This is a genomic window from Oceanimonas sp. CAM02, assembly GCF_032842915.1.
GTDB lineage: Bacteria > Pseudomonadota > Gammaproteobacteria > Enterobacterales > Aeromonadaceae > Oceanimonas > Oceanimonas smirnovii.
Genome location: NZ_JAWJBK010000035.1, coordinates 1 through 55,037, shown reverse-complemented (window position 1 = coordinate 55,037; position 55,037 = coordinate 1). Strand labels below are relative to the sequence as shown.

Here is a 55,037-nt window from a genome sequence, read left to right as displayed (position 1 = left end):
CTGGCCTTTGTCATGCTGATCCGCGGCTTTGCCGACGCCATCATGATGCGGGCCCAGCTGGCACTGTCTACCAATGGTGCCGACGGTTATCTGCCCCCCGAGCACTACGATCAGATCTTCACCGCTCACGGTGTCATCATGATCATCTTCATGGCCATGCCCTTCATGATTGGCCTGATGAACATAGTGCTGCCGCTGCAGATCGGTGCCCGCGATGTGGCCTTCCCCTTTCTGAACAACCTCAGCTTCTGGCTGGCGGTGTCCGGCGCCGTGCTGGTGAACATCTCCCTCGGTCTGGGCGAATTCGCCAAAACCGGCTGGGTGGCCTATCCGCCGCTGTCGGAGCTGGATTTCAGTCCGGGGGTGGGGGTGGATTACTACATCTGGGCGCTGCAGATTTCCGGTATCGGTACCCTGCTGACCGGGGTGAACTTCCTGGTGACGGTGTTTAAAATGCGCACCCCGGGCATGAAGCTGATGCAGATGCCGATCTTCACCTGGACCTGCACCTGGGCCAATATTCTGATCGTGGCGTCCTTCCCCATCCTGACCGCGGTACTGGGCATGCTGACCCTGGATCGCTACCTGGACTTCCACTTTTTCACCAACGCCGCCGGCGGCAACGCCATGATGTACATCAACCTGTTCTGGGCCTGGGGTCATCCCGAGGTGTACATTCTGGTGCTGCCGGCCTTTGGCATTTTCTCTGAGGTGATCTCCACCTTTACCGGCAAGCGGCTGTTTGGCTACAACTCCATGGTGTATGCCAGCGGCGCCATCTCGGTGCTGGGCTTTATCGTGTGGCTGCACCACTTCTTCACCATGGGCTCCAGCGCCAACGTCAACGCCTTCTTCGGCGTGATGACCATGATCATCGCCGTGCCCACCGGGGTGAAGCTGTTCAACTGGCTGTTCACCATGTATCGCGGCCGCCTGCGCATGACGGTGCCGGTGCTGTGGACCTTAGGGTTTATGACCACCTTCACCATTGGTGGCATGACCGGCGTACTGCTGGCGGTGCCCGGTGCCGACTTTGTGCTGCACAACAGCCTGTTCCTGATCGCCCATTTCCACAACACCATCATAGGTGGTGCCGTGTTCGGTTATCTGGCCGGCTTTGCCTTCTGGTTCCCGAAAGCCATGGGTTTCCACCTCGACGAAAAGCTGGGCAAAGTGTCCTTCTGGTGCTGGCAAATCGGCTTCTACGTGGCCTTTATGCCGCTCTATGTGCTGGGCTTTTTGGGCATGACCCGTCGTCTCAACAGCACCGACAACCCGGCCTGGAACTTCTGGCTCTATCTGGCCGCCGTGGGCGCCGTGTTCATTTTGGTGGGCATCGCCGTGCAGTTCTACCAGCTGTACAAAGCCTTCCGTGACCGTGAAGCGAACAAGGACCTGACCGGTGATCCCTGGAACGGCCACACTCTGGAGTGGTCCACCAGCTCACCGCCCCAGTTCTATAACTTCGCCAAACTGCCCCACGTCAGTGACATCGACGCCTTTACCGACATGAAGGAAAAGGGCAGCGCCTACAAGGTGCAGGGCAACTATCAGCCGATCCACATGCCGAAGAACACCGCCTGTGGCGTGCTGATCGCCGCCGCCGCCACCGCCGCCGGTTTTGGTGCCATCTGGCATATCTGGTGGATGGTGATTGCCGGTCTGGTGGCCAGCTTTGTTGTCTTCCTGTGCCGGGCCTATGACACCGACACCGACTATTACGTGCAGCCCGACGAAGTCGAGCGCATTGAGCAGGCACACCTGCGTAACGTGATGAAGGAGGCCTGATGGAAGCCGTATCCGTTGATCTCAAACAGGTGCATGAGCACCACGAAGAAGAGCACCACGACACCGGGGGCAATACCCTGTTCGGTTTCTGGCTCTATCTGATGACCGACTGCCTGCTGTTCGCCTCGGTGTTCGCCACCTATGCGGTGCTCTATATGAACACCGCCGGCGGTCCGGGTGGCCGTGAGCTGTTCGATCTCAAGTTCGTGGCGGTGGAAACCGCCGTACTGCTGGTTTCCAGCATTACCTACGGCTTTGCCATGCTCGCCGGCCACAACCACAAGCGGGGCCTGACCCTGCTGTGGCTGCTGGTGACCTTTGCGTTGGGTGCCACCTTTATCGGTATGGAGCTCTATGAGTTCCATCACCTGATTGAGTCTGGCAATGGTCCGCAACGCAGCGCCTTTCTCACCTCCTTTTTCACTCTGGTGGGCATGCACGGTCTGCATGTGACCGCCGGCCTGGTGTGGATGCTGGTGCTGATGGTGGAGCTGATGACGCGGGGCACAGGCCCCCGTACCCTGACCCGTCTGGGCTGCCTGAGCATGTTCTGGCACTTCCTCGACGTGGTGTGGATCTGTGTGTTTACCGTGGTGTATCTGATGGGGGCAATGGCATGAGTAACCATGACGCCGTGGATCACGGCAGCGTGAAATCCTATCTCACCGGTTTTGTGCTGTCGGTGATCCTGACCGCCATTCCGTTCTGGGCGGTGATGACCGAGCAGCTGAGCCCGGGGGCCACTCTGGGCACGGTGGTGCTGTTGGCCATTGTGCAGATAGTAGTGCACCTCAAGTGCTTTCTGCACCTGAGCTTCAAGCCCGGCAGCCGGGAAAACACAGTGGCATTCCTGTTCTCCGCCCTCATTATCGTGATGGTGGTGGGCCTGTCGGTATGGATCATCATCAGCTCCAACGAAATGATGATGTATTAAGACGGTGTTCCGGCCCGGGCAACCGGGCCGGATACAGGCATAAACACGCGAACAAGGGGTTCATCCCAAGGGGCATTTTATGATTCGGCCTTATCTCAAGGTCACCAAGCCGGGCATCATTATGGGCAACCTGATCTCGGTGGCCGGCGGCTTCTTTATGGCCGCCCGCGGCGATATCGACTGGTCGCTGATGTGGGCTACCGTTATCGGGCTGTCGCTGGTGGTGGCCTCCGGCTGTGCCGTGAACAACTGTATCGACCGGGATATCGACGCCCGCATGCGCCGCACTTGCAACCGGGTGACCGTGACCGGCGAGCTGCCGGTGCGCACGGCGCTGGTTTACGGGCTGGTGCTGGGGGTGCTCGGCTTTGGCCTGCTGGCGCACTATACCAATGCCGTGGCAACCGGCTTTGCCGCCTTTGGCTATGGGGTGTACGTGGGCTTTTACAGCCTGTGGCTGAAGCGTGCCTCGGTTTACGGCACCCTGGTGGGCAGCCTGTCCGGCGCGGTACCGCCGGTGGTGGGCTACTGCGCCGTTACCGGCCAGTTTGATGCCGGTGCCGCCATTTTGCTGCTGATGTTCAGCTTGTGGCAGATGCCCCATTCCTACGCCATTGCCATTTTCCGCTATGAGGATTATGCGGCGGCCAATATTCCGGTGCTGCCGGTGGCGAAGGGAATGGCCAGGGCCAAACGGCAGATAGTGCTTTATATTGCGCTGTTCTGTGTGGTGACCGCCCTGCTGCCGCTCAGCGGTTATACCGGCCTCACCTTTATGACGGTGGCCTGTGCCACCAGTCTGTGGTGGCTGGTGATGGCCTTTAACGGTTATCGCCGGGGGGCCGAGGAGCTGGGCTGGGCCCGCCGTGTGTTTGTGCTGTCCATCATTACCATCACCGCCATCAGCGTGACCATGGCGCTCGACTTTCGGGTTGCGCCCGACGCCTGGCTGGCGATGAATTTTTAAGCTTTTACCGGTTCTCTCCCATTTGGCCGGAGTAAGCAGCGTTACTCCGGTCCTTCTTTTGTTCTTGTCTCTCTTTCTGCTCAAGACATCTGGCTGCTGATACACTCTGGCAATGGTATTGTGTTGCACAGGTGAATTTGAATGCTGAGACCCCGCACCACACCGTCCCGTCTGTTGCATCAGCATCAGCCGCTGTCCGGTGACGATATTGGTGTTCTGTGCTGGAACGCCCAGAAACTGACCCAGGATGCCCGTTTTCATCAAAGCATTACCGATCTGACGTTACTTTACCCGACCAGCTTACTATTGCTGCAAGAGGCTCGACTGGCACCCTTGGGAGGAAGCTGGCTGGAAAGCTGGTCCTGGGCTGCCGCTCCCAATATGCAGACCCGCAAGCAGATGTTTGGTGTGCTTACCGCCGGACGCTGTGCCTTTGAGGATATACAGCCTTTGCTGACTCAAAGCCGGGAGCTGCGCTTTGCCACTCACAAAAGTTTGATCCTCACCCGTCATCCACTGCCTGAGGATAAAACCCTGCTGGTGGTCAACATGCATGCGATTAACTTTGTTCATGCGGGGCTGTTTCTTAAAGAAATGGAGCAGGTGCGTATTGAGCTGCTGCACCATACCGGACCACTGATTGTAGCCGGCGACTTTAATGCATGGAGTCGGCAGCGGCGCTTGTATTTGCGCCGTTTTTGCCGGGCGACGGGGTTACGTCAGGCAGTAATGGACAATGCCCATTATGTTAAGACGTATCTGCACCAACCGCTGGATTTTATCTTTTATCGGGATCTTAAACTGCGATCGGCGACAGCTATCGATATGCCAACCGTATCGGATCATAATCCTATTTATGCGCGATTTTTGCTTTGATGCCGCAATTTGACGACAAAATACATGATTTTGATGAAGAGTTGCCAGTAAATTGTTAGTTAAAAAAGTAACTTTTTTGCATTGAATAATTCTGTGTCAGAACCTGTCTCAGAATAATCCACTTTTTTTGTCTGGCAGGTCAGGTTGTTTCTGCGGAATACAGTAACACTCATAAAAGTACTGTTTTTCTGTGTGACTAATGTCGCAAAAAAGCATTGATTTACATTTTGTATACAATTTTATTGTATTTTGTATCCATTTTAGGCGGGTGTAGTATTTATTTTGTTCCCGGGCAGGAAGCAGATTGCTTTTGTTACAGGAATAAATTTCGCAGTGGTCACCCAAGCGTGAGCCCGCATATAAAAGTAAATAAAAAGGAATATAAAATGCAAAAAGCCAAATGGGTTATTTCCGCAGCAGCACTGGTACTCGCCGCTTCCGCTAACGCCGGTTTCGGTGGTAACTACTCTTACAACAACAGCTACAGCAACGACTACGCCGACGTACAGGTGAGCAAAACCGTTTCTGAAGACGGCACCGTGTCTTTCACCAAGACGGTAACCAAAGCCAACGGTGAAACTTACACCTATTCCGTTGACAAGCAAGTGACTGAAGATGGCGTGACCATCAACAAGAACGTGAACGGCAACGAGTACTCCTACAAGAAGAACTTCTACCGTTAATAAAGACCGCCACTGAGACGGTCCCGGGGGTGCTGTGTTCAGCACCCTTTTTTATTGGTTTTTTCGGTAATAAGTATGAAACGCGCAATCTTGTCTTTGCTGCTGCTGGCCCCGTCAGCCCTGGCAGTTACCTGGAGCACGGATGATCAGCAACAGGTACTGGAACTGCATGGCAAAATAGAGCAGAACCTGGGTGTCCTGGGTTATCAGAGTGGCTATAAAGCCGAATCTCTTGGCGGCGATACCATGGCTTCTCTGGGGCTTTCCGGTGCCGGCCGGCTGAATGCTGATGTTATTTTAATTGGTGAAATGAGCTGGGATCTGTTTAATAACTCCCGCTATGGCGATCAGATTTATGCCGATGAAGCCTGGCTGGGTGTGCGCATCAAGGATAATTTTGAGCTGACCGCCGGCCGCAGTGACAGCACCTTTAATCAGCTGCGGGACAAAACGGACGTATTTAATCTGTTTGGCGGCAATGCTTATGTCTACCTGGTGGATAGCACCCTGGATGATCATATCAAGCTGACCTGGGCCAGCAATGGCTGGGATGTACGCGCCGGTTATGCGTTTAACGATGCCAACAAGCAAAGTGATCATGATGGTACCAGGGCTCAGTATGGTGGCTCTGTAGGGTACCAGGCTCAAAATGGTCTGGGGGCTGTGGTGGCCTATGAAAACAAGCGGGAAGCTGATCCTAACAGTGATGTCAGCAATATGGCGGTGGGCCTGAGCTATAGCACACCCGGTGGCTTTTATGCCGCCGTAACCCGGGGGCGCACCGACTTTCAACGTAACTGGCAGGTTTTTTCTCTTAAAGAGAACCGTGTTTACAGCATGCGCCGGGTAGATTACTGGGAATCAGTTGTTTCCTATTCCCGTGAAAAAATGGCGTTTGGTGTGGGTTACAGCCGGCAGAGCATGCGTGAAAATGCGCACCTGCACTGGGTGGATGAATATATTTTCGCAGCCGAATATTACCTGATGCCCAAAGCCAAGATTTATGCAGAGTTTATGCTGAACAAGATGGACGATCAGGACAACCTCTACGGCGTGGGTCTGCAGTATTACTTCTGATCCAGAGCGCAAGTCGGCCAAACGGCCAACTTCACGACACGCTTCAAGTACTTCCATGTAATGCTCGGCAAATGCATCTGACCGCCATGGATGGCGGGAATGACGAAAATGCAGGAGCAATTTTCGGCCATGGCATTTGATCGGTCGTGAAGCTGCTCCCTTTGCCCTCCTTTCGAATATTGGGAGAGCGAATTAACCCAGAATAATATGGGGCAGATAGCGGGACAGATCCTGAGTAATGGGACTGGTGTCTTCGCGCATGGCAATGCCGGCGGGGGCATCGTCTACCAGCCAGCTGCCTACCAGAGCATGGCGGCCACCAAACACCGGCAGCGGATGCCAGGCCTGATAAATAAAGCCTTCCTCGCCGTAGGGGCCGTCCACTTCAGCCACCACCTCACCGTGGCGCACTATGCGTATATTGGCGCCTTCCCGGGAAAACAGCGGCTTTTGCACATATTCATTCAGCTGAAAACGAGCAGGATCGTCGCCGAAATAGGCGGGAAGAAGGTTGGGATGGCCGGGAAACTGCTGCCACAGCAGCGGCAGTAACGCCTTGTTGGACAGCACTGATTTCCACATGGGCTCCAGCCAGTTGACCCGGCTGGAGGCAAGGTGCTCGGCGTATTCTTCCTCAAACATAAATTCCCAGGGGTAGAGCTTGAACAGCCAGTCTATGGTGTTGTCATGGCTGTCGGTGAGCCAGCCACCTTCCCCCAGGCCTATGTCTTCCACAAACACAAAGGCGGTGTTCAGGCGGGCTTCCTTTGCGCAGTCTTCCAGATACTGCACCGTGCCTCTGTCTTCTTCGGTGTCTTTGCAGCAGGCAAAATGCAGGGTCTGGCCGGCGTAATCCGGTGCTAGGGCGCGAAAACGGTTCACCAGCCGCTCCTGCAACAGATTGAACTGATCCGCGTCCCGCCGCAGCCGGCCGGCATCCACATTGTCTTCCAGCCAGAGCCACTGCCAGAAGGCGGTTTCAAACAAACTGGTTGGGGTGTCGGCGTTGTTTTCATAGAGCTTGGCCGGACCCCGGCCGTTATAGGCCAGATCCAGCCGGGAATAGAGGCTGGGATCCCGCCTGTGCCAGGAGTCGGCCACTTCCTGCCAGCGCGCTTCAGGAATGCCACAACGGCGCAGCAGCTGTTCGTCCCGCACTACTCTGTCTACCACTTGCAGGCACATTTGATGCAGTTCGGCAGTGGGGTCTTCTATGTCCTGCTCTATTTGCTTCAGAGTGAACTGGTAATAGGCGGTTTCATCCCAGTAGGGTTCGCCATACATGGTATGAAAGCCAAAACCCAGCTGCTCAGCCAGCGAGCGCCAGTGCGGGCGCTCGCTGTGTGCCACTCTCAGCATCAGCCGCCCCAGCCCCGGGAGCGGCTGCTTGCGCGTTTGCTGCTGCTCCAGCTGCTTTTGGCCTGAGCCGACGAGCCAAAGCCTCCCCGGGAAATGGTGCGGGTGACCTTGGGTTTGGGCTTGAGCGCTTCCCGGCTTACCGGCATGCGCTTGCCGTAACTGGCCTTGCCCAGCCGGTAACCACCGGCTGTGGTCCAGTGCCCATAGTAGGGCGAATAGGGGTTGCGTGAAGTATATACAGGGTGATGAATATAGCGGTTCTGGTCCAGCAGGCGGCCAAACATAAAGCCGGCCATGGCGGGCATAAACCAGTTGTTGCCCTGATATTGATAGGGCACACAGTTGCCGCCGCCAAAGTCGGCTTCACAGTCGTGCTCGCGGTTATATTTGGGTGCGGTATCGGCCGACTCTGCCAGCGCCTGCTGATAGGCGGCCCGGCATTGCTCGGCCTGCTCCGGATTGGCATTGCTGCAGTCTTCCGGCGACTGATATACCTGCACTTCCGGATCTTGCTGGCCGCAGGCGGTAAGCATGACTGAGCCGGCAATGGCAGCACTCACGGGTTTGCCAATGCGCTGCGTCATGCTGGTCAAGAGCTGGCGTCGGGAGCGTTTCATATTGCCTCCTCAGTAGGTGATGCAGGCAGCGTTGAGCAGGCCCACCGCCACCGACAGACCGCCCACTACGGCACCGGCCGAGACCTGGCCGTCATTAATGCGTTCGGCCACCTTGGGCAGAAACATCAGCCGCACTATCACAAAGGCCAGCAACTGGGCCACCAGCGCCACCACACCCCAGACGGCAAAGTCGAGCAGTGATACCGAGTTGGCAGCGGCACTGCCTACTGCCAGCGAGAAGCCCACAAAGGCACCCACCAGCGCAATGGCGGCAGCCAGGTTGTGATCTTCCTTGATTAACCGCCATTCGTCATAGGGGGTTACCAGCACATACAGCCACTTGAACAGCAGCAGCATGATAATGGACATGGCGAAATAGAGCACAAAGGGGCCAAGACCTGAAAGAGAAGTTAACAGAGCGTCCATGAATATCCTTTTATTCCGTTTTGAAAATCACGATTCGTTTTTATCGGCATACTGTTGGATTCAGCTTACAAAGCGCAAATCCGTCGGCCCCAGGTCGATGCCGGTAGCCAGCACCAGGCTGTGCTCAGCCTGGCTGCCGGTGATTTTTTCTTCGCCGGCCACCATCAGCATTTCGGCGTCATCGTTGTCTAGCGCGCGCTCATAGAGCATCACAAACTGATCAGTTTCGCTGCGGCTGCCATTCTGCAGCCAGGTGGTTTCGGTCATGGCCACCGGTTTGGTGTTGTCCCAGGCCCTGGTGAAGGTCTGGCCGTCCAGATCCCATTCGGGCTTGACCAGCTCAGTTTCCAGCAGGGTATTCCAGGCCTTGCTGCCGTCTACCGGTGTGGTGCGATAAAAATACCAGAGCTTGACCTCGGTCACGCAGTCGTCTGTGGTGCCGCCGCTCAGCAGCACCTGTACAAAGCCGTCGTCGTCGGTGTAAAAGCGCAGCAGCTGGTGGCTTTCATCCAGTATCACCCGGCCGACTGCCTGAATAATCTGAGTGCTGGCGGCCCCTTCAAAGGTGACCTGACTTTCAAGCAGCGACAGCCGCAGGGCGTCCAGCTCAATGCCGCCGCCCAGGCGCAGCCCCAGCACCTCCGGGGCCGGCTCTGTCTGGGGAGCCGCCGGCTGTATTTTCTTTTTCAGCCAGTCAAACATATTACTTGCCTAAAATGCGGGACAGCTCGTCTTCGGCTCCCGCCGACTGGCTGCCGGTAATGCCGGCGCTTTTCAGCTTTTGCTCCAGGGCATCGCCGCTTTCGGTGGCGGCGCGCTCGGCGGCCACATCCAGCTCGGCCTGACGCTGGGTCTGCTTCTGCTTGATGCGATCCAGCGACTCCACCGCGGTCTTCATGCGGGAGTTGGCACCGGTATGGCGGGAAGAGACCGCTGCCTGGGCTTTTTGCACACTGTCGGTGGCCTTGACCACATCCAGTTGCTGCTCCAGCTGGCGCAGGCGGTTTTTAGCGGCACTGATGTTGTCTTTCAGTGTGCTTTCAGAGGCGGTGAACTGATCCAGATAGGACTTTTCTGCATCCTGCTCGTTTTTCAGCTCGCTCACCCGCTGAGCGCATTCCAGTGCCAGCTCGCGGTTTTCCTTGGCCATGGCGGCCCGGGCATGGTTTTCATAGTCGGCGATGCTGGCGCTGATGGCGTCTACCTTCTGCTGGGCCAGCTTGCGTTTGGCCATAATGCCGGTGAGAGATTCGTCGGAGCGGCGCAGCTCCTGTCTGGCCTCGCGAATTTCCTGCTCCAGAATGCGCAGGGCCTGGCTGTCGGCCACGGCTTCGGCGGCCTCGTTGGCACCGCCCTTGATGGCGGTGACCAGTTTTTTCCATACGCTCATGAGGTTACTCCTTGCAGATGGTCCTGATAGAGCTCGAGAAAGGCTTCGGTATTGCGGAACAGGGTTTCCACTTCTATTTGCACACTTTCTTCTTTTGATCCGGAAGACAGGGCACCAAAGGCAATGTAATAGTCGTCACCGTTAATGTGGCTGATACCCACTGTGGTCAGCGGAAACAGCTGATGGGTACGAAGAATGGTGTCGTTCAGAGCTGCCGCATCGGTGACCACGCTGGCAGGAAACAGCAGGGTTTCGGCAATAATCTGCTCGCCGGAGACCGCCAGAAAAGCGTCCAGCCCTTCTTCATTGGTGATCAGCAAAGAATCATTTTCCAGTGAGCACTGCCAGCCGTGGCGCTTGGCCAGCAGGTCGTGCAGTTGTTGTGGGGTCCAGGACATGAGTCACTCCGTGTTGTTTGGGCCATAACCCAGACAAGATAGAACAAAGATGGTTCCAAAAACCAGCTTTGGCGGAGAGAAAGCAGATAAAAAAGAGAGCCATAAGGCTCTCGTTCAAGTGATGTCAGGAGGCACTCTCTGTAGATGCCACCTTGCTGCGCGGTGCCTGAGTCACAATGCCCTGCTCATAGGCCATGGCATGAGCCATGCGCGGGCCGGTCCAGAGCACTGGCAGCAGCAGCAGTGACACAGGGGCTGCGGTGATCACGATAAAGGACTGCAGCGCATTGATGCCGCCTTCGCCCATACGCAGCAATACCGCCGCCACCAGACCCATGGTGAGGGCCCAGAAAATACGCTGGCGGGTGCGCGGAGTGTGGTCGCCGCTGATGGCCATGGCAATGGAATAAGCCATGGAATCACCGGTAGTGGCCACAAAAATCACCGTCAGCACCAGAAAAGCAGGCACCATCAGCTCGGCCAGAGGCAGCTGCTGGGTCACTGCCAGCAGCGCCGCGGGCAGACCGCTTTCCTGCAGCGGGCCGGACACCACACCGGCGGCGGCCTGCTCGTAGAAAATGCCGGCACCGCCAATGCTGGAGAACCAGAAGTTGGTGACCAGCGGGGCCATCACCGCCACTGCCATCACCAGCTCGCGCAGGGAGCGGCCCCGGGAAATGCGGGCAATAAACAGCGCCATCATGGGGCCGTAACCAATAAACCAGCCCCAGAAAAACAGGGTCCACCAGCCCAGCCAGCTGTCATCCTGCCGGTTCAGCGCCATGGGCATAAAGTCCTGCAGATAGATACCCATGCCGTTAAGAAAGGCATCAATAATGAAGTTGCCCGGCCCTGCCAGCAGAATAATGGCCAGCAGGATCACCGCCAGTACCACGTTGGCGCTGGACAGCCACTGAATACCCTTTTCAATGCCGGTAGAGGCAGACAGAGTGTAAATGGCCACCAGACCGCCAAGAATCGCCAGCTGCAGACCATAGTTGTTCTCCCAGCCCAGCAGCGCCTCAAAGCTGAAGCCCAGCTGAGTAGCCAGAAAGCCAATGGGGCCTATGGTACCGGCGGCCACCGCAATAATGGACACCACATCGGCCATGGTGCCCAGCCAGTGGGTTTCCACCTTGTCACCCAGCAGCGGATAGAGCAGGGTGCGCGGGCGCATGGCCAGGCCTTTATGATAATGGGCATATACCACTACGATGGCAGAGAGAGTGCCCAGTGCAGCCCATGCCAGAAAGCCCCAGTGCATAAAGCTTTGGGCCAGAGCGGCAGACACCTGGGACACACCCGATTCAGACTCCGCAAACAGCGGCGGTGTGGTCACATAGTGATACATGGGCTCGGCGGCAGACCAGAACACGCCGCCACCGGCCAGCAGGGTGCACATGATCACCGCCAGCCAGCGAAAGGTGGAGCTGTCGGGGGCGACGTTGCCGCCCAGACGAATATCACCGTAGCGGGTCAGGCCAAGCACCAGGGCAATCACCAGGTTGGCCAGCATCCATACCTGCCACAGAGGGCCGAATACATCAATGGTCCAGGCAAAGCCCTGGTTGATCCATTGGGTCATCTGTTGCAGGTCAAAAAAGGCGAGAACTACGAAGAGGAGCAGGAAGCCGCCACTGAGGCCGGCCACCAGCCTTTGTTCATTAAGGCTGAGGTTGGAAACTTTCATCAATTCACTTTGTTCAATGCATGAACGCGCCAATTGTACAGAAAAGGCGCTAATAAGTGAAATTTAATTAGAATGCAAAGTAACCATCTGGCATGGCTTAGTACGGCAAGATCCCTTAAAAAGCCGAGGAAAATGCCGGTAACGCCTGAGTATAAGGTGTATTTTACTTTCTGACTGAAGAGTTAGATCAGGTTCTTTTCCATGGAAATATGCACGATACCCGCATCAAGAAATTCGTCTCCGTAAGGGGTAAATCCCAGCTTTTGGTAAAAGCCGGTGGCATACTTCTGTGCCCCCAGATAAACCCGTTTCAGGCCTTGCCGGCCGGCTTCATCCACCAGCGCCTGCACCACTCTGGCCCCCAGCCCCAGACCACGAAATTCCTTGCGCACGGCAATGCGGCCTATATGGCCGTCCTTCAGCATGCGGCCGGTGCCGGCCCATTGACCGTCTATGCTCAGCAGCACATGAATGGCAGCATCATCCAGACCATCATATTCCAGCCCGGGATCAATGCGCTGCTCTTCGATAAAAACCGTATTGCGCACGGCACGAATGGCCGGCTGATGTTCGTTATCAAAGGATACAAGCTGAATATGCATGGCAGTCTCCACAGGTTATAAAAAACGGGTTTGGTAGCAAGATACCGGTTCAGACTCAGAATGACGATGTTTTAAACGCAGTTTCAGCAGTCAGATGCCGGCCACCTCGGTGGCGGTCAGTGTGCGCCATTGACCTGCCGGCACATTCAGCCGAATGTTGCCAATCTGCTCCCGGTGCAGACCGGTTACCCGGTTGCCTACCGCGGCAAACATGCGCTTTACCTGATGAAAGCGCCCTTCGGTAATGGTCAACAGCGCCTCGCGCGGGCCGCTGGCCTCTACCCTGGCGGACTGAGTGGGCCTGGTTTCGCCCTGTAACAGCAGCCCTTGGGCAAAGCGCTCGGCCACTCCGCCATCCAGCGGATCTCTCAAGCTGACTCGATACACCTTGGCACAGTGTTGCTCGGGCCGCGTAATATTGAACGACCAGCGGCCGTCATCGGTGAGCAGCACCAGGCCGGTGGTGTCGGCGTCGAGGCGGCCGACAATATGCAGCTCGTCGGGCTTGTCTATGTTGAGCCCGCGGAACAGCGATGGATAAACGCCGTCCACATTGGAGCACAGGGTGCCGGCGGGCTTGTGCATCATAAAGTAACGAAACGGACGGGGCACCAGCCGCTGGCCGGCCAGGGTCACCAGATTGTTTTCGTGCACCTGAGTGGCCTCATGAGTGACCGCCTCACCGTTAACCTGCGCCTCGCCAGCGGCAATGGCCCGCCTGGCCTCAGTTCGGCTCAGATCCGTGCTTTTGCAGATGAATTTATCGAGGCGCATGAAAACCCGTTACTTTTTCTTCTGCAGCGCCGCTGCCAGGGCCGCGCCCATGGCACCCTGCGGGGCTGCCTGCTCCCGGTGGGCCGGACGTTGCTGGCGCTGGCTCTTGTTATTGTTAGTGCGGCTGCGCTCATTGCGGCGCGGTGCGCTCTTGCCTTCGGCATGGTCGGCGGCGCTTTGCTCCAGGCGCATGGTCAGGGCGATGCGGTTGCGCTGCAGATCTACCTCCAGCACCTTCACCCGGACGATATCGCCGGCCTTCACCACTTCACGCGGATCCTGCACAAAGCGGTCGGTGAGCGCTGATATATGTACCAGCCCGTCCTGATGCACGCCTATGTCCACAAAGGCACCGAAGTTGGTGACATTGGTCACTACCCCTTCCAGCACCATGTCGGGGATCAGATCCGCAGGTTTTTCTACGCCGTCCATAAAGCGGGCGGTCTTGAACTCGGGGCGCGGATCCCGGCCCGGCTTGTCCAGCTCCCTGAGAATATCCTGCACGGTCGGCAGGCCGAAGTGCTCGTCGGTGTAGTCTTTCGGGTCCAGGGTCTTGAGCAGGCCGGCATTGCCCAGCACGGCGTTGACCGGCTGCTTGAGTTGCTCCAGCATGCGGGTCACCACCGGGTAGGCTTCCGGGTGCACCGCCGAGGCATCCAGCGGGTTCTTGCCGCCCTGAATGCGCAAAAAGCCGGCGCACTGTTCAAAGGCCTTGGGGCCGAGGCGGGGCACCTTGAGCAGTTGTTTGCGATCCGCAAACACGCCCTGCTCGTTGCGCCAGGCCACTATGTTCTGGGCCAGAGTGGGTGTCAGGCCCGAGACCCGGGCCAGCAGCGGGGCCGAGGCCATGTTCACGTCCACGCCCACGGCGTTCACGCAGTCTTCCACCACCGCATCCAGGTTGCGGGCCAGCTGGGTCTGGGACACATCGTGCTGATACTGGCCCACGCCAATGCTTTTGGGATCGATTTTTACCAGCTCCGCCAATGGGTCCTGCAGCCGGCGGGCAATGGACACGGCCCCTCGCAACGATACGTCGAGATCGGGAAACTCGCTGGCGGCCAGCTCCGAGGCGGAATACACAGAGGCACCGGCCTCGCTCACCACCACCTTTTGCAGCTTGAGTTCGGGGCTTTGCTTTATCAGCTGCTCCACCAGCCGCTCGGTTTCCCGCGAGGCGGTGCCGTTGCCGATGCTCACCAGACTGACGCTGTGCTTGCGGCACAGCTCCCCAAGAATGCGCAGGCTCTGCTCCACCTTATTGTGAGGCTGAAACGGATACACGGTGGCGTGTTCCAGCAGCTTGCCGGTATTATCCACCACCACCACCTTGATCCCGGTGCGAATGCCCGGATCCAGCCCCATGGTCACACGGGCACCGGCGGGAGCGGCCATCAGCAGATCCTTGAGGTTAAGGGCGAACACGCGAATGGCTTCTTGCTCGGCCCGCTCCCGGGCCTGGCCCAGCAGCTCGGTTTCCATCTGCAACGACAGCTTCACCCGCCAGGTCCAGCTGAACACGCCGGCCAGCCATTTATCGGCAGGGCGGCCCTTGTCCTGCCAGCCGGCATGGCGGGCAATAATGGTCTCGCAGGGGTGACGCTCTGCGTCGCTGTCGACCACCAGACCCAGCGACAGCACGCCCTCATTGCGGCCCCGCAGCATGGCCAGCACCCGGTGTGACGGCGCCTTGCCGATGGGCTCATTATGCTCGAAGTAGTCCTTGAACTTGGCACCGGTTTGCTCCTGGCCTTCCACCACTCTGGCCTGCAGCTGGCCGTGCTGTTGCAGGTAGCTGCGCACCGCTTCCAGCAGATCCGCCTGCTCGGCCAGACGCTCCATTAAAATATATTTGGCACCGTCCAGTGCCGCCTTGGCATCGGCCACGCCGGCCTCGGCATTGATGAACTGCTCTGCAAGCCGCTGTGGATCCTGACTGGGGTCGGTAAACAGAGTATCGGCCAGGGGTGCCAGGCCGGCTTCAATGGCAATCTGGCCCTTGGTGCGACGCTTGGGTTTGTAAGGCAGGTAAAGGTCTTCCAGTCGGGTTTTGGTGTCGGCGGCCAGCAGCTCGGCTTTCAGTTCCGGGCTCAGTTTGCCCTGTTCGTCCACCGATTTGAGGATCACCGCCCGTCTGTCTTCCAGCTCGCGCAGATAGCCGAGGCGGCTGTCGAGGGTGCGCAGCTGAGTGTCGTCCAGGCCGCCGGTGGCTTCCTTGCGGTAGCGGGCAATAAAGGGCACTGTGGCCCCTTCGTCCAGCAGCCTGACGGCGGCATCCACCTGAGACTGAGGCACGGCCAGTTCATTGGCCAGAATGTGGTTTATGGTGTTCATCAGCTTGTGCTCCGGCAGCGGGGGCTTGCCCGGCTTGCAGTCAATTGAAAAAGCAGGGCGAGCATTATGAAACAGAACCGCCGGCTAAACAAAACATGGCCGGCGCTGACAGCCGGCCACAAAAAAGGGGCCCGCAGGCCCCGGATTCATCATTAACACTTATTGCAGGGCGCTGACTCTGTCCTGCAGCTCGGGATCCGTCTGCAGGCGGGCGGCAATGGCATTGTAGGTGGGTGCGTCAAGATCGTGCTTTTCCACTGCCTTCATCATTTCTTCCTGAGCCTGCATCTGCAGCTCCTGTGCTTTTTGCTGATCCTGCTCCTGATTCAGTTTTTGCGAAAATTCATCGCGAATTTGAGCCACTTCTTCATTGGCTTTCACAAACTTTTTCAGCTCGCCATCAGTCACGGGTGCTGCAGCCTGGCCTTGTTCAAACTGCTGGGCCGGTGCACTGGTTTGCGGTGCCGGTGCCTGCTGAGCCATGGCGGCGGTGGCGGTCATGCCGAAGGTGGCAAAGGCAATGGCGGTGGTCAGGGTTTTGAGCTTGGTCATAAAAGCACTCCTCTGGTTGAAAGTGCTCTCACTGATACAGAAAACGTGCCAGATTTTATTTTTATTTATAAGTTTATGATTTTAATAGTTTATTTAATTTATTTTGCGTTTTGGTGATCTGTGCGGCTGGGTTTTGGATGCGTATTTATGTATACATATTACACATGAGCAAAAATAACCCGTTTACAAATAACACAGCTTTTCGCTGGCGCATCAGCGGCCTGCAACGCACCCTGCTGCTGTTTGTGGTGCTGCCTCTGGTGCTGCTCACGGCCTTTGGCATTCGTCTGGGGCTGGAGCAGGCTAATCAATATCAGGAGCAGCGCCTTAAAAACGATCTTGAGCTGCTGGGCCGGGCCATCAGCATTCCCATTGGCGATGCGGTCAACAGAGGCGATATGGAGGCGGTGGCGGTAGCGCTGCGCTCGGTGTTTGTGCTGGGCGAGGTGTATGGTGCCTCGGTATTTGATGTGGATGGCAACCGCATTGCCGCCGCCGGCTTTGCCGTAAAAGATCTGACCGCCACCACCATTCCGGCGCGCATTCGCTTTACCGGCGAAAGTCAGGAGGCCTTCAGCCGGGTGGATGGCCGGCGCTTGTTTTCCCATTTTCTGCCTGTGTTTGATACCGGCGGTCAGATACGGGGGCTGATCCAGATCTCCCGCCGGGCCAGCGACTTCGACCGGGCCCTGCAGCAGTTTACGGTCATTGCCTGGGTGGGCTGGGGCCTATTCAGCCTGGTGATCCTGGCTAGTGTGCTGCTGGGGCACTACGGTGGCGTGGGGCGTTATGTGGATAATTTGCTGGCGCATATGAAGAGAGTGAAGGATGGCGAGCTGTCTCACCGGGCAGCGCTGAATGGCCCGCAGGAGGTAGCCAGCCTGGCGCTGGGGCTGAACCGCATGCTGGACAGCATAGAAGCTGCGCACCGCAGTCTGGATGCGCACCGTGAAGCGGAAACCCGGCTGCTGGCCCAGCTGAAAGATAATGAAAAAATGGCCGCCATCGGCAGCATGGCCCGGGGCATAGCCCATGAGCTGGGCGCGCCTCTGAGTGTGATTGACGGCCGCGCCCGGCGGCTGGAGCGTTCCGGCAGTCTTAATGCACAGCAACAGCATAATCTGAACGGCATTCGTGCCCAGGTGCAGCGCCTTACCCGCACAGTGCGCCAGTTGCTGGATTATTGCCGGCCTGCTGCCACTCAGACCCGGCTGCTGCATGCCGGACAAGTGATTGCCGATGCCTCGGCCGCCATGGCCCCCGAGCTGGAAGCCGGTGGCTGCCGGTTAAGCCGGCAGGTGCCCTCGGGGTTGCCGCCTTTTGCGGCCGATGCAGGCCGGCTGGAGCTGGCGCTGCTGAATTTGCTGCGCAATGCCCTGCAGGCGGGAGCCAGTCATATTGAGATTGCGGCCGCCGCGAGTGAAGACCTGCTGACCATCTGCGTACGTGACAACGGCCCCGGCCTGCCCAAAGGGCATGATGCCACTACCCTGACAGAGCCGTTTTTCACCACTAAATCGCCCGGTGAAGGCACCGGTCTGGGCCTGGCCATAGTGCAGGCGGTGGCAGACGAGCAGGGCGGCACTTTCACCCTGGCCAACCATGGGCAGGGTGGTTGCGAGGCCTGTCTGGTATTGCCCCTGAATCATGCACTCAAGGAGGTGCCGGCATGAGCAAAACCGATCATATTCTGCTGGTGGAAGACGATGCCGCCCTGCGGGAGCTGCTGGAAGAAGAGCTGGAGGCTGAAGGCTACCGGGTTACCGCCTGCGGCGATGCGGAGCAGGGCCTGCACTGGCTGCAGACGCAGCCGCCGGATCTGCTGATAAGCGACTTGCGCCTGCCGGGCAAGGACGGACTCAGCCTATTGCCGGCCCTCAAGGCGCAGGACATGCCGCCGGCAGTGCTGATTATTACCGCCTTTGGCTCTGTGCAGCAGGCGGTTAAAGCCCTGCAGGCCGGTGCCGATGACTTTTTAACCAAGCCGCTGGAGATGGATCATTTTCTGCTTACCGTGAGCCGGCTGTTGGAAAACCGCCGGTTACGCCGCGAAGTGCAGCAATATCGCAATATGCTGGCCATTGAGCAGTTTCACGGCATTATCGGGCAAAGCCCGGCCATGCAGCAGCTGTTTCATCAGATTCGGCAGGTGGCTACTGCCGATGCCCCCGTGCTGGTGCAGGGAGAGAGCGGCACCGGCAAGGAGCTGGTGGCCCGGGCGCTGCATGATCAAAGCCAGCGCAGTGCCGGGCCCTATATGGTGGTGAACTGCGGCGGCATTCCCGGTGAGCTGATGGAAAGCGAGTTTTTCGGTCATGCCGCCGGTGCCTTTACCGGTGCCAAAAGCCGGCGGGCCGGGCTGTTTCAGCAGGCCAATGGCGGCACCCTGCTGCTGGATGAAATGGGAGAAATGCCTCTGCCGTTGCAGGCCAAGCTGCTGCGGGTGTTGCAGGACGGCAAGGTCAGGCCGGTGGGCAGTGACCATGAAATTCAGCTGGATGTGCGCATTATCGCCGCCACCAACCGCAAGTTAACCGAGGCGGTGGCCGATGGCAGCTTTCGGGAAGACCTGTTTTACCGGCTGGAAACCTTTGCCCTGCAGATACCGCCGTTGCGGGAGCGGGGGGACGACATACAGCGGCTGGCGGCGTTTTTTCTGACCCGGTTCAACGCCCGGCAGCAGCGCCATATCAAGGGCTTCAGCGATGAGGCCAGTGCGCTGCTGCAGCATTATGCCTTTCCGGGCAATGTGCGTGAGTTGCAAAACGCCGTGGAGCGGGCCGCCACCTTTTGTGATGGTGCCCTGATAGACGTGGAGCATCTGCCCCAGCGCATTCGCGAGCAGGGCGACGCCGGGCCAGAACCTGTCGCCGGCGAGGGGCGAGCGTCAGATCATGCTGAAGCGCTGCCCAGTCTGGAAACGGTGCAGCGCCGGCATATTCACCGGGTGCTGGCCGCCACCGAGGGCAACAAGCGGCGGGCGGCAGAGATTCTGGGCATTACCCGCCGCACTCTTTACCGCTGGCTGGAATAAAGAGCTTATTCCTGCTCAAAGGGCTGGTACTGAATTTTATTGATGTACCATTCCTTTGTGCCCGACGGCGTTTTTACCAGCACTTCGTCGTCTGTCTGTTTGCCGATAAGCGCCCGGGCCATGGGTGAGTCTATGGTGATGTGGTTGTTTTTGGTGTCGATTTCGTCGGGGCCGACAATGCGGTAGCGCACGACCTCGCCGTCTTCGTTTTCCAGCTCTACCCAGGCACCAAAAAACACCTTGCCGTTCTGACGCGGGTCGTGATCGATGATCTTCACCGCTTCCAGCCGCTTCATCAGATAGCGCACCCGGCGGTCAATTTCCCGTAGTCTTTTCTTGCCGTAGATATACTCTGCATTCTCGCTTCGGTCGCCGAGGGCTGCTGCTTCCGACACCGACTGAGTCACCGCAGGGCGCTCCACCTTCCACAGATATTTAAGCTCTTCATCCAGCTTGTGCCAGCCGGCACGGGTGATCAGATTGGTTTTCATTGAACGGACTCAACGGCTTAACAATGGCAGTTATTGTGCGTCAGCGACCTCAGCGCCGTCTACTCCCAGGCCGGAAAGGGGTCGGGCAGCCGTTGCCAGCCCGCAGCGCCCGCGCGAATTTCGTCGTCGGTGAGCAGGCAGGCGTCCAGTTGCTGGCAAATTGCGTGTTGGTTCAGCCCCTGACCAATAAACACCAGCTCTTGCCGGCGATCGCCATAGGGCTCGGCCCAGCTAGCCAGTATATGCTCCCGGCTTTCTTCATCCTCGGGCCATTCTTCTTTGGGCACGGCCTGCCAGAACAGGCCGGCACCACCGTGATAGGCAATGCCACCGGCCTGGTTCCACTGGCCGGCCAAATCGGGGCGGCTGGCCAGCCAGAAAAAGCCCTTGGAGCGCAGCAGCCGGCCCTGCTCCTGAGGCTGGTGCAAAAACGCAAAAAAGCGCTGAGGATGAAAGGGGCGGCGGGCCCGATAAACAAAGCTGCCGATATGGTATTCCTCGGTTTCCGGCTGGTGCTCGCCGCGCAGTTCTTGCAGCCAGCCCGGCGCGCTGGCGGCCCGCTCAAAGTTAAAGCGCCCTGTGTTCAGCACTTTGTGCAGCGGTACCCGGCCCTGACTGACGGGCAGTATCTCGGCTGTCGGGTTTAGCCGGGCAAGAATGGCGGTAAGTTCTGCCAGCTGCGCGTCGCTCACCAGATCGGTTTTGCTGATCAGTAACAGATCGCAGAATTCCACCTGTTCAATCAGCAGATCGGTCACGCTGCGCTCGTCTTCCTCACCCAGGCTTTCGCCTCGTTCGGCCAGGGCGTCGGCGGCCTGAAAATCCGCCAGAAAGTTCACCGCATCCACCACTGTGACCAGAGTATCGAGCCGGGCAATGTGATTCAGGCATTGGCCGTTTTCGCTCTCAAAGGTAAAGGTTTCGGCTACCGGCATGGGCTCCGAGATGCCGGTAGACTCGATCACCAGACAATCAAAGCGGCCTTCAGTGGCCAGCCGGCTGACTTCCTGCAGCAGATCTTCCCGCAGGGTACAGCAGATGCAGCCATTGCTCATTTCCACCAACCGGTCTTCGCCTCTGTGCAGGCCGACCTGCTGCTGTACCGTGGCCGCATCGATATTCACCTCGCTCATATCGTTAACGATCACTGCCACCCGCAGGCCCTGCCGGTTATTGAGAATATGGTTCAGCACTGTGGTTTTGCCGGCACCGAGAAAGCCGGACAACACAGTAACGGGAAGGGGAGAATGGCAGTGCATGGTAGTGGCTCCGTATGCTGGCCGTGGATTTAAAGACATTTGTTGTTATAACATAACATATCTTTATTTCTTCGTGTATCAGCAAGGAACCTTGAACATGAATATGACCGAATTGTCGCCGGTGTCAGCTGCCGGCACCGAAGCCGGCGTGCTTGCTCGCATCTATCAGCCGGACTGCAATCTGGCGGTGTGGCAGCGGCCGCTGCCTTCGAACATAACGGATTATGTCGCCCGGCTGCATCAGGCGAGCAGCCGGGTCAGCGTGCGGCAGCTGTTACCCCCGCAGCAAGTGGCAACCGCGCTGGCGGAACAGCTGCCGGATCTGCCGGGCCGGGCGGCGCTGGCAAAGGATGTGCAGCAGCTGGCGGAGATGTTTGTCTGTTTATTTGAGCTGAAACGGGTAGGCGTGCGGCTGGCCAGCCTGCAAACCGCCATGTGTCCGCGCTTTCATACCGACCGCTTGCCCTGCCGGCTGGTGAGCACTTATTCCGGCCCGGGCACTCACTGGCTGAATACACCGCAGCGGAACCAGCTGCTGGAACAGGGCGGAGCGGAGCCGGCGCAGTGGCAGCAACTGGCGGCGGGCGAGGTGGCGCTGATGAAAGGGGAAGGCTGGCAGGGCCAGGAAGGCTGTGGTCTTTGGCATCGATCACCGCCGGTGCCCACCGGTTATCGCCGGTTGTTTCTGTCGATGGATTTTGGGGGTTAGCAAGCTGTCCGGCCTTTACATGGGTAAACCGGCTTTTACAATAATGCGCTTTGTGTCAAAAACGGAGACAAAGCCTATGCAGTTTTCTCATTGTGAACGGCCGGGCGGCATCAGCCTGGCGGCGCGGCCCCTGTTGTGTGTGGCCACCGGTGAATACAGCGAGAAGGGGTGGTTTACATAATGCCTGCCCAACATCAGCGCCGGCGGGTGGCCGCCGATACTTATCCCCTGCTCAAACACCTCAAACACACCTTTGTCCGTGAGGCCGGCTACCTCAGCCGTGGTCACTGGACCCTGAATCACCTGCTGGATTACACCCAGCTGCGTGATGAGTTTTCCGATTATCCCTGGTTATTTCCCGAATGGCTGGACCGGCTGTCTTTACAGCTGATGGACTGGCACCACCCCGAGCACAGGCCACTGTTTGAGCGTTTTCGCCATAGCGCCCTGCACGAGCATAAAGATGTGTATGCGCCCCGGCCCCTGTTCTGGGGCGAGAGCCGGCCGCAAGAACAAGGTGCCGATGCGGCACCGCGTATTCACGACTTCGGCATGGATTATCGCTGTAATGTGGCCCTGCTGGACCATGAGTGTGAACAGCCGCGCATGGTGGGCAACTGGGTGCTGAGCTTTGCCGTCGACATTCCCGCAGAGCGGCCGGCACCGGCACTGGAAATGACCCTGAACAGCCTGTATCTGCTGCCGGAATGGCAGGGCTATGGTGTGGGCTCGGCAGTTAACCGCGTGGTCAGTGAGCTGATCTGCAAAGTGCTGTCGCCGCCGCTGGCAGAAGCCATGCCAGAGGCACTGCCGGCGGCGCCGGCCATGCAGTTTGATGCCGGTTACACCAGCCGCAACGGCCAGCGCATGGGCCGGCAAATTGCCCGCCGGCTGGCACCGCTGGCCCGCCGGCATGGCCTGCTTTATTACGACAGCAGCCGGTTTGCCAGTCAGGGCACCGCCCGCGAGGGTATTACCGCCTAGCTGAAGTTAATGTGCTGAAAATGCGGATTGGGCCTGGTGGCGCTCATGCTGGCCAGGCCCGACAGCGGCAGCAGGCACACCTGCGTGCCTGTGTTCAGCTTCAGGCATTCCTCTTTGTGTTCATTGCGGCTGGTGTCCAGTGCTATGCCGGTAATTTGTTCGCCTGTGGTCAGTGTCAGCCTGATTTCATAACGATACATACAGGCAATCTCCAGATAATCATGTTGATCGCAGTTCATCATGGCAGCGCTTTCCTGTGGTAGTGAGCAAGAGTCCGGTCCCATTCGAAGCATTTTCCTCTTGTGCTAATTTTGTACAAGGGTTAGAACTGTGGAAGACGGCCGGAGCCGTTCCGGCTGCTCTGTTCGAATAGAGGATGTTCGTATGGTGACAAGGAATAAAAAGGCGGTCGCACTGGCAGTGTTTGCGGCCCTGGGTTATGGCGCTGCCTTTGCTGCCAGCGCTGAGACCATTAAAATTGCCATTGCCGGCCCCATTACCGGTCCGGTGGCCCAGTATGGTGATATGCAGTTTACCGGCGGCCGCATGGCGGTGGAGCTTATCAACAAATCGGGCAAGCTGGGCGAGCACACCCTGGAAGCGGTGGAGTTCGACGACGCCTGTGATCCCAAGCAGGCGGTGGCGGTAGCCAACCGCATTGTCAATGACGGCATTCAGTTTGTGGCCGGTCACCTGTGCTCCGACAGCACCCTGCCGGCGTCGGATGTGTATGACGACGAAGGCATTCTGATGATTACCCCAGCGGCCACCAGCCCCACCATTACCGAGCGTGATCTTGAGTTTGTGATGCGCACCATAGGCCTCGACAGTGATCAGGGCCCCACAGCCGCACGCCATATCGTGGATAAGGTAAAACCCGAGCGCATCGCCATTATTCACGACAAGAAACAATACGGTGAAGGCCTGGCCTCCAGCGTGCGCGATGCTCTGAAGGAAGCCAACGCCAATGTGGTGGCCTATGAGGGCATTACTTCCGGCGATAAAGACTTCTCGGCGCTGATTGCCAAACTGCAGAGAGACAAGGTGGACTTTGTCTATTACGGCGGTTACCACCCTGAGCTGGGGCTGATTTTGCGTCAGTCTGCTGAAAAAGGCTTCAATGCCCGCTTTATGGGTCCGGAAGGAGTCGGTCATAAAGATATTACCTCCATTGCCGGTGATGCCTCGGAAGGCCTGCTGGTGACCCTGCCCAAAAAATATGACCTCGAGCCGGCCAACGCCGACATAGTGGCCGCCATTCAGGCTAAAGGTGAAGATCCCACCGGCCCCTTTGTGTGGACCACCTACGCCGCCATTGAGGCCTTTGCCGAGGGCATAAAACGGGCCGGTACCGATCCGGAAGCCGTGGCCACGGCGCTGCGCGCCGAGCCGGTAGAAACCGTGATGGGGCCGCTGTCCTGGGACGACAAGGGCGATCTCAAGGGCTTTGAGTTCGGCGTGTTCGAGTGGCACAAAGACGGCTCTTCCACTCAGCTTTAATCATAATAAGACATTTCATCGTCAACGGGCGGAGCCTGCTCCGCCTGCATTGACGGCGCTCATCGTGCTACGACAAGGAAAGGTTGTATGTCCGAGCCCCTTCTTTATTTTATTCAGCAGCTGCTTAATGGTCTGACCATCGGCAGCACCTACGCCCTGATCGCCATCGGCTACACCATGGTGTATGGCATTATCGGCATGATTAACTTCGCCCACGGCGAGGTTTACATGATTGGGGCCTACGCCGCCTTTATGGTGATGACGGCCCTGGCCATGTTGGGCATAGACAGCACAGTGCTGCTGCTGTGTGCCGCCTTTCTGGTGAGCATTATCATTACCAGCGTCTATGGTTATTCCATCGAGCGGGTGGCCTACCGGCCGCTGCGCCACAGCAAACGGCTGATTGCCCTTATCTCGGCCATCGGCATGTCCATTTTTCTGCAAAACATGATGCGTCTGGCCCAGGGCTCCCGGGATGTGGCCATTCCGCCGCTGTTGCCGGGTGGCTGGAGCTTTGGCGGAGAGGGCTTTCAGGCCAGCCTGTCTTATATGCAGCTGATCATTTTTGTGGTCACCTTTATTGCCATGACCTTGCTGTCGCTGTTTATTTCCCGCTCGCGCATGGGCCGGGCCTGCCGGGCCTGCGCCGAAGATCTGAAAATGGCCAACCTGCTGGGCATTAACAGCAACAGCATTATCGCGCTCACTTTTGTGATTGGTGCCGCGCTGGCGGCGGTGGCCGGTGTGTTGCTGGGCTCCTATTACGGTGTGATCAACCCTTATATCGGCTTTATTGCCGGGCTCAAGGCCTTTACCGCCGCCGTGCTCGGTGGCATTGGCAGCATTCCCGGTGCCGTGATTGGCGGCCTGCTGCTGGGCGTGACCGAAGCCATGACAGGCGCTTATTTCAGTACCGAATACAAAGACGTGGTGTCCTTTGGCCTGCTGATTTTTGTGCTGCTGTTTATGCCTACCGGCATTCTGGGCAAACCGGAGGTAGAAAAGGTATGAGCCGACTTAAACCTGCTTTTATTGCCGCCGGGCTGTTTCTGCTGCTGGCGGGCTGGCTGCTTGGCTTTCGGCTGGAAACTGAGGGCACGCAACTGATAGTGGCCAACCGGCTGGATGCCAGCTGGCAGTGGCTGGCGCTGGGGGCCTGGCTGGTGTTTGTGGCCCAGTTGTTTGCCGAGCAATGGCGCAAGCCTTTTCGCTATCTGGCGGATCGCAAGGGCAGCTTTGCGCTGCCGGCACCGGAAGAGCAGCCCTGGCTGTATCGCATTGTGACCGTGCTGGTGCTGGGCACCTTGCTGGTGTGGCCTTTTATGGGCTCCCGCGGAGCCGTGGATCTGGCCACCCTCACACTGATTTATGTGATGCTGGGGCTGGGGCTGAACGTGGTGGTGGGGCTGGCGGGCCTGCTCGACCTGGGTTACGTCGCCTTTTACGCGGTGGGGGCCTACAGCTATGCGCTGCTGAACGCCTACTTCGGGCTGGATTTCTGGACCTGTCTGCTGCTGGGCGGTGCTCTGGCGGCGCTGGCGGGCTTTTTACTGGGCTTTCCGGTGCTGCGGTTGCGAGGGGATTATCTGGCCATCGTCACCCTGGGGTTTGGCGAGATTATTCGCATTCTGCTCAATAACATGACAGAGATTACCGGCGGCCCCAATGGCATTGCCGGTATTCCCAAACCCACTTTGTTCGGGCTGGAGTTCGAGCGCCGGGGCGATAACACCTTTCACGAGTTTTTCGGCATTGCCTATAACTCGGGCTACAAGGTGATTTTTCTTTATCTGCTGGCACTGGTGCTGGTGGTATTGACCATCTTTATTATCAACCGGCTGCTGCGCATGCCGCTCGGCCGGGCCTGGGAGGCGCTGCGGGAAGACGAAATCGCCTGCCGTTCGCTGGGGCTGAACCCGACGCTGATCAAGCTCAGCGCCTTTACCATAGGGGCCGCCTTTGCCGGCTTTGCGGGCTGCTTTTTTGCCGCCCGGCAGGGCTTTATCAGCCCTGAATCCTTCGTGTTTATCGAGTCGGCCATTATTCTTGCCATCGTGGTGCTGGGGGGCATGGGCTCACAAATTGGCGTGGTGCTGGCGGCCATTATCATGACCATATTGCCCGAGCTGACCCGGGAATTTAATGAATATCGCATGCTGTTGTTTGGCCTGCTGATGGTGCTGATGATGATCTGGCGGCCGCAAGGCCTGCTGCCCATGCATCGCCCCCACATGGAGCTGAAATCATGAGTGAACTGCTGAACGTAGCCGGACTCACCATGCGCTTTGGCGGCCTGGTGGCGGTAGACGGGGTGGCGCTGGCCATGCAGGAGCGGCAAATCGTGTCCATTATCGGCCCCAACGGGGCCGGCAAAACCACCGTTTTCAACTGCCTGTCGGGGTTTTACCGGCCCAGTGGCGGCAGTGTTAACTTTCGCGGTCAGGCCATTGCCGGCTTGCCCGGCCATAAAATTGCCCGTTTGGGCATGGTGCGCACCTTTCAGCATGTGCGCCTGTTTAAGGAAATGACGGTGCTGGAAAACCTGCTGGTGGCCCAGCATGCCCACCTTAATACGCACTTTCTTGCGGGCTTGCTGAAAACCCCGGCCTTTCGCCGGGCCGAGCGGGAAGGGCTGGAGCGGGCTCATTACTGGCTGGAAAAAGTGAATCTGACCGAATTTGCCAACCGCGCTGCCGGCAACCTGGCCTATGGTCAGCAGCGCCGGCTGGAAATTGCCCGCTGCATGGCGGCACGGCCGGCGCTGCTGATGCTGGACGAACCGGCGGCGGGGCTGAACCCCTTTGAAACTCAGGAGCTGAACCGGCTTATTCAGGATCTGCGCACCAATGAAGGCGTGAGCGTGTTGCTGATAGAGCACGACATGAAACTGGTGATGGATATCTCCGACCATATCTATGTGGTGAATCAGGGCCGGCCGCTGGCCGACGGCAACCCGGAAGCGGTGCGCAATCATCCTGATGTGATCAAGGCCTATCTGGGAGAAACCTGATGCTGCATGTTGATAATATTTGCGCCCACTACGGCAAGATTCAGGCCCTGGAAGACGTGACTGTGCATATTGAACAGGGCGAAATCGTGACCCTTATCGGGGCCAACGGGGCGGGCAAAACCACCCTGATGATGAGCATTTGTGGTGATCCCAAGCCCAGCAAGGGCAGGGTGATGTATGAGCAGCAGGACTTAACCGGCCTCGACACCGCCGCCATTATGCGCCGGGATATTGCCATCGTGCCGGAAGGGCGGCGTATTTTTGCCCGGCTGACGGTGGAAGAAAATCTGCATATGGGCGGTTTTTTTGTAGATAAGCGCGAGCATGCCGGCCTGATGGCCGAGGTGTTTGCCATGTTTCCGCGGCTCAAGGAGCGCCGGCAGCAGCGGGCCGGCACCATGTCGGGCGGGGAGCAGCAGATGCTGGCCATTGGCCGGGCGCTGATGAGCAAGCCCAGGTTGCTGCTGCTGGATGAGCCGTCTCTGGGACTGGCTCCCATTATTATTAATCAGATTTTTGACACCATCGCTCAGTTGCGGGATGAAAAGGGCATGACCATTTTTCTGGTGGAGCAGAACGCCAATCAGGCGCTGAAGCTGGCGGATCGGGGCTATGTGCTGGAAAACGGTCGTGTGGTGCTGGCCGACACAGGTGCGGCGCTGTTGGCCAACGAGCGGGTACGTAACGCCTATCTGGGCGGCTGAGGCCGAATTGGGTACACTGGCCGTCGTATTCTTGAGGAGGAATTTATGGAACAGTTTGCCCACATCTCGGTGGATGAAGCGCACACCATGCTGAGCGAAGGCCGGGCCCGGCTGGTGGATATTCGTGATCCCCAGTCGTTTGCTCTGGCCCATGCCGACGGTGCTTTTCACCTGACCAACGACAGCCTGGTGAGCTTTACCAACGAGGTGGATTACGAGACCCCGGTGATAGTGATGTGCTATCACGGCATCAGCAGTCAGGGGGCCGCTCAGTATCTGATTAATCAGGGCTTTGAAGAAGTGTATAGCCTGGATGGCGGCTTTGAAGCCTGGCGGCGCAGTCAGGCCGTGGTAGAAGCCTCGTGAAAGCCCTGCTGGTGCTGGATGATCCGCGCCGGGCGCAGGCCTTTGTGGATTATCTGGGCGAAGCCGGCCTGCATTGTGAGCTGACCCAGGACGACAGCGGCAATGTCCATATCTGGCTGGTGGATGAAACCCGCTATGAAGAGGCGCACCGGGAAGTAAAACGCTTTCTGGCCGAGCCGCTGCATCCGCGCTATCAGGAAGCATCCTGGAAGCGGGGAGACAGCCAGGTGCACTTTGCCGATGGCCCGCAGCGGGGTCTGCTCGGTGATGTGTTGCGCCAGACCGGACCGGTTAATTTGCTGGTATTACTGGCCTGCCTGGCCATTTATGGCCTGAGCTGGCTGGGTTTGCCCATGTTTGGCGTGCTGTCTTTTCCCGCTCAGCTGAGTGACCTGCTCGGAGCCCAGTTCTGGCGCGGCTTTACGCCGGCGCTGATGCACTTTTCCCTGATGCATCTGGTGTTTAACCTGTTCTGGTGGTGGTATCTGGGCGGCATGGTGGAACGCCGGCTGGGCAGTGGCAAGCTGCTTACTCTGCTGCTGGTGGCAGCCGTATTGCCCAATGTGCTGCAGTTCTGGGAAAGCGGCCCACGCTTTGGCGGCCTGTCGGGAGTGGTATACGCCCTGCTGGCCTATGTGTGGCTCAGTGGCCGGCTTAACCCTGCCAGAGGCATTGGCCTGCCCGATGGCATGGCGGTGTTTATGGTTGTCTGGCTGGTGCTGGGCTTTGCCGATATGCTCGGCACTCCGGTGGCCAATATGGCTCACCTGGGCGGTGCCGTGATTGGCCTGCTGCAGGCCTGGCTGGATAACAGACGCACTCTTACTGGTAGAGAAAGGTAGTAAACAGCACTCGCCGCACCGGTGTTTCGCCGGTTTCTTTCAGCAGCAGCTCATTCAGCCGTTGCCGGCCTTCGTTGGCAAGCTCGGTGCGGGCCGGCAGGGAGCGTATTTCCTGCCGGTTTTTCTCTGCCAGCAGATCATTGAGGGCATCCCGCAGCAGCGGCATATTATTCTCCACCAGCGGCAGCTGCTCCGGCCGCTCCAGCATCAAATCCACTGCCACTCTTACATAGCCCAGGTTTTGCTCGGAGTTCTGGTAGTTGGTAATAATGTCCGGCGTCATGGTGTAATATATTGGCCCGGTGGGCTCCGCCGGTTGTTCCTGTGCACTGAGGGTGGCCGAGGCGGCCAGCAGCAGGTAAAAGGCAGCAAACCGAAACATATGAGTCTCCGATAAGGAATCGAGCGGGCATTGTTTAAATTTTTGCCGGTGCGGTCAAGTTAAACGGCCAGGCAGGACCCAATGAGTTTTTATGTCTTTGTTATTCCAAGAAACAAACACGACGCCCAGCATAGACAATGACTGGCACTGGGGCCAGTTGCCACCGGCATCACCGGCGCTGCAAAGCTGGCTGCATGAGCCGGGCTCGCTGACCCGCCGGTTGCGGCGTCATTGTGCACAGTTTCATGTAAAAGTGCTGGCCGACGGCGTATTAAGGCCGCTGATGCCGGCGCAGGCCGAATGGCTGCAGGCCGAACAGGGCTACTGCCGGGAAGTGCTGCTGTGCTGCGATAATCTTCCCTGGGTGTATGCCACTTCGCTGTATTCTCCGGCCACTCAGGCGGCGTTGCCGGCCTTGTCCGGTCTGGGCAGCAAGGCACTGGGCGAGCTGATGTTTGAAGCGCCGGATCTGACCCGCACGCCTTTTGAACTGACCGGCCTGACACCAACCCAGTATCAGCAGCTGGCTGCACATGCGGGGCTGGCCGCCACCGAGCCGGCCACCATGCCCTGGGCCCGTCGCTCCGCCCTCAGCACCGGCCAGGCCAGCGTGCTGGTAACCGAACTGTTTTTGCCGAATTCGGCCCCTTATCAGGATTTAGTATGACCACCCTGACGTCTTCTTCCCGCCCGCGCTGGCGCGCCTATATGGCGCTGGCCCGTCTCGACAAGCCCATCGGTACCCTGCTGCTGCTGTGGCCCACTCTGTGGGCGCTGTGGATAGCCGCCGAAGGCATGCCCTCACTCTGGCTGCTTGTCGTGTTTGTAGCGGGCGTTTTTTCCATGCGCTCTGCCGGCTGTGTGATCAACGACTATGCCGACCGGCATATCGACGGCCATGTAAAACGCACTCATGCCCGGCCGCTGCCTTCGGGAGAGCTGACCGAGCGCCAGGCCTTGAGCTTTTTTGCTCTGCTGGTGGGCATCTCCTTTGTGCTGGTGCTCACCACCAACCTGTTTACCATAGGACTGGCCTTTGCCGGCTTGTTCTGGGCGGCGCTCTATCCCTTTATGAAGCGCTACACCCATCTGCCCCAGCTGTTTCTGGGCATTGCTTTTTCCTGGGCCATTCCCATGGCCTTTGCCGCTGCCAGCAATGAGCTGCCCGCCGGGCTCTGGTTGCTGTTTGCCGCCAACCTCACCTGGACCATTGCCTACGACACCATGTATGCCATGGTAGACAGAGACGACGACCTCAAAATTGGCGTTAAATCCACCGCCATTCTATTTGGCCGGCACGACAAGCTCATAGTGGGCCTGCTGCAGCTGGCCACCCTTTTTCTGCTGGTTGCCGCCGGCCGGACCTTTGAACTGGGCGCGCCCTTTTACTGGGGCTTGCTGGTTGCCGCCGGCCTGTTTGTGTATCAGCAACGGCTGATCCGCGACCGGGAGCGCATGCCCTGCTTTCGCGCCTTTCTTAACAACAACCACGCCGGCATGGCCATCTTCGCCGGCCTGGTACTGGCACTGTGGTAAATAAAGCGGGACTTTGATTTTGCTCGAAGTGGCAGTGGGGCTTGCCGTAGCCGACCATAAAACGCCATGGATGGCATTTTCGAAGGTCTTGTAGCGTGTCGGCGGAGTGGAACCGCACTGCCGCTTCGCACTGCGGGGCTTGCTCTGTGCTGATTACTGGATATACTGACAGTTAACTGTATAAACAGACAGGTCTCATCATGAAAGCCCTAACTCCCCGCCAGTCTCAGGTGCTGGACATCATCAAGGATCATATTCAGCAAACCGGCATGCCACCCACCCGAGTGGAAATCGCCAAGGTGCTGGGGTTCAAGTCTGCCAATGCCGCCGAAGAACACCTCAAGGCCCTGGCCAAAAAGGGCGTGATTGAAATGATGCCCGGCACGTCACGGGGCATTCGTCTCGCCGGTGAAGAAGCAGAGCAAGAGCCGGGCCTGCCGCTGATTGGCCGGGTGGCCGCCGGCGAACCCATACTGGCGCAGCAACACATAGAAAGCCACTATCAGCTCGATCCGGGCCTGTTTCATCCGTCGGCCGACTTTCTGCTGCGGGTGCAGGGCATGAGCATGAAAAACATCGGCATTATGGACGGCGATCTGCTGGCAGTGCACAAGGTGCAGGAAGCCCGCAACGGCCAGGTAGTAGTGGCCCGCCTCGACGACGAAGTCACCGTAAAGCGCTTTCAGCGCAAGGGCAACAAGGTCAGCCTGTTGCCCGAAAATGAAGAGCTCTCACCCATTGAAGTAGATCTGCGCACTCAGGAACTGATTATTGAAGGCCTGGCCGTAGGCGTGATTCGCAACGGCGACTTCTGAGCCGCTTCTTGATTCGGCAGGCCGCTGTCTCATCATGGCCTGCCAATCCCCAATCCCCAATCCCCAATCCCCAATCCCCAATCCCCAATCCCCAATCCCCAATCCCCAATCCCCAATCTCCGCTTTTACATTTTACATTTTCTTAACTGCTGCTTTACTTAAAACACCGAATGGAAGCATGTAGTCATTTGGGTAAAACCGCCGAGTACTCCGGTTTACAGGATGAAACAATTGGGGGTGCACGTGAAGCCTATTCTGCCGCTGTGGCCATTACTGGCCGTTATGCCTGCACAAGCGCAAACACGCCTTAACATGACCGAAGGGGTCACCGATATCAGCCAGCAGGTATACGGGCTGCACATGACCATTCTGGCCATTTGCGCCGTTATTGGCCTGGTGGTGTTCGGCATTATGTTCTGGGCCATGATCCATCACCGCAAATCCAAAGGGGCCCGGGCGGCCCAGTTTCACGAAAGCACCAGGGTCGAAATTCTCTGGACCCTTATTCCCTTCGTTATTCTTATCGCCATGGCAGTGCCCGCCACCAAAACCCTGGTGGCCATGGAAGACGCGTCCGAGTCGGATCTCACCGTCCAGATCACCGGCTCCCAATGGAAATGGCACTACAAATATTTTAATGAAGGCGTCGAGTTCTACAGCCTGCTGGCCACCATGCCCGAGCAGATTCAGGGGCAAATCAACAAGGGCGAAAATTACCTGCTGGAAGTGGATCAGCCCCTGGTGCTGCCCACGGATCGCAAGGTGCGTTTTCTGATCACCTCCGACGACGTAATCCACTCCTGGTGGATGCCTGCTTTTGCGGTAAAAAAGGACGCCGTGCCCGGTTTTATTAATGAAGCCTGGACCCGCATCAATGAGCCCGGCCTTTATCGCGGCCAGTGCGCCGAGCTGTGCGGCAAGGATCACGGCTTTATGCCTATCGTCGTTGATGCCCGCGCGCCGGAAGAGTTTGACGGCTGGCTGGCTCAGCTGAAAACCGAGCAGGCCGAGGCTAAAGCTGCCGAGCAGGATCTGCTGGGCATGGAAATGAGCATGGAAGAATTGATGACCCTGGGTGAACAGGTATATCAGAAAGCCTGCGCCGCCTGTCATCAGCCCGGCGGCACCGGCCTGCCCGGTGTGTTTCCGGCGCTCAAGAGCAGTGAGCTGGTGCTGAACGACCGCGCCGCCCATATAGATATAGTGCTGTACGGCAAGGCCGGTACCGCCATGCAGAGCTTTGACAAACAGCTGACGCTGAAAGAGCTGGCAGCGGTCATCACCTATGAGCGTAACGCCTGGGGCAACAACACCGGTGACTTGGTGCAGCCCAAAGACATTGATCAGGCCCGGCAGGGACAATAGGGGGCAGCATGACACAGATGGATCGCACGGAAACCGCCGACATTCACCTCACTGGTGATGAACATCATCACGGCCCCGCCAGGGGCATAGGCCGCTGGCTGTTTACCACCAACCACAAAGACATTGGCACCATGTATCTGCTGTTCAGCCTCACCATGTTCTTTGTGGGCGGGGCCATGGCCATGGTAATCCGGGCCGAGCTGTTTCAGCCCGGGCTGCAGCTGGTGGAGCCCAACTTCTTTAACCAGATGACCACCATGCACGGCCTGGTGATGATCTTCGGTGCCGTCATGCCGTCTTTTGTGGGGCTGGCCAACTGGATGATTCCCATGATGATAGGCGCGCCCGACATGGCACTGCCGCGCATGAACAACTGGAGCTTCTGGATTCTGCCCTTTGCCTTTGTGCTGATGCTGGGCTCCCTGTTTGTGCCCGGCGGCGGCCCCAACTTCGGCTGGACCTTCTACGCGCCCCTGTCTACCACCTATGGCCCCGACAGCACAGCGCTGTTTGTGTTTGCCATTCATATTATGGGCATCAGTTCCATTATGGGGGCCATTAACGTCATTGTGACCATCTGGAACCTGCGAGCGCCGGGCATGACCTGGATGAAGCTGCCCATGTTCTGCTGGACCTGGTTTATTACCGCCTTTCTGCTGATTGCGGTGATGCCGGTGCTGGCGGGGGCTGCCACCATGGTGCTGACCGACAAATACTTCGGCACCAGCTTTTTTGAAGCCGCCGGGGGCGGGGATCCTGTGCTGTTTCAGCATATTTTCTGGTTCTTTGGTCACCCCGAGGTCTACATCATGATATTGCCGAGCTTTGGCATTATCTCGGCCATCATTCCCGCCTTCAGCCGCAAGCGGCTGTTCGGTTATGCCTCCATGGTGTATGCCACCGCCTCCATTGCCGGCCTCAGTTTTCTGGTGTGGGCCCACCATATGTTTACCGTGGGCATGCCGGTGGCGGCGGAGCTGTTCTTTATGTACTGCACCATGCTGATCTCGGTGCCCACCGGGGTCAAGGTGTTCAACTGGGTGGCCACCATGTGGCGGGGCTCCATCAGTTTTGAAGTGCCCATGCTGTTTGCCCTGGCCTTTATTGTGCTGTTTACCATCGGTGGCTTCAGCGGCCTGATGCTGGCCATTACACCGGCGGACTTTCAGTATCACGATACCTATTTTGTGGTGGCGCATTTTCACTATGTGCTGGTAACCGGGGCCATTTTCTCGGTGCTGGCGGCGGTGTATTACTGGCTGCCCAAATGGACCGGCCACATGTTTGATGAACGCCTGGCCAAGTGGCATTTCTGGTGCTCAGTGGTGTCGGTGAATGTGTTGTTCTTTCCCATGCATTTTCTGGGGCTGGGTGGCATGCCCCGGCGCATTCCCGACTACTCGCTGCAGTTTGCCGATATTAACGCCCTGGTCAGCATAGGGGGCTTTGCTTTTGGTCTGTCGCAGCTGTTGCTGCTGGCGGTGGTGATCAAATGTATTCGCGGTGGTGCCAAGGCTGAGGCCAGCCCCTGGGAGGGTGCCGAAGGGCTGGAATGGACAGTGCCGTCACCGGCGCCCTATCACACCTTTGATACGCCCCCCGAGGTGAAATAATGAGCATTGCTAAAAAAGCCGGACAACTGGGGCTGCTGGCCGTGGCCATGTTTGGCTTTGGTTTTGCGCTGGTGCCGCTCTATGACGTTTTTTGTGACATTACCGGGCTTAACGGTAAAACCGACAATACCGCTGCGGTGGCGGCACAGGGTGTAAATGAGCACAGACAGATAACGGTGGAATTTATTACCTACCAGAGTGCCGGCCTGAGAGGGGAGTTTACGCCTTCGGTGCAGCGCCTGAGCGTGCACCCGGGAGAGATGCACAGGGTGGACTTTACCGTCACCAATCCGGGTGTCAGCGGTCAGGTGTTGCGGGCCATTCCGTCGGTGTCGCCGGGGCGGGCAGCAGCCTATCTGCGCAAGACAGAGTGCTTTTGCTTTCAGGAGCAACCGCTGGACGGCCGGGCAACTGCGGTAATGCCCATGACCTTTTATGTGGATGAAGCCCTGCCCGCCGACATAGAGGTGTTCACTCTGTCCTACACCCTTTACGACATCAGCGAGCAGGTGGCTACGCAAGGAGGCAATGATGGCGGTCAAAACGGATAAATATTATGTCCCGGCGCAAAGTCCCTGGCCGCTGACCGGCGCTGTGGGTTTGTTTCTGCTGGCAGCCGGGGCCGGGCTCTGGTCGGCAGGTTTGTGGGGCATTGCCGGCCCTGTGGTGTTTGCCGCCGGCACCCTGGTGATGACCATCATGCTGTTCGGCTGGTTTTCCAATGTGATCAGTGAGTCTCATCAGGGCCTCTACAGCGAGCAGATGGACAGATCCTTTCGCCAGGGCATGACCTGGTTTATTTTCTCGGAAATCATGTTCTTTGGTGCCTTTTTTGGTGCGCTTTTCTATGCCCGTGTATTGTCCGTGCCCTGGCTGGGCGGGGCCGGCAACAATGCCATGACCCACCAGGTGCTGTGGCCCGATTTTCAGCCGGTATGGCCGCTGCTGACCACTCCCGGCGGCATGGAAACCACCGCCATGGGCTGGCTGGGGCTGCCGCTGATCAACACCATGATACTGCTGACCTCATCGGTCACCGTGCATGCGGCGCACCTGGCGCTGCTGCAGCAGCAACGCAGCCGGCTCAAGGCCTGGCTGGGTGCCACTGTGGTGCTGGGGGGGCTGTTTCTCGGCCTGCAGGTGTGGGAATACGTGCATGCCTATCAGGATCTGGGGCTGCGGCTCGACTCGGGCATTTATGGCAATACCTTTTTTCTGCTGACCGGTTTTCACGGTGCTCACGTCACCCTGGGCACCATAATGCTGTTTATTATGTGGCTCAGGGTCAACAAGGGGCATTTTACGCCGGCCCAGCATTTTGGCTTTCAGGCCAGCAGCTGGTACTGGCATTTTGTGGATGTGGTCTGGCTGTGCCTGTTTGTCTTTGTCTATATTTTATAAGTGTTTCAAACGGTGCTTAAAATGGCGTTGGCTTGGTGCTCAGCACACCGGTGGCCAGCGCGATGATCAGCAGCAGCAGGACAAGCCCGGCACACCAGAGCCGGCGGCCGATGTAGCGGGCCATCAGCGCCGGATCCCGATGGCTGAGCATGGCTTTCAGGCCCAGCATCAGGTTACCGATCATTAATAACAACAATAATATTATCAGTAGTTTAAGAAGCATATATACGGGCGTAACAAAAGGATGTGAGCCTTGAGTATAGGAAAACGCAGCGGATTACTGGTATTAACCGCAGCCATCTCCGGGCTGATGGTATTCATGGGCATCTGGCAGCTGTCCCGGGCCGATGAAAAGCGCGTGCTGCTGGAGCAGTGGCAGCAGCGCAGCGGCATTCGGCTGGAGCTGAAAGAAGCCATGACCATGGAGCAGCCCTTTGGTTATGAGCTGCAGGCCGGTGGTGTGTTTCTCGCCGGCGGCGAGCTGTTTCTGGATAACCAGATTGAAAACGGCCGGCCCGGCTATCGCCGCATTATGCCGCTGCAAACCGCACTGGGGCTGCTGGCGGTAGACACCGGCTGGTGGCCGGCCAGTGCCGATCGTGGCCAATTGCCTGTTACTCCCGCCCTTGATGATGGCCCGGTGCAGCTCAGCGGTGTGCTGGTACGTCCCTGGCAGCCACCGCTGAGTTTTGGTAATGAACCCAATACAGATTCCCGTCGGGTAGTCAGCCTGGCCCCTGAGTTACTGGCTGCACACTGGGGTCAGCCGGTACTGCCCATGGTGCTGAAAACCGATATGAACGCCGGCCAGTGGCAGCCGGTAGTGATGGGGCCGGAAAAACACCTTGGCTATGCGGTGCAATGGTTTGCCATGACCGCAGCCATCTGGCTGGCGGCAATATGGTGGTATCGGAGGCCTTATGATGAAACATAAACCGGTATTGGCCCTGGTGGCCGTGTTTTTACTTCCTCCGCTGCTGGCCTGGCTGGTGCTGGCCAAAGGCTGGTTTACGCCCGGCGTAACCGGCCATGGTGAATGGGTTAAAGGTAACATCAGTGCCGCCGGCCAGTGGCGGCTGGTGCTGGTAACCGACGAGCCCTGTGACTACTGCGCACCGGCCAAAAGCCTGCTGCATAATCTGGATCTGGCGCTGGGCCGCAACGAGGGCAGGGTGATGGTGACCGAGCAGCCCGCTGATGAATTGCTGGAGGCTGGCTTTGTCTATATTGCCGATCCGCCGGGGTTGCTGGTGATGCGCTACCCCATGGACAAGAGCGCAGAACAGAACCGCCATACCGGCAAGGCACTGCTGGAAGACCTGCGCCGCCTGCTGAAATATTCCCGGGCCGGATAAGGAGGCTGCATGCGTGCATTATGTGGCTTTGCCTTTGTGCTGACCCTGGTGGTGGTGCTGCTGGGAGCCTTTACCCGGCTCACCGATGCCGGCCTGGGCTGCCCCGACTGGCCCGGCTGCTACGGCTTCAATTATGTACCCGCCAGTGCCGGTGAACATGCCCTGGCCGCCGAGCGCTTTCCCGATGCGCCGCTGGAAGTGACCAAGGCGCGCAATGAAATGATCCACCGCTATGCCGCCGGCACTCTGGGGCTGACCATTTTAGTGATGGCGCTGGTGTCGCTCAGACCTGCCAACCGCCGTTACCGGCTGCCCGCCTTTTTGTTGCTGGCGCTGGTGTTGGGGCAGGCGACCCTGGGCATGCTGACGGTGACCCTGAATTTAATGCCCTTTGTGGTGATGGGGCATTTGCTGGGCGGCTTTACCATACTGGCACTGTTGTTCTGGCTATGGTGCCGGCAGGGAGCGTACAAGGGACCCCAGCCAAAGATGCAGGGCGTGAGCAGATTGTTCCGGCTGGCGCTGGCGGCGCTGGTGCTGCAGATTGCCCTTGGTGGCTGGACGGCGGCCAACTATGCCGCTCTGGCCTGCACCGAGCTGCCGGTATGTCAGGGCGACTGGCTGAGCCAGTGGCAGTGGAGTGCCTTTCATCCTCATGGCATGCCCGCAGAAACCTACCAGTATGGCGTGCTCAGCCAGCTGGAGCGGGCCACCATTCATGCCGCTCACCGGCTGTGGGCCATGGTCACCGCCGTGCTGTTGCTGGCCCTGGCCCGGCAGCTTGGTCGTCATCCCGGCTTGCGCCTCTGGGGGCTGGCGCTGGGGCTGATGGTGCTGCTGCAGCTGGCGCTGGGCGTGGCCAATGTGGTACTGCACCTGCCGTTGTGGGTAGCGGTGGCTCATAACGGCGGTGCTGCCGTATTGCTGTTGATTTTAACCGGAACGGGAGAGCGCCTGGGGCGCTTTGGGGAGGAAAAATGGCAAGAAGCCTGGCAATTTTCACCAGCCGGTCACACATCTGGCAGGACTATTTCGCACTGACCAAACCCAGGGTGGTGGCGCTTATTTTGCTGACCGCCGTGGTGGGCATGTTTCTGACCGAGGTGCTGCCGTCGGTGCAGACGCTGGTGGCGGCAACGGCAGGCATTGGTCTGATGGCGGGCGGCGCGGCGGCGATTAATCATGTGCTGGACCGGCGCATCGACATTAAAATGGCGCGCACTCATCACAGACCAGTGGCGCAAGGCAGGGTAGCCACGCCCAGGGCACTGGCGTTTGCGCTGGCGCTCTCGGCCATCGGTCTGATCATATTACTGTTGTTTGTTAATGCGCTCACCGCCTGGCTGACCCTGGCCTCCTTACTGGGTTATGCGGTGGTGTATACGGTCTGGCTGAAGCGGGCCACGCCGCAAAATATTGTGATTGGCGGTCTGGCGGGGGCCATGCCGCCACTGCTGGGCTGGACGGCGGTCAGTGGTGAGTTTCACGGTTATACGTTGTTGCTGGTGATGATTATCTTTACCTGGACGCCGCCGCACTTCTGGGCCCTGGCCATTCACCGGCGGGACGATTATGCCAAGGCCGATATTCCCATGTTGCCGGTCACTCACGGCATTGAGTTCACCAAAACCTGTGTGCTGCTCTATACCCTGCTGCTGACCCTGGTATGTCTGCTGCCCTGGGTGGTGGGCATGTCGGGGCCGGCCTATCTGCTGGGTTCGCTGGTGCTGAATCTGCGCTTTATGCAGTGGGCCTGGCGGCTCAAGTTTAGACCCGGGCCGCAAACCGCATTACAATGTTTCCGCTTTTCAATCAGTCACCTGATGTGGCTGTTTGTTCTTATTCTGGCGGATCACTGGATAGACTATGGCTAACACAAACAAGCTGATTTGGTTACTGGCGCTGACCCTGCTGGTGGCAGGCACGCTGAGCGGCATTGCCTGGTATAACAACCGGGCCAATACCCTGACAGAAGCCGTAGTGGTATACCCCGAGCCCCGGCCCCTGAGCAATATTGCGCTTACCGACGCCGACGGTCAGCCTTTTACCGAAACTCAGCTGCAGGATCACTGGAGCCTGGTGTTTGTGGGCTATACCTTTTGTCCGGATATCTGCCCGACTACCCTGTCGGATCTGTCCCGCATCTACCCCGAGCTGATGCAATTAAGTGACAAGGCTCAGGTTGTGTTTGTGTCGGCGGATCCCGAGCGGGATACGCCGGAGCGACTCAAAGCCTATACCGCCCATTTTAATTCGGCATTTATCGCTGCCACTGCCGAACACGATAAGCTGATGCCGGCGGTACAGCAGCTGGGGTTGATTTATGGCGTGCACGAGCGTGGCGAACAAGACTATCTGGTGGATCACTCCGCCTCTGTGTCTCTGGTTAACCCCAACGGCGAGCTGCATGCCTCGTTCCGCCCGGTATTTGATGAAGGCAGCGGCATTCCGCTGGTGGATGGCCAGCTGCTGCTGCAGGACTTTGAGCGTATTGTAAAACGCTGGCACGACTGATTTTTTACTGCGTAATAACGAGCTTTTCTTGACGACTTCTTTTCTGAATGCCCGCCGGCATGGCCAGGTGTTTGCCCTGGCCATGCCCATGGTGCTGTCCAATATTACCGTACCGTTGCTGGGGCTGGTTGATACCGTGGTTATCGGCCATCTGGAGCAGCCGTATTATCTGGGTGGCGTGGCGGTGGGTGCGGCCATTATCAGCCTGCTGTTTTTTCTGCTGGGCTTTCTGCGTATGTCTACCACCGGGCTTACTGCTCAGGCCTTTGGTGCCCGCCGGAAGCAGGAGCTGCTGGGCGTGCTGGTGCGTGCCCTGGTGCTGGCCTGGGGGCTGGCATTGGCGTTATTGTTGTTGCAGGTTCCCATTATCGAGCTGGCGTTCCGGCTGGCGGGTGCCAGCGCCGAGGTAGAAACCTATGGCCGGCAATATGTGAGTGTGCGCATCTGGAGCGCGCCGGCGGCGCTCACCAACCTAGTGCTGCTGGGCTGGCTGCTGGGCAATCAGAATGCCAGAGCGCCCATGTGGCTGCTGATCCTCGGTAACGGGGCCAATATAGTACTGGATATCTGGTTTGTGGTGGGGCTGGGCTGGCAGGTCAAAGGAGCCGCTGCCGCCTCTGTGCTGGCGGACTATGCCGCCATGGCACTGGGTGCCTGGCTGGTGTGGCGCACCCTCAAGCGTCGCGACACAGTGCCGGCTCCGGGCTTTTGGCAAAACGCTCTGAGTATTGATGCCTTTCGCCGGTTGCTGGGGCTGAACCGGGATATTTTTATTCGTGCGCTCTGCCTGCAGCTGACCTTTGTGTTTATGACCTTTCAGGGTGCCCGGCTGGGCGATGCGGTGGTGGCTGCCAATGCGGTGCTGATGAATTTTCTGATGTTTATCTCCTACGGCATGGACGGTTTTGCCTACGCCGCCGAAGCCATGGTGGGCAAGGCCATTGGCCGGGGCAGCCGGCGGCACTTTCGGCTGGCCTGCGGCCTTAATCTGTTCTGGGGCCTGCTTGTGGCGGTGCTGTTTACCCTGGTGTTCTGGCTGGCGGGCAAGCCGCTGGTTGGGCAAATCACCAGCATTGAGTCGGTACAACAACAGGCCTATGGCTTTCTGCCCTGGCTGGTGGCCATGCCGCTGGTGTCCTGCTGGTGCTTTGTGCTGGACGGTATTTTTATTGGAGCCACTCAGGGCCGGGCCATGCGCAATATGATGCTGGTGTCCACTTTGGGGGTATTCTTTCCGGTGTGGTGGCTGAGTCAGAGTCTAGGCAATCATGCCCTCTGGCTGGCCATGTTGTGTTTTATGGCAGCCCGGGGTCTGACCCTGGGCTGGGCCTGGTGGCAACTGGACCAGCGCCGCGCTTTTGTGCCCGACGGGCTGCCCGCAAAGAGATAATACATGTTTGACATTGCTTTGTATGAGCCGGAGATTGCACCCAATACCGGCAATATTATGCGCCTGGTGCGCAATAACGGCTGCCGGCTACATCTGATAGAGCCGTTGGGATTCAGCCTGGATGAGAAACGACTGCGCCGGGCCGGGCTGGATTACACCGATTATGGCCAAATCACCCTGCACAAAGACTATGCCGCCTTTGTGCAGGCCATGGCTGGCCGGCGCATTTTTGCCTGCACCACCAAGGGCAGCCGCCATCATCATGAGGCAAGCTATCAGCCCGGTGATGTACTGCTGTTTGGCCCCGAGACCCGGGGGCTGCCTGTTGAGGTGCTGGCCAGCATTGAGCTGGATTGTCGCATTCGCATTCCCATGCAGCCCGACAGCCGCAGCCTGAATTTGTCCAACGCGGTGGCGGTGATCAGCTACGAGGCCTGGCGGCAACATGACTTTGCGGGGGCGCTCGACTTATGACTCAGTCTTATTCCCGTCTGGTCACCACGGCGGCACTGGCAGCCACTCTGGTTGCCGGACTTTTAATTATTGCCAAGCTGGGAGCCTGGTTTTATACCGGCTCCGCCAGCATGCTGGCTTCTCTTACCGATTCATTGCTGGATATCAGTGCTTCTCTGGTGAACCTGATGGCCATTCGCTATGCCCTTGTTCCTGCAGATGAAGATCACCGTTTTGGTCATGGCAAGGCAGAGTCGCTGGCGGGTCTTGCCCAGTCTGCTTTTATCAGTGGCTCGGCAGTATTTCTGATTATTAATGGTATTTCCCGGTTACTGAATACTCAGGTGGTGGAGCGGCCGCAAGCCGGTATCTGGGTGATGGTATTTTCGCTGGTGCTGACCCTGGCGCTGATCAGCTTTCAGCAGTATGTGATTAAACGGACTCAGTCGGTGGCTATCAAGGCGGACCAGCTGCACTATCGTTCTGATATTTTACTAAATGTGGCTGTGTTGGCGGCCATTGTATTGTCCTGGCTGGGCTGGCACTGGGCCGACGGATTGTTTGCCGTGCTGATTGGCGGCCATATTTTGTATGGTGCCTTGAAAATTGGCTATGATTCCGCGCAAATGTTGCTCGACAGACGGTTGCCCGATGAAGAGCAAAAGCGCATTATGGAATGCTGTCTGGCAGTGAAAGGGGTGCGGGGGCTACATGATCTGCGCACTCGGCGTTCTGGCCCGACCCGATTTATTCAGCTTCACCTGGAGCTTGATGATCAGCTTCCTCTGGTACATGCTCACCGCATTGCCGACATCGCCGAGCAAGCGTTGCGTGAGCTGTTTCCTGACGCCGATATCATTATCCACATGGATCCTGTTTCGGTAGTACCTTTCGACAAGCGGCTCGAAAGCGAGTGAACATACATTTTAAAAACAAGGTTTTACCCATGGAAGACGGCATTCAATCCAGAACCTGGTTGCGTATTCGTGAAGAAGCTCAGCGCATGATCGCGGAAGAGCCCATGCTGGGCAGCTTTTTTCACTCCACCATTCTGAACCACGATACCCTTAAATGCTCCCTGAGTTTTATTCTGGCCAACAAGCTGGACAGCAACGTGATGCCAGCTATTTGTCTGCGGGAAATTATCGAGGGAGCACTGGATGAAGAGCCTGCCATTCTGGATACGATAGCCGCCGATATTTGTGCAGTACAGGAGCGGGATCCGGCAGTGGATTTGTTTTCTACCCCGTTGTTGTATCTGAAAGGCTTTCACGCCCTGCAGGGCTACCGGGTAGCCAACTGGCTGTGGCATCATCATCGCCGCGCGCTGGCCACCTACCTGCAGAATCAGATTTCAGTGGTATTTGGCGTGGATGTACATCCGGCAGCACGCATCGGCAAGGGTATTATGTTTGACCATGCCACCGGCATAGTGGTGGGAGAGACAGCAGTAATAGAAGACGATGTGTCCATTTTGCAGAGTGTGACTCTGGGTGGCACCGGTAAGGAAGGCGGCGATCGCCATCCCAAGATCCGTGAAGGGGTCATGATTGGTGCCGGTGCTAAAATTCTGGGCAATATTGAAGTGGGTAAAGGGGCCAAAATTGGTGCCGGCAGTGTAGTGCTGGATCCGGTTCCTGCTCACACCACGGTAGCCGGTGTGCCGGCCAGGGTGGTAGGCCGGCCCGGTTCAGACAAGCCTTCTTTTGATATGAGTCAGAATATCTGACGCCAACAGGCAGATTTTTGCGCCAATTGCGCTTGTGCTTCATATGGCATCTTGTTGTCATCCTGAGGCCAAGGTATGCTCGACGGTGTGTGGCCCGATGGCCGGTAAACGTGAATTACAGGGGTTAGAACATGTCTTTTGATGTACTGGAAAAGCTGGAAGCCAAAATCCAGACGGCGGTGGATACCATTTCTTTGCTGCAGATGGAAGTGGACGAGCTGAAAGAGCAGAACGGCAAGCTGGGCGACGAAAACCAGCAGCTGCGTCAGCAGCAGCAAGCCTGGCAAGAGCGCCTGCAGGCACTGCTGGGCAAAATTGACCAGGTAGAAGAAAGCGTCTGATCACCGCTGTTTTCTGTAAAAACGCCGGCTTAAAGCCGGCGTTTTATCATCAGAACAGTATTACTCGATATCGAGGGCTTCCGGCGAGAGAATAATACCTGTGGTGTCGGCGTAGAGATGATCTTCCGGTAAAAAGGTCACGCCGCCAAAGTTGACCGGCACATCCAGTTCACCCATGTTGTTATCGTCGGCGCTCACCGGAATGGACGCCAGTGCCTGAATGCCGATATCGGTTTCTTCCAGCGCATCCACCTCACGTACGCAGCCATAGCAGACAATCCCTTCCCAGCCATTTTCTGCTGCTGTTTCAGCAATGTCCGCATCGATCAATGCACGACGCAGCGAGCCGCCACCGTCGATCAGCAATACACGGCCCACACCGTTCTGCTTTACTGTCTCAAGGATTAAACCGTTAGACTCAAAGCATTTGACGGTCGACACCAGACCGCCAAAAGAGTTACGTCCGCCAAAAGTGGAAAACATGGGTTCAACCACATCGACCATATCAATGTAGGTATCACACAGTTCAGAAGTATTGTATTCCATGGATTCTGCCACGCCTGAAGACAAGATAACCTCAGTATAAAGAGGCGGGAGCGGTTTTCAATCACAATGATGTGACCGCTCCCGTAAACAGCAGATATCAGAGAATAAAGCGGCTCAGATCTTCGTCTTCCACCAGATTCTTCAAATAACGATCTACATAGTCCGCATCTACGGTAATGGTTTCACCGGATTTGTCTGAAGCTTCAAATGAAAGCTCATCCAGCAGGCGTTCCATCACGGTATGCAGCCGGCGGGCACCGATATTTTCGGTGGTTTCGTTCACCCGCCAGGCGGCGTCAGCCAGACGACGAATGCCATCGTCGGTGAATTCGACGTTTACATTTTCGGTGGCCAGCAGTGCCTTGTACTGCTCGGTGAGTGAAGCACTGGGCTCGGTAAGAATACGTTCAAAGTCTTCTGCGGTGAGTGAGCTCAGCTCAACCCGAATGGGCAGACGGCCCTGCAGCTCGGGGATCAAATCCGACGGGCGGGCAACCTGAAAGGCACCGGAAGCGATAAACAGCATGTGGTCAGTACGTACCATACCGTGCTTGGTGTTCACGCTGCTGCCTTCAATCAGTGGCAGTAAATCGCGCTGTACGCCTTCGCGGGATACATCCGGGCCCGAGCTTTCGCCACGTTTACAGATTTTGTCGAACTCATCGATAAAGACGATGCCGTGGTTTTCCACTGCATGAATGGCCTGCTCTTTCAGCTCTTCCGGATTCACCAGCTTGGCGGCTTCTTCTTCCACCAGCAGCTTGAAGGCTTCTTTTATCTTCATTTTGCGCTGTTTGCTGGTGTTGCCTGCCAGATTCTGGAACATGCCCTGCAGCTGGTTGGTCATTTCTTCCATGCCGGGAGGAGCCATGATCTCCACCCCCATCTGCGGTGCAGCTACATTGATTTCGATTTCCTTGTCATCGAGCTGACCTTCCCGCAGTTTTTTGCGGAACAGCTGGCGGCTGCCGCTGTTGTCGGCCTTTTCTTCTTCACCCCAGGTGTTGCGGGGGTTGGGCAGCAGGGCATCAAGCACCCGTTCCTCGGCCGCTTCTTCGGCACGATGGCGATGTTTTTCTACCTGTTGTTCGCGCACCATCTTCATGGCGATATCGGTCAGATCGCGAATAATAGAGTCTACTTCTTTACCTACATAGCCAACTTCGGTGAACTTGGTCGCTTCTACCTTGATAAAGGGCGCATTGGCCAGTTTGGCCAGACGGCGGGCAATTTCGGTTTTGCCCACGCCGGTAGGGCCTATCATCAGAATGTTTTTGGGAGTCACTTCCTGACGCAGTTCGGGCTCAAGCTGCATACGACGCCAGCGGTTGCGCAGGGCAATGGCTACGGCGCGTTTGGCTTCACTCTGGCCAACAATAAAACGGTCCAGCTCGTGAACAATTTCTCTCGGGGTCATTTCAGACATAATTCAATCCTGTTGCAATGGACCGTTACTGGCCGTAGTCGAGTTCTTCAATAGTCTGGTTGCCGTTGGTGTACACGCACACATCGCCGGCAATGGTGAGTGCTTTTTCCACTATGTCCCGGGCATCCATATCGGTATTTTCCAGCAGGGCGCGTGCCGCCGACTGAGCGTAGGGACCGCCGGAGCCGATAGCGATCAGATCCTGCTCGGGCTGTACCACGTCGCCGTTACCGGTAATGATAAAGGAGTGCTTGTCGTCAGCGACCGCCAGCAGGGCTTCCAGCCGGCGCAGAGCGCGGTCGGTCCGCCAGTCTTTGGCCAATGCCACGGCAGCACGCTCCAGATTGCCCTGGTGAGCCTGCAGCTTGGCCTCAAAGCGTTCCAGCAGGGTAAAGGCGTCGGCGGTGCCACCGGCAAAACCGGCCAGTACCTTGCCGTTGTGCAGCCGGTGTACCTTGCGGGCGTTGCCTTTCATTACGGTATTACCAAGAGAAACCTGGCCGTCGCCACCGATAACTACCTTGCCGTTACGGCGAACTGAAACGATTGTTGTCACTGTGAACCTCACTTGACGGTGTTGCCGGCCGGACCGGCGAGAATGTCATGTTCACGAAGATGGGGGCGGGCAGGAAAAACTTCAACCCTGCAGGCGCACTCTTGGGTTGAAGTTGTTTCAGGCAGATCGCTGCGAGACCGCGACTATGATTAGCCCTGCAACAGTATGCAGCCGGTGTTGATGCTGCTCATTTTATGCTTGGCCTGGTCGGCCTTGCGCTTGCTCTCATAGGGACCCATCACCACCCGGTACCAGACACCATTGCTGCCCTCGCTGCGTTTGACTTCCGAGCTGAGACCCTGAAAGGCAATGCGGGCCTTGAGCTGCTCAGCCTGAGCAGAAGAGCGGAATGATCCGCACTGCATGTAATAGATTTTGTCTGGTGCCGCTTCGGGCTTTTTACGTGCTTCTGCGGGTTTGGCCGGGCTGACCACGATTTCCTTGTTTTCCAGTTGCTCTATGTAGCGCCATTTTTCTACTGGTTTTTGATCGATGGGATCCACCTTTTTGGCCGGAGCCTGCGGTGGTTGCTGAGTGGCAGCCGGCGTGGCTGACGGTGAGGTGCCGGCAGAGCCTTTAATCAGAAAAATGATATAGCCCATTCCCCCCAGCAATATCAGAGCAAATATAATGGCCAGCCAGGGAATACTGCGCTCTGGCGCACGACCACGGCTGTTGCCGGTGCGCTTGCTATTACCGCCCTTTTTCTTGGGCGGGCTGCGGCGAACATAATCCCTGGCCATGGCTTACATCCGCTCCAGAGTATCGATGCCCAGCAGGGACAGACCCTGTTGCAGTACCTTGGCGGTGGCGGCGCACAGGCGCAGACGGCTGGCCCGCGCCTCGGCCGGCACGCCCTCCTTATTGATGGGGCAGGCTTCGTAGAAGCTCATAAAGGCACCGGACAGCTCATACAGGTAGAGGCACAGCAGGTGTGGCATACCCTTGTCGGCCACCGACCTGACGGTATCGTTGAACTGCACCAGCTTCTGGGCCAGAGCTTCTTCTGCCGGAGCGTCAATGATGACGTTACCGGTCAGCGCATCGGCACTGACGCCGGCCTTGCGGAAGATGGACTGCACCCGGGTGTAGGCATATTGCAGGTAGGGAGCGGTATTGCCCTCAAACGACAGCATGTTGTCCCAGTCAAAGATATAGTCGGTGGTGCGGCTCTTGGACAGATCGGCATATTTCACCGCAGCCATGGCTACCCGGCTGGCAACCTGAGCTTTTTCTTCGGCGCTGAGATCGGTGTTTTTCTGCTCCAGCAGGGCGGCGGCGCGCTCTTCTGCCTCATCCAGCAAATCTACCAGCTTGATGGTGCCGCCGGAGCGGGTCTTGAACGGACGACCGTCCTTGCCCAGCATCATGCCAAAAGCGTGGTGCTCCAGGCTCATGGAATCGGGAATGTAGCCGGCCTTGCGCACTATGGTCCAGGCCTGCATCAGATGCTGGTGCTGACGGGAGTCGATAAAATACAGGGCACGATCGGCACCCAGCTGCTCATAGCGGTACTTGGCACAGGCAATGTCGGTGGTGGTGTAAAGGAAACCGCCGTCCTTCTTGCGTACTATCACGCCCATGGGGTCGCCGTCTTTGTTCTTGTACTCGTCGAGGTACACCACCAGAGCACCTTCGTCTTCCACCGCCAGGCCTTGTTGCTGCAGATCGGCAACAATGTCGTTGAGCATGGGGTTATACATGCTTTCGCCCATCACATTGGCGGGGGTCAATGATACACCCAGGCGGTCGTATACTTCCTGGTTGTGCTTCAGGGTCACGTCTACCAGCTTTTGCCACATGTTCAGGCAGTATTCATCGCCACCCTGCAGCTTCACCACATAGTTGCGGGCGCGCTCGGCAAAGTCAGCATCGTTGTCATATTGCTGTTTGGATTCCCGGTAAAATTGCTCCAGATCAGACAGACCGGAAGACAGCACGTCCGGGTTTTCCTGCTCCAGCTTTTCCAGATAGGCAATCAGCATGCCGAACTGGGTGCCCCAGTCACCAATGTGATTGGCGCGAATCACTTTATGGCCAAGAAATTCCAGAGTGCGCACCACGGCGTCACCGATAATGGTAGAGCGCAGATGGCCCACGTGCATTTCCTTGGCCACGTTGGGGGCTGAATAATCCACCACCACGGTTTGCGGCTGCTCGGCGGCGGGCACATTGGCACGTTCATCAGCCACCATGGCGTCTATCTGGCCAGCCAGCCAGTTGCTGTCGAGAAAGAAATTGATAAAGCCGGGGCCGGCCAGCTCGGTTTTGGCGACCAGCTCTGAAGCGGGCAGGTTGTCGACCAGCAGCTGGGCCAGGGCGCGGGGGTTCTGTTTGGCCGGTTTGGCCAGCAACAGCGCCAGGTTGGTGGCCAGATCGCCATGGGCCTTGTCTTTGGTGCGGTCTACCTGGATGCGTGGCTCCAGCTCGGCAGGCAGCTTGCCCTGTTGTTTGAGAGTAGAGACCGTCTGCTCAAGCAGCGCTTGAATATGTTCTTTCATTATCAGTTCACCAAAGTTTGAGACAAGGTCGAGCAAAACCCGAGGGGCGTAAATTCTACTCATAACCGGCTTCAAAAACTACCTTGCCGGGGCGACAGGCGTTTGAGTGAAAGCCGGTATTTCATGCACAGGTCATTTTAGAGACAAGAAAAAAGGTGTTTACTGCTTTATATCCCGGTAAGTAACCAAGGAGTCGTCCATGAAACTGGCATTACTTCCTCTTACCCTGCACTTATTACCCGAAGGCAGAGTGCCCTTGCGGATTTTTGAGCCCAGATATGTACGCATGATTGCTGAGGCAGAAAAGGACGATCGCGGCTTTGGCATCGGCATGCTTGAAGATGCGGACGAAACCGGAAAGGGCGACTTGTATATGCTGGGTGCCAGGGTAAAAATCGTGGACTTTTATACGCTTGAAGACGGCATGCTGGGCATTACCGTAGAAGCCACAGAGCGCTTTCGCATTCGCGAGCTGGCAGAGGAGCAGGATGGTCTGTTGCAGGCTGAGGTAGAATTGCTGGATAACTGGCGCTCCTGTGCATTGTCGCCGGTAGAGCAGATTTTGTCCGACAAACTGCAGGAAGTGTTTGAGGAATATCCTGAACTGGCCGCGCTGCACCCCGAGCCGCGCTGGCAGGATGCCGCCTGGCTCACTCAGCGCTGGCTGGAAGTGCTGCCTATCAAGAATGATTATATTCAAATGCTGATGGGGGAGCCCAGCTGCCACCGGGCGCTGACCTTTCTGTTATCCATGATCCGCCCCGACGACGCGCGGCCCGATCAGCAGCACTGAGCCCGGCCTCACCACAGCTCCTGCGGATCAATATCCAGTGACCACCTTACCTTGCGTGCTGCCGGCAGGCTGTCGGCAATGGCCAGTGCATGGCGGCAGGCGCTGGCCAGCTCCCGCCGGCTGTTTGCCTGCAGCAGCATCTGATAACGGTACTGGCCGGCCTTGCGTTCCATGCGCGCACTGAAAGGCCCCAGACACAGCACGGAGGCGGGCAGGGCCGGGGCCAGCTGTTGAGCCAGCGGTACCAGGAACTCCCGGCAGGCCTCGCTCTGAGTGGCCTGGCAGCGAAACAGTGCCTGATAGCTGTAGGGCGGCAGTCCGGCCTGACGGCGCTCTTCCAGCGCGGTGTGGGCAAAATGCCGGTATCCCTGATTTGCCAGATCCTGCAGCAGGGCATGATCCGGATGATGGGTCTGCAGCACCACCCGGCCCGGTTTGCTGGCACGGCCGGCGCGGCCGGCCACCTGAATATACAGCTGAGCCAGACGCTCGGCGGCACGAAAATCACCGGCAAACAGGGCACCGTCCACATCCAGCATGGCCACCAGAGTCACATCGGGAAAATGGTGTCCTTTAGCCAGCATTTGCGTGCCAAGCAAAATCTGGTATTTGCCGGCGCGAATGCCTTCCAGGTGCTGCTCAAAACTGCCCTTGCGGCGCGTGTTGTCCCGGTCGATACGAATGACGTTGTACTGAGGAAACAGCATGGCCAGCGCCTGCTCCACCTGCTCGGTGCCCAGGCCGGTGCCCACCAGCTTGCTGCTGCCACATTGCGGACACTGGGGTGGACGAGGGCGCTGATGGTCGCAATGATGGCAGTGCAGCCGGTTGCCGTTTTTGTGCCAGGTGTAATGAGCATCGCAGCGCTCGCAGTCTGCCAGCCAGCCGCAGTCGTGGCACAGCAGCACAGGCGCATAGCCCCGGCGGTTAAGAAACAGCATGACCTGATTGCCTTTGCCGAGCTCTTCCGCCATCAGCTGCTGCAGCTGGGGCGACAGCCCGGCCTCCAGCTGTACATGGCGGCTGTCCAGCAGCAAATGCTCGGCCACAGTGGCGGTACCCGGCCGCTGGCTGAGAGTAAGCAGCTGGTATTTGCCGGCAGCGGCATTGTGCAGACTTTCAAAACTGGGCGTGGCCGAACCCAGCAGAATGGGAATATTCAGCTGATGAGCGCGCAACAGCGCCAGATCCCGTGCATGATAGCGAAAGCCGTCCTGTTGTTTGAAAGAGCTGTCGTGCTCTTCATCGATAATAATCAGGCCAAGCTGGTCAAAGGGCGTCAGCAATGCGGAGCGGGTACCAATCACAATGGCGGCACTGCCATCCTGGCAGGCCAGCCAGGCGTCGAGCCGTTCCCGCTCGTTCATGGCCGAGTGCAGGGTGCATACCGGCAGAGGAAACCGGCGCTGAAAGCGGGCTATGGTCTGGGGCGTTAGGCCGATTTCCGGCACCATGACCAATACTTGTTTGCCTGCTTTTAATACCGGTTCCATGGCCTGCAGGTAGACTTCGGTCTTGCCTGAGCCGGTAATGCCTTCCAGCAAAAAGGGGCTGAAACGGTTTGCCTGCTGCAGCACGCTTACCGCCAGCGCCTGCTCTGTGGTCAGCCTGGGTTTGACGTCTTCATTAATGGTGACCTTGCCGCGCCAGTGGGTGCGGGCAGGCAGACTTTCCCGCTTTTCTGCCAGCCCTTTTTTGGCCAGGGCATTAAGCGTGGCGGAAGTCACGCCCCGGGCCGCCAGCTCTCCCGGGGTCATGGGAGTGTGTTGCAGCAGCTCATAAGCTTCACGCTGTTTTATTGCCCGGTTCAGGCTGCTGTTATCGCCTTCCAGTGCATGCCAGCTTTCCACCGGCCGGTAACCGGCCTCTTCACCTTTGCGCAGCAGGGTAGGCAGGGCCTGAAAATACACTTCTCCCGGCGGGTGCAGGTAATATTGTGTCGCCCAGGCCAGCAGTTTGCGGTCTGCCTCATTCAGTACAGGCGTGTTGTCGATAACAGCGGTTACCGGCTTAATGCGGGCCGGATCCAGTTCCGTGGTTTGCGGATGACTCAGCACCAGACCCACCAGAGTGCGATTACCAAAAGGCACGCGTACCCGGCAACCTGCTTCGGGCAAAGGCTGCGAACACAGATAATCGAACTCCCGGCGCAGGGGGACGGGCAGTACCACCCGAATCAGAGCCTGTTGTGCCGAAGGCGACATTGCTGATTTTTTCATCCGCATTTTCCTTGCCTGAAAAAAGGCGATCCTATATTATTCGCACCCTTCACAAAACGTGTAACTCTCGTGTGGTGTCTGGCTCAGGATCAGATAGCGACACGGCCTACTGACAGAGGTTGTCCATGAAACAAGGTATCCACCCGGAATACAAAGAAATTGTTGCCAAATGTTCTTGTGGTAATGAGATCAAGACCCGCTCCACCCTGGGCCATGATCTGAACCTGGACGTTTGCTCCTCTTGCCATCCTTTCTTTACCGGCAAGCAGAAAATTCTTGATACCGGCGGCCGTGTTGATCGCTTCAACAAGCGTTTCGGCGTGCTGGGCAGCAAAAAATAAGTTGCTGCACCGGTCTCAAAAAAGCGCCTGCGGGCGCTTTTTTGTTGCCTGTTATTTGCCTTGTAGCCCCATTTCCACCATGGTTAATCAGACTTGCCTGCCTGTGGTGTGCTGCCATGCTGGTTCCTGCCCTATTTTTTCTGCTTTTATTACCCTTTGGCCTTCAGGCCTCCTGCCCGCAATTCTCCAAGTATGAAACTGCAAATGTTAAAAAAGTAATAGACGGAGATACTGTATATCTTGCAGATGGCCGGCGTATTCGTCTGGTGGGAATAGACACACCGGAATTATACAAAAACGGGCGTCTGGCACCTGAGCCCGGTGCAGAGAAAGCACATCGATGGCTGAGTAATAAATTACCAGAAAAGAGTCAAATGAAACTGGTTTTTGCAGTAAAAAGGCGTGATGATTACGGTCGCCTTTTGGCTTATCCACTGACAAATAGCGGACAATTGCTGGTAAAAAGCATGCTGGCAGCCGGATTGGGTGAGTTGATGCTGTTTGAGCCCAACCACAAATACTGGCGCTGTCTCTTGGCGGCCGAGCAACAAGCCCGCCGGCATAACCGTGGCATCTGGTCACGAGCCTTGCCGGCAACGCCTGTAAACCGTCGTTGGCAGCATTTGCTGGTTACGGTGCAAAGTGTGCACGTTCGCCATGACAAGATAACACTGATCAGTCGTAGCGGATTAACGCTGCATTCAGGCAGGCGGCTGCCGGCCATATGGCGCGGTCAGCTGGCCCGGTTAACCCCCGGAGACCGGCTTTTTGTGAGGGGCGAACCGCGCAAACAGAAGGCCGGCTGGCAACTGTGGCTTAACCAGCCCTGGCAGTTTTACCGAGAAAAATAAGTGGATCAGACTGGGCAAGGTGAAAAAAGTTGATTAATATCACATTGTATAAACATTGTGATAAACTTGTTCACAGTGTAATCAAACAAATGTCTACAATCGCATCAGGGTACTCGCAAAATGACCGACTTCCGTCAAAAAGCGCTCGACTATCATGCTTTCCCCAAGCCGGGCAAAATCTCCGTTGAAATCAGCAAGCCGGCGGAAACCGCCAAAGATCTGGCCCTGGCTTACAGCCCGGGTGTGGCCGAGCCGGTGCGCGAAATCGCTGCCGATCCGGAAAATGCCTACAAGTACACTGCCAAAGGCAACCTGGTAGCGGTTATCTCTAACGGTACTGCCATTCTGGGTCTGGGCAACCTGGGCCCGCTGGCTTCCAAGCCGGTAATGGAAGGCAAGGCGCTGCTGTTCAAACGTTTCGCCGGCCTCGACTCCGTGGATATCGAAGTCAAGCATCGCACCACCGAAGAATTTATTCAGACCGTTGAAGCCATCGCTGATACCTTTGGCGGCATCAACCTGGAAGACATCAAGGCACCTGAATGCTTTGAAATTGAAAAAGAGCTGATCGAGCGCTGTAATGTGCCCGTATTCCATGACGACCAGCACGGCACCGCCATTGTTACTGCTGCGGGTCTGATCAACTCGCTGGAAGTGCAGGGTAAGGACATTGCCGATGCGCACATCGTATGTATGGGTGCCGGTGCTGCCGCCGTTGCCTGTATGGAGCTGCTGATCAAGTGCGGCGCTCAGCGTGAAAACATCTACATGCTGGACCGCAACGGCGTTATTCACACTCGTCGTGACGATCTGAACGAGTACAAGGCGCTGTTTGCCAACAACACCGACAAGCGTACTCTGGAAGACGTGATCACCGACGCCGACGTATTTGTAGGCGTGTCCGGCCCCGACGTACTGCCGGCTGAAGCCGTCAAGCTGATGGCTCCGAATCCGGTTATCTTCGCCTGCTCCAACCCGGATCCGGAAATCAAGCCCGAGCTGGCTCACGCCACTCGTCAGGATCTGGTGATGGGTACCGGTCGTTCCGACTTCCCTAACCAGGTGAACAACGTGCTGTGCTTCCCCTTCATCTTCCGCGGTGCTCTGGACGTGCGTGCCACCCGGATCAACGACGAGATGAAAGTGGCTGCCGTAGACGCCATTCGCTCTCTGGCCAAAGAGCCGGTACCTCAGGAAGTGCTGACTGCTTCCGGTTACGACTCTCTGGAATTCGGTAAAGACTATGTGATTCCGAAGCCGATGGATCCGCGCCTGCTGCCTCGTGTAGCCCGCGCTGTGGCCGTGGCCGCCGTGGAATCCGGCGTGGCTCGCATCGCCCTGCCGGAAAACTACATGCTGGACTGAGCCTCAGTCTAAGCAGCAAAAAGGGGAGCTTCGGCTCCCCTTTTTTGTTTGCCCAGCGAAGCTGGCAAACCCGTCAGGTTGAAAGAAACCTGAATCACCCTGACTGAGGGGAAGATAATCCGAATGGCAAGGGCGCTGCGGGCCAACGGCAGGGTCTGAAGGAAGCCATAGGAAGTCAG

The 55,037-nt window shown here is 57.6% G+C and carries 61 protein-coding genes (1 of these 61 running past the window's edge); 39 read left to right on the top strand and 22 right to left on the bottom strand.

Annotated elements, in window-relative coordinates; genetic code table 11:
- From cyoB to R0I78_RS13150, 7 genes are all read left to right on the top strand, one after another.
- Positions 1–1,788, top strand: the 3' portion of a protein-coding gene (gene cyoB / locus R0I78_RS13180; protein WP_317075654.1) for a cytochrome o ubiquinol oxidase subunit I. 195 nt of this gene lie to the left of the window's left edge; only the last 1,788 of its 1,983 coding nucleotides appear in the window; its start codon lies beyond the left edge, outside the window; the stop codon is at positions 1,786–1,788.
- Positions 1,788–2,408, top strand: coding sequence for a cytochrome o ubiquinol oxidase subunit III (cyoC, locus tag R0I78_RS13175; RefSeq protein ID WP_019934747.1), 621 nt, complete (start codon positions 1,788–1,790; stop codon positions 2,406–2,408). Before cyoB ends, cyoC begins: the two co-directional genes overlap by 1 nt.
- Entirely contained in the window at positions 2,405–2,722 is a 318-nt protein-coding gene (cyoD, locus tag R0I78_RS13170) for a cytochrome o ubiquinol oxidase subunit IV (protein ID WP_317075653.1), read from the top strand. Before cyoC ends, cyoD begins: the two co-directional genes overlap by 4 nt.
- 79 nt (positions 2,723–2,801) lie before the next feature.
- Positions 2,802–3,689: a heme o synthase gene (gene cyoE / locus R0I78_RS13165; protein WP_317075652.1), complete on the top strand. Its 888-nt coding sequence runs from the start codon at positions 2,802–2,804 to the stop codon at positions 3,687–3,689.
- A gap of 141 nt (positions 3,690–3,830) precedes the next feature.
- Positions 3,831–4,565: an endonuclease/exonuclease/phosphatase family protein gene (locus R0I78_RS13160; RefSeq protein WP_317075651.1), complete on the top strand. Its 735-nt coding sequence runs from the start codon at positions 3,831–3,833 to the stop codon at positions 4,563–4,565.
- Positions 4,566–4,951: 386 nt separating this feature from the next.
- Positions 4,952–5,248, top strand: a complete 297-nt coding sequence (locus tag R0I78_RS13155) for a hypothetical protein (protein WP_019934751.1) — start codon at positions 4,952–4,954, stop codon at positions 5,246–5,248.
- 75 nt (positions 5,249–5,323) lie between these two features.
- Positions 5,324–6,325 carry a porin gene (locus R0I78_RS13150; RefSeq protein WP_317075650.1) on the top strand — a complete coding sequence of 334 codons (1,002 nt, stop codon included), beginning with the start codon at positions 5,324–5,326 and terminating at the stop codon, positions 6,323–6,325.
- 192 nt (positions 6,326–6,517) lie between these two features.
- On the opposite strand, the gene R0I78_RS13145 is transcribed toward R0I78_RS13150, so the two are convergent.
- The 11 genes from R0I78_RS13145 to R0I78_RS13095 all read right to left on the bottom strand — a co-directional run bounded on the left by R0I78_RS13145 (position 6,518) and on the right by R0I78_RS13095 (position 16,467).
- Entirely contained in the window at positions 6,518–7,684 is a 1,167-nt protein-coding gene (locus R0I78_RS13145) for a glutathionylspermidine synthase family protein (protein ID WP_317075649.1), read from the bottom strand.
- The gene (locus R0I78_RS13140; RefSeq protein ID WP_019934754.1) at positions 7,684–8,301 is read right to left on the bottom strand and encodes a DUF1190 domain-containing protein; all 618 of its coding nucleotides are present in this window, start codon (positions 8,299–8,301) and stop codon (positions 7,684–7,686) included. The genes R0I78_RS13145 and R0I78_RS13140 overlap by 1 nt, the downstream gene beginning before the upstream one ends.
- Positions 8,302–8,310: 9 nt before the next feature.
- Positions 8,311–8,727 (bottom strand): DUF350 domain-containing protein, encoded by a 417-nt coding sequence (locus tag R0I78_RS13135; protein WP_317075648.1) that lies wholly within the window; start codon positions 8,725–8,727, stop codon positions 8,311–8,313.
- A gap of 60 nt (positions 8,728–8,787) precedes the next feature.
- Positions 8,788–9,429, bottom strand: a complete 642-nt coding sequence (locus R0I78_RS13130; protein WP_317075647.1) for a YjfK family protein — start codon at positions 9,427–9,429, stop codon at positions 8,788–8,790.
- A 1-nt stretch (position 9,430) separates the two neighbouring features.
- Positions 9,431–10,117 (bottom strand): PspA/IM30 family protein, encoded by a 687-nt coding sequence (locus R0I78_RS13125; protein ID WP_317075646.1) that lies wholly within the window; start codon positions 10,115–10,117, stop codon positions 9,431–9,433.
- Entirely contained in the window at positions 10,114–10,515 is a 402-nt protein-coding gene (locus R0I78_RS13120; protein WP_019934758.1) for a YjfI family protein, read from the bottom strand. The genes R0I78_RS13125 and R0I78_RS13120 overlap by 4 nt, the downstream gene beginning before the upstream one ends.
- A 124-nt stretch (positions 10,516–10,639) precedes the next feature.
- Entirely contained in the window at positions 10,640–12,205 is a 1,566-nt protein-coding gene (locus tag R0I78_RS13115; protein ID WP_317075645.1) for a BCCT family transporter, read from the bottom strand.
- Positions 12,206–12,387: 182 nt separating this feature from the next.
- On the bottom strand, positions 12,388–12,807 hold the full coding sequence (locus R0I78_RS13110) for a GNAT family N-acetyltransferase (protein WP_019934760.1): 420 nt from the start codon (positions 12,805–12,807) through the stop codon (positions 12,388–12,390).
- Between the two features lie 90 nt (positions 12,808–12,897).
- Positions 12,898–13,581 carry a pseudouridine synthase gene (locus R0I78_RS13105; RefSeq protein ID WP_317075644.1) on the bottom strand — a complete coding sequence of 228 codons (684 nt, stop codon included), beginning with the start codon at positions 13,579–13,581 and terminating at the stop codon, positions 12,898–12,900.
- Between the two features lie 9 nt (positions 13,582–13,590).
- Positions 13,591–15,915 carry a Tex family protein gene (locus tag R0I78_RS13100; RefSeq protein ID WP_317075643.1) on the bottom strand — a complete coding sequence of 775 codons (2,325 nt, stop codon included), beginning with the start codon at positions 15,913–15,915 and terminating at the stop codon, positions 13,591–13,593.
- 159 nt (positions 15,916–16,074) lie between these two features.
- On the bottom strand, positions 16,075–16,467 hold the full coding sequence (locus R0I78_RS13095) for a DUF4168 domain-containing protein (RefSeq protein WP_317075642.1): 393 nt from the start codon (positions 16,465–16,467) through the stop codon (positions 16,075–16,077).
- Between the two features lie 164 nt (positions 16,468–16,631).
- On the opposite strand from R0I78_RS13095, the gene R0I78_RS13090 reads away from it, so the two are divergent.
- Together R0I78_RS13090 and R0I78_RS13085 are read left to right on the top strand one after the other, a co-directional pair.
- Positions 16,632–18,140 (top strand): sensor histidine kinase, encoded by a 1,509-nt coding sequence (locus tag R0I78_RS13090; RefSeq protein WP_317075641.1) that lies wholly within the window; start codon positions 16,632–16,634, stop codon positions 18,138–18,140.
- Entirely contained in the window at positions 18,137–19,501 is a 1,365-nt protein-coding gene (locus tag R0I78_RS13085; protein WP_317075640.1) for a sigma-54 dependent transcriptional regulator, read from the top strand. Before R0I78_RS13090 ends, R0I78_RS13085 begins: the two co-directional genes overlap by 4 nt.
- A gap of 5 nt (positions 19,502–19,506) precedes the next feature.
- Here the strand turns inward: R0I78_RS13085 and greB are convergent, their stop codons facing one another.
- Complete coding sequence (greB, locus tag R0I78_RS13080; protein WP_019934766.1) at positions 19,507–19,992, bottom strand: transcription elongation factor GreB; 486 nt, start codon at positions 19,990–19,992, stop codon at positions 19,507–19,509.
- A gap of 59 nt (positions 19,993–20,051) precedes the next feature.
- On the bottom strand, positions 20,052–21,251 hold the full coding sequence (gene zigA / locus R0I78_RS13075) for a zinc metallochaperone GTPase ZigA (RefSeq protein WP_317075639.1): 1,200 nt from the start codon (positions 21,249–21,251) through the stop codon (positions 20,052–20,054).
- Between the two features lie 97 nt (positions 21,252–21,348).
- Here zigA and R0I78_RS13070 point away from each other — a divergent pair, with 97 nt between their 5' ends.
- Complete coding sequence (locus R0I78_RS13070) at positions 21,349–21,960, top strand: DUF1826 domain-containing protein (RefSeq protein ID WP_317075638.1); 612 nt, start codon at positions 21,349–21,351, stop codon at positions 21,958–21,960.
- Between the two features lie 180 nt (positions 21,961–22,140).
- Positions 22,141–22,944, top strand: a complete 804-nt coding sequence (locus R0I78_RS13065; RefSeq protein ID WP_317075637.1) for a hypothetical protein — start codon at positions 22,141–22,143, stop codon at positions 22,942–22,944.
- Here R0I78_RS13065 and R0I78_RS13060 read toward each other — a convergent pair.
- Entirely contained in the window at positions 22,941–23,186 is a 246-nt protein-coding gene (locus R0I78_RS13060) for a Rho-binding antiterminator (protein ID WP_317075636.1), read from the bottom strand. The two genes, R0I78_RS13065 and R0I78_RS13060, sit on opposite strands and share 4 nt — an antisense overlap.
- A 142-nt stretch (positions 23,187–23,328) precedes the next feature.
- Between R0I78_RS13060 and R0I78_RS13055 the strand changes: the two genes are divergently transcribed.
- From R0I78_RS13055 to glpG, 7 genes are all read left to right on the top strand, one after another.
- Entirely contained in the window at positions 23,329–24,444 is a 1,116-nt protein-coding gene (locus R0I78_RS13055; protein WP_317075635.1) for a branched-chain amino acid ABC transporter substrate-binding protein, read from the top strand.
- A gap of 87 nt (positions 24,445–24,531) precedes the next feature.
- Positions 24,532–25,455 carry a high-affinity branched-chain amino acid ABC transporter permease LivH gene (livH, locus tag R0I78_RS13050; protein WP_019934774.1) on the top strand — a complete coding sequence of 308 codons (924 nt, stop codon included), beginning with the start codon at positions 24,532–24,534 and terminating at the stop codon, positions 25,453–25,455.
- A complete protein-coding gene (locus tag R0I78_RS13045; protein WP_317075634.1) occupies positions 25,452–26,693 on the top strand; it encodes a high-affinity branched-chain amino acid ABC transporter permease LivM in 1,242 nt (413 codons plus the stop codon). The genes livH and R0I78_RS13045 overlap by 4 nt, the downstream gene beginning before the upstream one ends.
- Positions 26,690–27,454, top strand: a complete 765-nt coding sequence (livG, locus tag R0I78_RS13040; RefSeq protein ID WP_019934776.1) for a high-affinity branched-chain amino acid ABC transporter ATP-binding protein LivG — start codon at positions 26,690–26,692, stop codon at positions 27,452–27,454. Before R0I78_RS13045 ends, livG begins: the two co-directional genes overlap by 4 nt.
- Positions 27,454–28,158, top strand: a complete 705-nt coding sequence (locus R0I78_RS13035; RefSeq protein WP_317075633.1) for an ABC transporter ATP-binding protein — start codon at positions 27,454–27,456, stop codon at positions 28,156–28,158. The genes livG and R0I78_RS13035 overlap by 1 nt, the downstream gene beginning before the upstream one ends.
- Before the next feature lie 45 nt (positions 28,159–28,203).
- Complete coding sequence (gene glpE / locus R0I78_RS13030) at positions 28,204–28,524, top strand: thiosulfate sulfurtransferase GlpE (RefSeq protein WP_317075632.1); 321 nt, start codon at positions 28,204–28,206, stop codon at positions 28,522–28,524.
- A complete protein-coding gene (gene glpG / locus R0I78_RS13025) occupies positions 28,521–29,366 on the top strand; it encodes a rhomboid family intramembrane serine protease GlpG (protein WP_317075631.1) in 846 nt (281 codons plus the stop codon). The genes glpE and glpG overlap by 4 nt, the downstream gene beginning before the upstream one ends.
- On the opposite strand, the gene R0I78_RS13020 is transcribed toward glpG, so the two are convergent.
- The gene (locus R0I78_RS13020; RefSeq protein ID WP_317075630.1) at positions 29,347–29,748 is read right to left on the bottom strand and encodes a flagellar basal body-associated FliL family protein; all 402 of its coding nucleotides are present in this window, start codon (positions 29,746–29,748) and stop codon (positions 29,347–29,349) included. The two genes, glpG and R0I78_RS13020, sit on opposite strands and share 20 nt — an antisense overlap.
- Positions 29,749–29,839: 91 nt before the next feature.
- Here R0I78_RS13020 and R0I78_RS13015 point away from each other — a divergent pair, with 91 nt between their 5' ends.
- The 7 genes from R0I78_RS13015 to R0I78_RS12985 all read left to right on the top strand — a co-directional run bounded on the left by R0I78_RS13015 (position 29,840) and on the right by R0I78_RS12985 (position 36,478).
- Entirely contained in the window at positions 29,840–30,415 is a 576-nt protein-coding gene (locus R0I78_RS13015) for a chorismate--pyruvate lyase family protein (protein WP_317075629.1), read from the top strand.
- On the top strand, positions 30,412–31,284 hold the full coding sequence (ubiA, locus tag R0I78_RS13010; RefSeq protein ID WP_317075628.1) for a 4-hydroxybenzoate octaprenyltransferase: 873 nt from the start codon (positions 30,412–30,414) through the stop codon (positions 31,282–31,284). The genes R0I78_RS13015 and ubiA overlap by 4 nt, the downstream gene beginning before the upstream one ends.
- A 200-nt stretch (positions 31,285–31,484) precedes the next feature.
- Positions 31,485–32,099: a transcriptional repressor LexA gene (lexA, locus tag R0I78_RS13005; RefSeq protein ID WP_026344800.1), complete on the top strand. Its 615-nt coding sequence runs from the start codon at positions 31,485–31,487 to the stop codon at positions 32,097–32,099.
- A 222-nt stretch (positions 32,100–32,321) separates the two neighbouring features.
- Entirely contained in the window at positions 32,322–33,464 is a 1,143-nt protein-coding gene (gene coxB / locus R0I78_RS13000; protein ID WP_410506586.1) for a cytochrome c oxidase subunit II, read from the top strand.
- Between the two features lie 17 nt (positions 33,465–33,481).
- The gene (gene ctaD / locus R0I78_RS12995) at positions 33,482–35,077 is read left to right on the top strand and encodes a cytochrome c oxidase subunit I (RefSeq protein ID WP_317075693.1); all 1,596 of its coding nucleotides are present in this window, start codon (positions 33,482–33,484) and stop codon (positions 35,075–35,077) included.
- On the top strand, positions 35,077–35,628 hold the full coding sequence (locus R0I78_RS12990) for a cytochrome c oxidase assembly protein (protein ID WP_317075627.1): 552 nt from the start codon (positions 35,077–35,079) through the stop codon (positions 35,626–35,628). The genes ctaD and R0I78_RS12990 overlap by 1 nt, the downstream gene beginning before the upstream one ends.
- Positions 35,609–36,478 (top strand): cytochrome c oxidase subunit 3, encoded by an 870-nt coding sequence (locus R0I78_RS12985; protein WP_019934786.1) that lies wholly within the window; start codon positions 35,609–35,611, stop codon positions 36,476–36,478. The genes R0I78_RS12990 and R0I78_RS12985 overlap by 20 nt, the downstream gene beginning before the upstream one ends.
- A 16-nt stretch (positions 36,479–36,494) precedes the next feature.
- On the opposite strand, the gene R0I78_RS12980 is transcribed toward R0I78_RS12985, so the two are convergent.
- Positions 36,495–36,701, bottom strand: a complete 207-nt coding sequence (locus R0I78_RS12980; protein ID WP_040614565.1) for a DUF2909 family protein — start codon at positions 36,699–36,701, stop codon at positions 36,495–36,497.
- A gap of 30 nt (positions 36,702–36,731) precedes the next feature.
- Here R0I78_RS12980 and R0I78_RS12975 point away from each other — a divergent pair, with 30 nt between their 5' ends.
- The 10 genes from R0I78_RS12975 to R0I78_RS12930 all read left to right on the top strand — a co-directional run bounded on the left by R0I78_RS12975 (position 36,732) and on the right by R0I78_RS12930 (position 44,260).
- Positions 36,732–37,412 carry an SURF1 family protein gene (locus tag R0I78_RS12975; RefSeq protein WP_317075626.1) on the top strand — a complete coding sequence of 227 codons (681 nt, stop codon included), beginning with the start codon at positions 36,732–36,734 and terminating at the stop codon, positions 37,410–37,412.
- Positions 37,399–37,833 (top strand): hypothetical protein, encoded by a 435-nt coding sequence (locus R0I78_RS12970; RefSeq protein ID WP_317075625.1) that lies wholly within the window; start codon positions 37,399–37,401, stop codon positions 37,831–37,833. The genes R0I78_RS12975 and R0I78_RS12970 overlap by 14 nt, the downstream gene beginning before the upstream one ends.
- 9 nt (positions 37,834–37,842) lie before the next feature.
- The gene (locus R0I78_RS12965; protein ID WP_317075624.1) at positions 37,843–38,874 is read left to right on the top strand and encodes a COX15/CtaA family protein; all 1,032 of its coding nucleotides are present in this window, start codon (positions 37,843–37,845) and stop codon (positions 38,872–38,874) included.
- A complete protein-coding gene (gene cyoE, locus R0I78_RS12960; RefSeq protein WP_317075623.1) occupies positions 38,811–39,707 on the top strand; it encodes a heme o synthase in 897 nt (298 codons plus the stop codon). The genes R0I78_RS12965 and cyoE (R0I78_RS12960) overlap by 64 nt, the downstream gene beginning before the upstream one ends.
- The gene (locus R0I78_RS12955) at positions 39,700–40,347 is read left to right on the top strand and encodes an SCO family protein (RefSeq protein WP_317075622.1); all 648 of its coding nucleotides are present in this window, start codon (positions 39,700–39,702) and stop codon (positions 40,345–40,347) included. The genes cyoE (R0I78_RS12960) and R0I78_RS12955 overlap by 8 nt, the downstream gene beginning before the upstream one ends.
- 28 nt (positions 40,348–40,375) lie before the next feature.
- Complete coding sequence (gene dinF / locus R0I78_RS12950) at positions 40,376–41,737, top strand: MATE family efflux transporter DinF (RefSeq protein WP_317075621.1); 1,362 nt, start codon at positions 40,376–40,378, stop codon at positions 41,735–41,737.
- 3 nt (positions 41,738–41,740) lie between these two features.
- Positions 41,741–42,211: a tRNA (cytidine(34)-2'-O)-methyltransferase gene (locus R0I78_RS12945; protein ID WP_317075620.1), complete on the top strand. Its 471-nt coding sequence runs from the start codon at positions 41,741–41,743 to the stop codon at positions 42,209–42,211.
- Positions 42,208–43,107 carry a CDF family cation-efflux transporter FieF gene (gene fieF / locus R0I78_RS12940; RefSeq protein ID WP_317075619.1) on the top strand — a complete coding sequence of 300 codons (900 nt, stop codon included), beginning with the start codon at positions 42,208–42,210 and terminating at the stop codon, positions 43,105–43,107. Before R0I78_RS12945 ends, fieF begins: the two co-directional genes overlap by 4 nt.
- 29 nt (positions 43,108–43,136) lie before the next feature.
- Positions 43,137–43,919 carry a serine O-acetyltransferase gene (cysE, locus tag R0I78_RS12935; RefSeq protein ID WP_019934797.1) on the top strand — a complete coding sequence of 261 codons (783 nt, stop codon included), beginning with the start codon at positions 43,137–43,139 and terminating at the stop codon, positions 43,917–43,919.
- A 131-nt stretch (positions 43,920–44,050) separates the two neighbouring features.
- The gene (locus R0I78_RS12930) at positions 44,051–44,260 is read left to right on the top strand and encodes a cell division protein ZapB (protein WP_019934798.1); all 210 of its coding nucleotides are present in this window, start codon (positions 44,051–44,053) and stop codon (positions 44,258–44,260) included.
- 60 nt (positions 44,261–44,320) lie between these two features.
- Here R0I78_RS12930 and rraA read toward each other — a convergent pair whose 3' ends face one another.
- The 5 genes from rraA to argS all read right to left on the bottom strand — a co-directional run bounded on the left by rraA (position 44,321) and on the right by argS (position 49,289).
- Positions 44,321–44,806 (bottom strand): ribonuclease E activity regulator RraA, encoded by a 486-nt coding sequence (gene rraA / locus R0I78_RS12925; RefSeq protein ID WP_317075618.1) that lies wholly within the window; start codon positions 44,804–44,806, stop codon positions 44,321–44,323.
- 97 nt (positions 44,807–44,903) lie between these two features.
- Entirely contained in the window at positions 44,904–46,232 is a 1,329-nt protein-coding gene (gene hslU, locus R0I78_RS12920) for an HslU--HslV peptidase ATPase subunit (protein ID WP_019934800.1), read from the bottom strand.
- Positions 46,233–46,257: 25 nt separating this feature from the next.
- Entirely contained in the window at positions 46,258–46,788 is a 531-nt protein-coding gene (gene hslV, locus R0I78_RS12915) for an ATP-dependent protease subunit HslV (protein WP_026344805.1), read from the bottom strand.
- Positions 46,789–46,937: 149 nt separating this feature from the next.
- A complete protein-coding gene (locus R0I78_RS12910) occupies positions 46,938–47,531 on the bottom strand; it encodes an SPOR domain-containing protein (protein WP_019934802.1) in 594 nt (197 codons plus the stop codon).
- A 3-nt stretch (positions 47,532–47,534) separates the two neighbouring features.
- Positions 47,535–49,289, bottom strand: a complete 1,755-nt coding sequence (gene argS, locus R0I78_RS12905; protein WP_019934803.1) for an arginine--tRNA ligase — start codon at positions 49,287–49,289, stop codon at positions 47,535–47,537.
- Between the two features lie 199 nt (positions 49,290–49,488).
- Here argS and R0I78_RS12900 point away from each other — a divergent pair, with 199 nt between their 5' ends.
- Complete coding sequence (locus R0I78_RS12900; RefSeq protein WP_019934804.1) at positions 49,489–50,082, top strand: LON peptidase substrate-binding domain-containing protein; 594 nt, start codon at positions 49,489–49,491, stop codon at positions 50,080–50,082.
- A gap of 8 nt (positions 50,083–50,090) precedes the next feature.
- Here the strand turns inward: R0I78_RS12900 and priA are convergent, their stop codons facing one another.
- Positions 50,091–52,286 carry a primosomal protein N' gene (gene priA, locus R0I78_RS12895; RefSeq protein WP_317075692.1) on the bottom strand — a complete coding sequence of 732 codons (2,196 nt, stop codon included), beginning with the start codon at positions 52,284–52,286 and terminating at the stop codon, positions 50,091–50,093.
- 140 nt (positions 52,287–52,426) lie between these two features.
- On the opposite strand from priA, the gene rpmE reads away from it, so the two are divergent.
- From rpmE to R0I78_RS12880, 3 genes are all read left to right on the top strand, one after another.
- Positions 52,427–52,642 carry a 50S ribosomal protein L31 gene (rpmE, locus tag R0I78_RS12890; RefSeq protein ID WP_019934806.1) on the top strand — a complete coding sequence of 72 codons (216 nt, stop codon included), beginning with the start codon at positions 52,427–52,429 and terminating at the stop codon, positions 52,640–52,642.
- 116 nt (positions 52,643–52,758) lie between these two features.
- Complete coding sequence (locus R0I78_RS12885) at positions 52,759–53,493, top strand: thermonuclease family protein (RefSeq protein WP_317075617.1); 735 nt, start codon at positions 52,759–52,761, stop codon at positions 53,491–53,493.
- Between the two features lie 120 nt (positions 53,494–53,613).
- Entirely contained in the window at positions 53,614–54,858 is a 1,245-nt protein-coding gene (locus tag R0I78_RS12880) for a malic enzyme-like NAD(P)-binding protein (protein WP_317075616.1), read from the top strand.
- Positions 54,859–55,037: the final 179 nt, after the last annotated feature.

Bases quoted from the DNA above. Each gene is read 5' to 3' on its own strand.
- cyoC (WP_019934747.1), top strand. From the start codon at position 1,788: ATGGAAGCCGTATCCGTTGATCTCAAACAGGTGCATGAGCACCACGAA.
- cyoD (WP_317075653.1), top strand. From the start codon at position 2,405: ATGAGTAACCATGACGCCGTGGATCACGGCAGCGTGAAATCCTATCTC.
- cyoE (WP_317075652.1), top strand. From the start codon at position 2,802: ATGATTCGGCCTTATCTCAAGGTCACCAAGCCGGGCATCATTATGGGC.
- R0I78_RS13160 (WP_317075651.1), top strand. From the start codon at position 3,831: ATGCTGAGACCCCGCACCACACCGTCCCGTCTGTTGCATCAGCATCAG.
- R0I78_RS13155 (WP_019934751.1), top strand. From the start codon at position 4,952: ATGCAAAAAGCCAAATGGGTTATTTCCGCAGCAGCACTGGTACTCGCC.
- R0I78_RS13150 (WP_317075650.1), top strand. From the start codon at position 5,324: ATGAAACGCGCAATCTTGTCTTTGCTGCTGCTGGCCCCGTCAGCCCTG.
- R0I78_RS13145 (WP_317075649.1), bottom strand. From the start codon at position 7,684: ATGCTGAGAGTGGCACACAGCGAGCGCCCGCACTGGCGCTCGCTGGCT.
- R0I78_RS13140 (WP_019934754.1), bottom strand. From the start codon at position 8,301: ATGAAACGCTCCCGACGCCAGCTCTTGACCAGCATGACGCAGCGCATT.
- R0I78_RS13135 (WP_317075648.1), bottom strand. From the start codon at position 8,727: ATGGACGCTCTGTTAACTTCTCTTTCAGGTCTTGGCCCCTTTGTGCTC.
- R0I78_RS13130 (WP_317075647.1), bottom strand. From the start codon at position 9,429: ATGTTTGACTGGCTGAAAAAGAAAATACAGCCGGCGGCTCCCCAGACA.
- R0I78_RS13125 (WP_317075646.1), bottom strand. From the start codon at position 10,117: ATGAGCGTATGGAAAAAACTGGTCACCGCCATCAAGGGCGGTGCCAAC.
- R0I78_RS13120 (WP_019934758.1), bottom strand. From the start codon at position 10,515: ATGTCCTGGACCCCACAACAACTGCACGACCTGCTGGCCAAGCGCCAC.
- R0I78_RS13115 (WP_317075645.1), bottom strand. From the start codon at position 12,205: ATGAAAGTTTCCAACCTCAGCCTTAATGAACAAAGGCTGGTGGCCGGC.
- R0I78_RS13110 (WP_019934760.1), bottom strand. From the start codon at position 12,807: ATGCATATTCAGCTTGTATCCTTTGATAACGAACATCAGCCGGCCATT.
- R0I78_RS13105 (WP_317075644.1), bottom strand. From the start codon at position 13,581: ATGCGCCTCGATAAATTCATCTGCAAAAGCACGGATCTGAGCCGAACT.
- R0I78_RS13100 (WP_317075643.1), bottom strand. From the start codon at position 15,915: ATGAACACCATAAACCACATTCTGGCCAATGAACTGGCCGTGCCTCAG.
- R0I78_RS13095 (WP_317075642.1), bottom strand. From the start codon at position 16,467: ATGACCAAGCTCAAAACCCTGACCACCGCCATTGCCTTTGCCACCTTC.
- R0I78_RS13090 (WP_317075641.1), top strand. From the start codon at position 16,632: ATGAGCAAAAATAACCCGTTTACAAATAACACAGCTTTTCGCTGGCGC.
- R0I78_RS13085 (WP_317075640.1), top strand. From the start codon at position 18,137: ATGAGCAAAACCGATCATATTCTGCTGGTGGAAGACGATGCCGCCCTG.
- greB (WP_019934766.1), bottom strand. From the start codon at position 19,992: ATGAAAACCAATCTGATCACCCGTGCCGGCTGGCACAAGCTGGATGAA.
- zigA (WP_317075639.1), bottom strand. From the start codon at position 21,251: ATGCACTGCCATTCTCCCCTTCCCGTTACTGTGTTGTCCGGCTTTCTC.
- R0I78_RS13070 (WP_317075638.1), top strand. From the start codon at position 21,349: ATGAATATGACCGAATTGTCGCCGGTGTCAGCTGCCGGCACCGAAGCC.
- R0I78_RS13065 (WP_317075637.1), top strand. From the start codon at position 22,141: ATGCCTGCCCAACATCAGCGCCGGCGGGTGGCCGCCGATACTTATCCC.
- R0I78_RS13060 (WP_317075636.1), bottom strand. From the start codon at position 23,186: ATGATGAACTGCGATCAACATGATTATCTGGAGATTGCCTGTATGTAT.
- R0I78_RS13055 (WP_317075635.1), top strand. From the start codon at position 23,329: ATGGTGACAAGGAATAAAAAGGCGGTCGCACTGGCAGTGTTTGCGGCC.
- livH (WP_019934774.1), top strand. From the start codon at position 24,532: ATGTCCGAGCCCCTTCTTTATTTTATTCAGCAGCTGCTTAATGGTCTG.
- R0I78_RS13045 (WP_317075634.1), top strand. From the start codon at position 25,452: ATGAGCCGACTTAAACCTGCTTTTATTGCCGCCGGGCTGTTTCTGCTG.
- livG (WP_019934776.1), top strand. From the start codon at position 26,690: ATGAGTGAACTGCTGAACGTAGCCGGACTCACCATGCGCTTTGGCGGC.
- R0I78_RS13035 (WP_317075633.1), top strand. From the start codon at position 27,454: ATGCTGCATGTTGATAATATTTGCGCCCACTACGGCAAGATTCAGGCC.
- glpE (WP_317075632.1), top strand. From the start codon at position 28,204: ATGGAACAGTTTGCCCACATCTCGGTGGATGAAGCGCACACCATGCTG.
- R0I78_RS13020 (WP_317075630.1), bottom strand. From the start codon at position 29,748: ATGTTTCGGTTTGCTGCCTTTTACCTGCTGCTGGCCGCCTCGGCCACC.
- R0I78_RS13015 (WP_317075629.1), top strand. From the start codon at position 29,840: ATGTCTTTGTTATTCCAAGAAACAAACACGACGCCCAGCATAGACAAT.
- ubiA (WP_317075628.1), top strand. From the start codon at position 30,412: ATGACCACCCTGACGTCTTCTTCCCGCCCGCGCTGGCGCGCCTATATG.
- lexA (WP_026344800.1), top strand. From the start codon at position 31,485: ATGAAAGCCCTAACTCCCCGCCAGTCTCAGGTGCTGGACATCATCAAG.
- coxB (WP_410506586.1), top strand. From the start codon at position 32,322: ATGAAACAATTGGGGGTGCACGTGAAGCCTATTCTGCCGCTGTGGCCA.
- ctaD (WP_317075693.1), top strand. From the start codon at position 33,482: ATGGATCGCACGGAAACCGCCGACATTCACCTCACTGGTGATGAACAT.
- R0I78_RS12990 (WP_317075627.1), top strand. From the start codon at position 35,077: ATGAGCATTGCTAAAAAAGCCGGACAACTGGGGCTGCTGGCCGTGGCC.
- R0I78_RS12985 (WP_019934786.1), top strand. From the start codon at position 35,609: ATGGCGGTCAAAACGGATAAATATTATGTCCCGGCGCAAAGTCCCTGG.
- R0I78_RS12980 (WP_040614565.1), bottom strand. From the start codon at position 36,701: ATGCTTCTTAAACTACTGATAATATTATTGTTGTTATTAATGATCGGT.
- R0I78_RS12970 (WP_317075625.1), top strand. From the start codon at position 37,399: ATGATGAAACATAAACCGGTATTGGCCCTGGTGGCCGTGTTTTTACTT.
- R0I78_RS12965 (WP_317075624.1), top strand. From the start codon at position 37,843: ATGCGTGCATTATGTGGCTTTGCCTTTGTGCTGACCCTGGTGGTGGTG.
- cyoE (WP_317075623.1), top strand. From the start codon at position 38,811: ATGGCAAGAAGCCTGGCAATTTTCACCAGCCGGTCACACATCTGGCAG.
- R0I78_RS12955 (WP_317075622.1), top strand. From the start codon at position 39,700: ATGGCTAACACAAACAAGCTGATTTGGTTACTGGCGCTGACCCTGCTG.
- R0I78_RS12945 (WP_317075620.1), top strand. From the start codon at position 41,741: ATGTTTGACATTGCTTTGTATGAGCCGGAGATTGCACCCAATACCGGC.
- fieF (WP_317075619.1), top strand. From the start codon at position 42,208: ATGACTCAGTCTTATTCCCGTCTGGTCACCACGGCGGCACTGGCAGCC.
- cysE (WP_019934797.1), top strand. From the start codon at position 43,137: ATGGAAGACGGCATTCAATCCAGAACCTGGTTGCGTATTCGTGAAGAA.
- R0I78_RS12930 (WP_019934798.1), top strand. From the start codon at position 44,051: ATGTCTTTTGATGTACTGGAAAAGCTGGAAGCCAAAATCCAGACGGCG.
- rraA (WP_317075618.1), bottom strand. From the start codon at position 44,806: ATGGAATACAATACTTCTGAACTGTGTGATACCTACATTGATATGGTC.
- hslU (WP_019934800.1), bottom strand. From the start codon at position 46,232: ATGTCTGAAATGACCCCGAGAGAAATTGTTCACGAGCTGGACCGTTTT.
- R0I78_RS12910 (WP_019934802.1), bottom strand. From the start codon at position 47,531: ATGGCCAGGGATTATGTTCGCCGCAGCCCGCCCAAGAAAAAGGGCGGT.
- argS (WP_019934803.1), bottom strand. From the start codon at position 49,289: ATGAAAGAACATATTCAAGCGCTGCTTGAGCAGACGGTCTCTACTCTC.
- R0I78_RS12900 (WP_019934804.1), top strand. From the start codon at position 49,489: ATGAAACTGGCATTACTTCCTCTTACCCTGCACTTATTACCCGAAGGC.
- priA (WP_317075692.1), bottom strand. From the start codon at position 52,286: ATGTCGCCTTCGGCACAACAGGCTCTGATTCGGGTGGTACTGCCCGTC.
- rpmE (WP_019934806.1), top strand. From the start codon at position 52,427: ATGAAACAAGGTATCCACCCGGAATACAAAGAAATTGTTGCCAAATGT.
- R0I78_RS12885 (WP_317075617.1), top strand. From the start codon at position 52,759: ATGCTGGTTCCTGCCCTATTTTTTCTGCTTTTATTACCCTTTGGCCTT.
- R0I78_RS12880 (WP_317075616.1), top strand. From the start codon at position 53,614: ATGACCGACTTCCGTCAAAAAGCGCTCGACTATCATGCTTTCCCCAAG.